This is a genomic window from Paraglaciecola sp. (assembly GCF_030730205.1).
In the GTDB taxonomy this organism is placed as follows: Bacteria; Pseudomonadota; Gammaproteobacteria; order Enterobacterales; family Alteromonadaceae; genus Paraglaciecola.
Genome location: NZ_JANQVQ010000074.1, coordinates 15504 through 73174, shown reverse-complemented (window position 1 = coordinate 73174; position 57671 = coordinate 15504). Strand labels below are relative to the sequence as shown.

The following is a 57671-nucleotide window of genomic DNA, read 5'->3' as shown; positions in this document are numbered from 1 at the left end:
GAATATGGATCAAACCAAACAAATCGCTACTGCCTGGCATATGTAAGTCAAACAAGAGTAAATCCACTTCGGTGGTCGTTAAACAGTTAACGGTTTCATCTAAGTTACTTGCTTCGAGTAAGTTTAATTCATCGATATTCTTGGATAATGCGCCGCGCAACGCATCACGATAAAGCGGATGGTCATCGGCTACCAACAATGTGATCATACTGTTACCTAATTGTTACAAACATAGCGATTAGCCATGTTAACAAGAGTGTTGCTCAGTGCCTATCGTTGTATGGCAAAAATAAAAAAGGAATGCCAAAACATTCCTTTTTGCGTTAATGGGCCTGCTAAATCTAGCGATTTAGGCGTTTTTCAATTAGTGCTTCGACCACTGACGGATCCGCAAGTGTAGAGGTATCACCCAAGTTCTGATGTTCATTAGCAGCAATTTTGCGCAGGATACGGCGCATAATTTTTCCAGAGCGTGTTTTAGGCAAGCCACTTGTCCAATGAATTAGATCAGGTGTTGCAATGGGACTTAACTCTTTACGAACCCAATTTCGGACTTCAAGAGTCAGTTGCTCGGTCACTTCTATTCCTTCAACGGGGCTTATGTAAACATAAATACCCTGACCTTTTAAATCATGAGGATAACCGACTACTGCAGCTTCAGCGACCGCAGGATGAGAAACCAAGGCACTTTCAATTTCAGCTGTACCTAAGCGATGTCCAGAGACATTGAGTACATCGTCTACGCGTCCCGTGATCCAAAAATACCCGTCTTCATCACGTCTGGCACCGTCACCCGTAAAATAACTCCCCGGATAAGTACTAAAATAAGTTTGTACAAACCGTTCATGATCGCCATACACCGTGCGAGCTTGCGCTGGCCAGCTGTCTTTGATGATTAAGTTTCCTTCACAGGCCCCATCAATTTCGTTACCTTCGTTATCCACCAAGGCGGCTTGTATACCAAATAAAGGCTGTGTGGCGGAGCCCGGTTTTAAATCTGTCACACTGGGTAAGGGTGAAATCATCATGCCACCCGTTTCAGTTTGCCACCACGTATCCACAATAGGACACCGCCCCTTACCCACCACTGAGTGGTACCATTGCCATGCTTCAGGATTAATGGGCTCGCCCACTGAACCTAATAAACGCAAAGATTCGCCACTAATACCTTCGGCTGGGAATGTGCCGTGTGCCATCAAAGCGCGAATAGCCGTTGGGGCGGTATACAATATATTGACCTTGTGCTTGTCAATGATCTGCCCTATCCGTCTTACATCGGGATAAGTAGGCACCCCTTCAAACAATAAGGTTGTTGCGCCATTGGCCAAAGGACCATAAACCATATAACTGTGTCCGGTGATCCAACCTACATCCGCCGCACACCAATAGATTTCGCCAAGGTGGTAGTCAAATACATATTTATGAGTCATCGCGGTATATAGCAGATAGCCCCCCGTTGTGTGCACTACCCCTTTGGGCTTGCCGGTCGAGCCTGATGTGTACAAAATAAATAGCGGATCTTCAGCATTCATTACTGTGGGTTCACATGTCGCTTCGCAGTCAGACACTAAGTCATGCCACCACACATCATTTGCTTGCCATTTAACGGCCCCGCCTGTGTGTTTAAAAACCACAACATGTTCAATGGAGGGACAATCATGGGTAGTGAAGGCCTCGTCCACATTGGTTTTTAAGGGCACAACTTTGCCTGCCCGTAGACCTTCATCTGCTGTGATCAACACTTTGGCATCGCAATTTTCAACTCGGTCTGCAATGGCATTCGGTGAAAATCCCGCAAAAATAACAGAGTGAACCGCACCAATTCTGGCACACGCCAACATGGCGTATGCCGCTTCAGGGATCATCGGCATGTAAATCGCGACTCTATCGCCTTTTTTAACGCCGAGCTTTTTTAAACCATTGGCAATTTTACATACTTCGTCATGCAATTTTTGGTAGCTAATTAAACTATGGGATTGTGGGTCGTCACCTTCCCAAATAATCGCTGTCACATTGCCGCGACTCGCTAAATGTCTGTCGATACAGTTGTAGCTAAGATTCAACTCACCGTCTTCAAACCAATTAATATGTACATTATGACTATCAAAAGAGGTATTTTTAATGCGTGTTGGCTGTTTGTACCAATCAAGCATCTTTGCTTGCTCTGCCCAAAAAACATCGGGTTGTTCAACTGATTGCTTATACATACGCTGAAACTCTGCAGGCGTAAGATGTGAGTTTAACTTGGCCTGCTCAGGCACTGGATAAAGTGTAGCTACCATAATGTTCCTCTATTTCCATACTATTTTCGATGTACTATACCGCGAAACCACTAAGATAAAATCAGACTTTGGTCTTAGCTCCCCCAACGAGATTCGTCCGTTCAAATCATCTCAAGCACTGAGCTCACCTAAGACTTAAGTCTAATAGACTATTTGCTAATACTTAATTGCTTTTAAGTGGGTCATTATCTGTCATGTTCAATTCAACAGTGAGAAATTTACATGAATAAGTCCGCTTCCATTTATTACGCTGCTTGCCTATCAAGCCTCAGTTTTTCAGCCTTTACCACTGCTTCTGTTTTAGAATCCACTGACGTAGGTTTTAGTGGCTACCTTAAGGCTGACGCTATCGTCAGCGACTACAGCGATGGAACACTTGGCTCAGGTAACGTTGGCCGAGACTTTTATATTCCTGGCTTAACACCGGTTGGCGGCGTCAAAGAAAATGCCCAATTTGATGCGCATATTCGACAGTCTCGTTTTCGTTTCACTACCAATACCGCCTTAAGCTCAGGAGACAAGCTGGTAGGTGTATTAGAGTTTGATTTTCAAACCACCCCAGATGGGAATGAAAGAGTCAGTAATTCCTACGAGCCGCGTATTCGCCATGCCTATATTCAATACAACAATTGGTTAATCGGTCAAACGTGGTCAACCTTTCAAGATGTGAAAGCCTTACCAGAAACTCTGGATTTCATCGGGGCGACTGATGGTACTATTTTTGGTCGTCAAACCATGGTGCGTTATTCAAACAAGGGGTTTGCCATTGCATTAGAAAACCCCGAGTCCACGATTACTCCTTTTGGCGGCGGCGCGCGCATCGTGAGCGACGACAGTACTGTGCCTGATTTAGCTGCCAGCTACACCATGAAGCAAGATTGGGGCTATGTGCAAGTATCAGGTTTATTACGCGAACTGAGCTACGTTGACCAACAAAATGGCGCTGATATTGACACCAGTACCGCAAGTTACGGCATTAGCTTAACCGGCAAAGTCATGTTAGGCCAAGACGACATTCGTTTTATGCTCAATAGTGGCAAAGGTTTAGGCCGATATATTGGCTTAAATACCGTGAATGGCGCGGTACTAGACAGCAATAATAAACTACAAACTATTGATGTAACTGGCATTGCAGTGGCCTATCGCCATCTTTGGAACGAACAATGGCGCAGTAACCTAACTTACTCTGCCCTTGACGCGGATAACGATGTGAGTTTAACGGGCGTAAATACCACCCAAAAAACATCGAGTGTTCGTCTGAACTTACTCTATTCACCTACTAAAGAGCTCACGTTCGGTGGTGAATACAGCAAAGCCACTCGTGAATTAGAAAGCGGTGCTGATGGTGATATGGACCGCTTACAATTTTCTGCCATGTACAGTTTTTAAACTAAAGGTAACAACATGCCAGCAACGAGTGGCATGTTGTTATGATGCAGCAATTAGTTGAGTACAGGCCCCTCATTATATATTTCCACTCGATTACGCCCAGTTAACTTGCCTTGATACAAAGCTTGGTCGGCTTGTTGCAGTATTGTCTGTGCACTTTTTCGCTTGGGCACTGTCACACAGCACAAACCGATTGTTACCGTGACCGTGATGGCACTGCCATCTGGGCCCGCAATACGCAGCAAAGCAATATTGGCTCTTATTTTTTCAGCAATGTTGAGCGCGTTGTCAGCGGCTACATTATCTAATATAACCAAAAACTCCTCTCCGCCATACCGCCCAACATCATCAACCCCTTGTCGTATGCTGCGCTTAATACTCTGGGCAACGGCTTTTAAGCATTCATCTCCTAATAAATGCCCATATTTATCATTAAATTGCTTAAAGTAATCCACATCAATCATCAAAACCGCAATGGGCTGTGTATGTGCGGCAACAAGTTTACTTTGCAGTATTTGCATAATACTGCGCCTGTTAGCGATCGTGGTTAAGTCATCTTCAAAGGCCTGCTGAATAAGTCTGTGCCTCAACAAGCGATTGATGCGGTCAAAATACATCACAAAAGTCGCACTAATAATGATGGCAAACGACACCCAAATAGCTCTCGAACGACTTTTCTGTAAAGACACCACTTCATTGGTCAAATCTGGCAAAGCGTCTTTCAACAGTAATAGGCTAAAAATCAACACAATCATGAACGCACTTATCCACCACGACACTTTACTGTTTGACATTAGCGCCAAGGGGATGGGGATCATAGGAAACAGCACGACAAACTGGCTGTTCACGCCACCCGAAATGACCACTAAAGGGACAAGGGTAGTAAAACAGCCGACACAGACTAAAAGCGCATGCCAGCGTGCCGGTTTAGTGCGGCTAACCACTGCATACATCACCCCATAAAGAGCAGAATTAAACAGGCCCATATAGGTAAAATAATCATTTTGCTTAACCACCAGAGGTACAAAAATGGTGGCAAAAAGAACGACCACAAATAAAATCAGTAAGGTCGCTTTCACCATTTGATGGCGTAAATCAAGTGTTTGCACGTTTTCCTAAAACCTTAACCATACATAAATCGATTGTACTAATTAATTATATAAAAAACAGATTTTAGTCTTTTTGTACCAAACACCTCTGTTTTTTTAACCGAAGACTAAGGCTAACAACCTTGTTATATAAGGATAAAGCATCAAACCATCATAGAATTTAAAAATCAACAACGCCGATTTTGTTGCATTGAAATGCCGAATTTATCTTAGCTTTTCTGAAGCAGCGTGGGTTAACATCATTAACATTGTGTTAACTTTTGTGTAAGTGAATAAACGGACGGTGGTTTTATATGGCAACAAGCAAAGTACGCATGGGCATGGTTGGTGGCGGCCAAGGCGCTTTTATTGGCGCAGTGCATCGCATGGCGGCCAATTTAGATGGCCAGATTGAGTTAGTTTGTGGAGCCTTCAGTTCAGATCCGCTAAAAAGTGCCCAGTCAGGTGCTGAGTTATTTATTCAGCCACAGCGTTGTTATCCATCCTATCAACAGATGATGAATGAAGAAGCCAAGCTCCCTGCCGAGCAACGCATGCAATTTGTCGTAATCGTTACGCCCAATCATCTGCATTTTCCGGTCGCAAAAGCGGCGTTAGAAGCTGGCTTTCATGTACTCAGTGACAAACCAGCCACCTTTGATTTAAACCAAGCGCTAGCACTGGCCGATGTTGTGAAAGAGTCAGGCAAGCTTTACGGCTTAACTCATACCTACAACGGTTACCCTTTAATTAAACAAGCAAAACATTTAGCCACCAGTGGTGCTCTAGGCAAAATCACCAAAATTGTAGTGGAATATAGTCAAGGGTGGCTAGCCAACAAAGACAATGATGGCGGCAAGCAAGCTGCGTGGCGCATCGACCCTAAGCAAGCGGGTATCAGTTGCTGTATGGGTGATATTGGCGTGCATGCAGCGAATCTTGCAGAGTATGTAACAGGTGCAAAAATCACCGAAATGTGCGCTGATTTAGGTTCGGTAGTGCCTGGCCGGTTGTTAGACGATGACGGCAGTATCTTACTTAGATTTGATAACAAGGCCCGAGGCGTACTGTTGGCCAGTCAAATATCAAGCGGTGACGAAAATAACTTACGTTTGCGAGTTTATGGCGACAAAGCCAGCCTAGAATGGTCGCAACTTGAGCCAAACAGCTTATGGCTCAAATCTAATAGTGCCCCCACTCAATTAATTCGCACCGGAGTAGGCGAAATGTGTGCTGAAGCGCAAGCCGCCACGCGCACCCCTGCCGGTCATCCAGAGGGTTATTTAGAAGCCTTTGCCAATATTTACCTCAATTTTGTAAACCAAATTCGTGCCTTTGAAAACAAGCAAACTGCCACTAATGCCTTATTTGATGTGCCAGGTATTGATGAAGCCATTCGAGGCATGGCATTTATTGAAAACAGCGTGCTAGCCAGTGAATCTTCTGAAAAATGGCTACGCTTCACCACGACAGCAAAAGTTTAAGGACTCATATCATGCAGAAAATTCAAGGCCCAGGCATATTTTTAGCGCAATTTGCCGGCGATGACAGCCCCTTCAATAGTTTCCCCGAAATTTGCCAATGGGCCGCGAGTATTGGTTTTAAAGGGATTCAGATCCCTTCTTGGGACGGACGTCTATTTGACTTAAAAAAAGCAGCTGAAAGCCAAACCTATTGTGATGAGATTAAAGGTATTGCCGCAAGCTATGGCCTAGTGATAACAGAACTATCGACCCATTTACAGGGGCAGTTAGTGGCCGTGAACCCCGCCTATGACACGATGTTTGATGGCTTTGCTCCAGTCGAGGTACACAACAACCCGAAGGCGCGCACAGAATGGGCTATTCAACAAATGAAATACGCGGCCAAAGCCAGTCAGCGATTGAGCTTGACTAGCCACGCAAGTTTTTCTGGCGCATTGTTATGGCACACGTTTTACCCTTGGCCGCAGCGACCTGCTGGTTTAGTTGAGCAAGGTTTTGCCGAACTTGGCAAACGCTGGTTGCCCATCTTAAACGCCTTTGATGAAGCAGGTGTGGATGTCTGTTACGAACTCCACCCTGGTGAAGATTTACATGATGGTGTGACCTTTGAACGCTTTTTAGACAATGTGGGGCAGCATAGCCGCGCCAATATACTCTATGACCCAAGCCACTTTGTATTGCAGCAACTTGACTACCTTGCGTTTATCGATATCTATCATGAACGCATCAAAGCTTTTCATGTCAAAGATGCAGAGTTTACGCCTTCTGGTCGTGCAGGTGTGTACGGTGGTTATCAATCATGGATTGACCGGCCAGGACGTTTTCGTTCTTTGGGCGACGGTCAAATTAATTTCAAAAGTATTTTTAGCAAACTGACCCAATATGACTATCGCGGCTGGGCTGTGATGGAATGGGAATGCTGTATCAAGCACCCCTTAGATGGCGCAGCAGAAGGCGCTAAATTTATTGCTGAACACCTTATTCGTCCCACTGAAAAAGCGTTTGACGATTTTGCGGGTCAAGGTGAAGACCTTGCATTAAACAACAAAATACTCGGCCTTTAACATAAGAGAAATAATAATGAACGCCACACATACCATTTCAGATAAAACGGCTAAACGGGTTTTTAACATAAGTTGTATAGCGCTTATCGTTACTGCCATGACCTTTGCTATTCGCGCAGGCATTTTAGGAGAGTTAGGCCAACAATACGGCTTAAGCGGCAAAGAGCTGGGCTGGATAGCCAGCATGGCCTTTTTAGGTTTTCCTTTGGCAATGATGTTTGGTGGGGCTTTGTATAATGCTATAGGTGCCAAACTTATCGTTTGGTTAGCATTCATTGGTCATGCCTTAGGTTTGATCTTAACCATTGTGGCCGATGGCTTTTGGGGTTTGATGATTTCAACCTTTTTAGTGGGGTTTGCCAATGGTTTGGTCGAAGCAGGCTGTAATCCTATTATTGCCCAGTTATTTCCTGATAATAAAACCACCATGTTGAACAAGTTTCACGTTTGGTTCCCAGGCGGTATCGTAATAGGCTCATTAGTTTCCGCCGGTATGACGCAATTAGGTTTAGGTTGGGAAGCGCAAGTCGCCACCATGTTAATCCCTACTGCAATTTACGGTTTCTTGATGCTTGGTTTTGAGTTTCCTGAGCTAGAGAGCGAAGTAGACTCCACCAGCGGCAATTTAAAAGCCTTGGTTAATCCAATCTACATCTTTTTAGCAGTATGCATGACCATGACTGCAGTCAGCGAATTTGGTCCGGGGCAGTGGATTAATCAAATACTCAGTGCATCAGGTGCCACCCCTATGCTTATTTTGGCGCTAATTACTGGGATCATGGCCTTAGGTCGATTTTACGCAGGTCCCTTAGTCCATAAACTTAGTCCTCCCGGGGTGTTGTTTGTGTCAGCAATATTAGCAAGTTTAGGCCTTTTCTTAATGACCCAGTTACAAGGTACGGCCGTGTATTTTGCCGCGGTTGTGTTTGCCTTAGGCATTACTTACTTCTGGCCAACCATGATTGGTTGTACCAGCGAATACACGCCCAAAACAGGGGCCCTAGGTATGTCACTAATGGGTGGTGCAGGTATGTTTGCTATGGGCATTTGGAACCCTATCATCGGCGGTTGGATAGATTCAGCCACGACAGAAGCGCAAGCGGCGGGCCTTACTGGTAATGAATTAGTGTTAGCATCAGGCCATGCAGCCTTAAACAATTTAATTGTATTCCCTCTGGTGTTAATTGTAGCTTTTGGTGGGTTCTATTGGTTTATGCGTAACAAACAGCCCCTATCTGCACACCATGAATAAGGAAAACCTTATGTCAACGCATCAAGATAAAGTCATTCCGAATATGTCGCTGCCTGCTTCACGGCGTCAATTATTAAAAAATATTGCAGTCAGTGCGGCGGGCGCTGGATTGCTGTCTCACACATCTTTTTCAAACGCGCTAGAAATGACGTCATCAACATCAACTGATACCCCGCTTAAGGGCAATGTACTTCACTCTGTTAGTCGCTGGACTTACGGTGATTTATCGATCGCAGAATTATGCCAAACCGTTAAAACCTTGGGTTTTAACGCCATCGATTTAGTTGGCCCAGAAGACTGGCCCACGCTTAAAGAATTTGGCATCGACTCTTCTATGTGTAATGGCGCAGAACTGAATTTGACCGATGGTTGGGGCGATTCACAATTCCATGCCCAGCTTATTGAACGTTATCAGCGCCATATTGATTTGGTGGCCGATGCGGGTTACACCAACTTGATTTGCTTCAGTGGCAATAAGCGGGGTATTGATCCACAGGTCGGCTTGCAAAATGCTGTCAAAGGGCTCAAACACATTATGCCTCACGCTGAAAAGCGTGGTGTTGTTATCCAAATGGAACTGTTCAACAGCAAAGTCGATCATCCCGACTATTTTGCCGACAATTCTGCTTGGGGTATTGAGCTATGTAAGCAATTAGGGTCAGACCACTTTAAATTGTTGTACGACATTTATCATATGCAAATCAATGAAGGTGACATCATTCGCACCATCAATGAAAACCATCAATATTTTGGCCATTACCACACCGCGGGCGTGCCTGGTCGACATGAAATCGATGATTCACAAGAGCTGTTTTACCCCGCGATTGCTCGCGCAATTGTCGCGACAGGCTTCAAGGGCTATCTAGCTCAAGAGTTTATTCCAACCCCAGCCGACAAAGCAGGCAAAATTGAGTCACTGCGTCAGGCTATTCATATTTGCGATGTGTAAACATGTCTGAATTGCACATTCATCAAATGAAACTAGCAGATTAACTGAGAAAATTTATGGCAAATAATAACTATGATGCAATCGTTGTCGGCTCTGGCATCAGTGGCGGTTGGGCGGCAAAAGAATTAGCAGAGAAAGGCCTTAAGGTATTGATGCTCGAACGAGGCCGTAACATTGAACATATTAAGGATTACACCAATGCCTTTCATGAGGCCTGGGATTATCCTCACCGAGGTTTAGCGACCCAGCAAATGAAGGCTGATTTTCCTAAACTCGCTCGCGAATATACCCTCAACGAGCCAACGCAAGGTATGTGGGCCACGGACAAAGAACATCCTTATACAGAGGTGAAACGCTTTGACTGGTTTAGAGGTTATCACATGGGTGGGCGCTCTTTGTTATGGGGACGTCAAAGCTACCGCTGGAATGCAGAAGACTTTACTGCCAACGCGAAAGACGGCATTGCTATTGATTGGCCAATTCGCTACGAAGACTTGGCGCCGTGGTATGACTATGTTGAAAAATTTGCCGGTATTGCAGGCACTAGAGAAGGTTTAGACGTTCTACCAGATGGTCAGTTTTTACCACCTGTACCATTAAATATGGTTGAAAAAGACGTGGCCAAACGCATCGAAAAAGCCTACAAAGGCATGCGTCATATGATCCACAGCCGCACCGCCAATATTACTCAAGCCATGCCTGAACAAAACCGCGTAGGCTGTCAGTATCGCAATAAATGCTGGCTAGGGTGTCCGTTTGGCGGGTATTTCAGTACACAGTCTTCTACGCTTCCTGCTGCCATGGCTACCGGAAATTTAACCGTTCGTCCATTTTCCATAGTCACCCAAGTGCTGTATGACAAAGACAGTAAAAAGGCGACGGGCGTTGAAGTTCTCGATGCCCAAACGAATCAAACTTATGTTTTTACCAGTAAAATTATTTTCTTGAATGCCTCTACTTTGAATTCCACTTGGATCATGATGAATTCCGCTACCGATGTGTGGCAAGACGGCTTAGGTTCAAGCTCTGGCGAACTCGGCCACAATGTGATGGATCATCATTTATCAGTAGGCGCGCAGGGCACCGTAGAAGGATTTGAAGACAAGTATTACTCCGGTCGTCGGCCTTGTGGCTTTTATATTCCAAGATACCGCAATTGGGGGAGTGACAAACGTGATTATGTACGTGGTTTTGGCTACCAAGGCTCAGCATCTCGTTCGAATTGGCAAAGTAATGTGGCTGAATTAGGTGTGGGTGCTGACTTTAAAAATGCCCTGGCCGAGCCAGGTGCATGGAATATCGGCATGGGCGGTTTTGGCGAAATTCTACCCGATCACAAAAATAAAGTGAGCTTAGACAAATCCGTAAAAGACAAATGGGGCTTGCCAGTGCTGTCGATGGATGCGGAGCTACAAGCAAACGAATTGCGCATGCGTAAAGACATGAAACAAGATGCCATGGATATGTTAGAGGCGGCTGGGGTTAAAAACATTCGCGGATGGGATGGTGAATCCCCCATTGGTAAAGGCATTCATGAAATGGGTACTGCTCGGATGGGCAAAGATCCAAAAACCTCCGTACTCAATAAGCACAACCAAGTGTGGGACGCACCAAACGTATTTGTTACCGATGGAGCCTGTATGACTTCAGCATCATGCGTTAACCCATCTTTGACTTATATGGCAATGACCGCACGAGCGACGCATTTTGCGGTAGAAGAATTGAAAAAGAGGAATCTATAATGGAGAGACGTAATCTACTCAAAATGATCGCAGCGGCCACTGGGGTTGCGATGGTAGGCGGTAGGGCTTTTGCCTATGAACTTCACAGCCCTGTGCCTTTATCTTCAACAGTATTTTCATCAGATGATGTGATGTTATTTAATGAGGTTGCCGACGTAATTATCCCTCGCACTGATACCCCAGGAGCTAAAGATGCCAATGTCGGTTTGATGGCACTCATCTTAGCCAATGATTGTTACACCCAAGAGGAACGTAGCGCTCTAGTTCAGGGTTTAGTGACTATTGATCAGCAGGCTCAGCAGCGTTTTGGAAAGCCCTATTTATTGCTCGACACCGCGCAAAAGCTGCAATACATAACGCAGTTAGATGAGGACGCTAAGCGAGCTAATAACCAGCAAGAGTTGTTCTATTTGTCGTCTAAACCCTACGATAAGGATCGTGATGAAAACGCCGCAACGCCACATTTTTTCACTTTGATAAAACAACTCACCCTGTTTAGCTTTTTTACCTCAAAGTTAGGCGCTACCGAAGTGCTGCGTTTTGAGGCTATTCCGGGTAAATACAATGGAGAATTAGATTACAAAAAAGGTGATCGAGCCTGGGCAACGTAATCTACAGATGACGCTATATGACGAGCCAAATATATAAAGTAAAGGTGAAAACATGAAAAAATTACCCATAGCAGTAGCCACAATCGGTTTGCTTGCTAGCACAAGTTATATAACAGTTTACGCGAAAGAAAAGGCCCTAGAACCCTGGCAAGAAGCGGAAAAAACTGAAGTCTGGAGCCCTGTTCCTCCAATTGTGAGTACCCTGCCCGGTCAAGTCCCTTCTGATGCTATCGTATTGATTGATAGCCAAAACTTAGATCAATGGGAAACGCTAGACGGTGGTGTGCCAGAGTGGACCATTGATAATGGCAAAGTTACCGTCAAACCCGGAACCGGTGACATTAAAAGCAAACAAGCATTTTGTGACGTGCAATTGCATATGGAATGGCAGGTACCGCAACCCTCAGCTGACATGAAGGGCCAGCAACGTAATAACAGCGGCATTTTTTTTCAACAACGTTATGAAATCCAAGTATTAGATTCTTATAACAATCCTACTTATTCCAATGGCCAAGCAGCGTCGGTTTATAAGCAAACCATTCCTTTAGCCAACGCCATGCGTCCGCCGCAAACGTGGCAGGTGTATGACATCATCTATAAAGCACCACGCTTTGAAGGGGAAAAGCTCAGCACGCCGGGTTATGTGACCGTGATTCATAATGGTGTAGTTGTGCAAAATCATACGGAAATTCAAGGTAGTACTGAATGGATTGGTGCGCCTAAATACGTGGCCCATGGTTGTGCCCCATTGCAATTGCAAGATCATGGCAACTTAGTCAGCTTCCGCAATATGTGGGTTCGTGAATTGTAATTAAGCGAGCAGAAAAATAATCGCCAGTGGCTAAACTGGCGGTTTATTTTCTACTTCTGAGCCACAACTTGGCTTTAATTTTTGTTGCGCGCCACGGTGTTTGCGGAAGACGCGGAGCAACCGTAGTAAGGTGTTCATACTCACTAGTACTTAAGTTTACTTCACCAGAGTGGGCTAACCACAACGCATCGAGCTGCATACCAATGACCTTTTGTAACGAAGCGCGATATTGATTGGGATGGAATACAGGAAAGGGCGGAATAAAGCGATTTTTTACCTTAACAATTAAATCTGCTACATACATACGATTACTCGGTATGTGCAATAAAGAGATATCTCTATCGGTATGACCTGGTGTTGTGACCGTTAGCCACTCAGCAAAGTAAGGTAAGACCTCACCATCATTCAACTCAATATCAGGGTACAAGAATGGTGAATACCACAAATTCTTCCGTGGCTTACCCAAGCGACCTGCAACCCAACCCGCTAATAACAAGTCAGTGAGATGCAATAAACGCCCCCCCACGCCCCGATACCAATGTGTAGTGGTTTTCGCCGACGCAATTTTACAGCCTGTCAACTCCCGCAACTTATGTGCAGCACCTGCATGGTCAGGGTGCATATGAGTGACAACAACCAATTTCAAGTCATTAAATGGACGGGACAACTCTTCAGTAATAAAAAGTTTAAGCATGTCAATATCAGCTCGGCAACAGCCATCAAGAAGCAACAGCCCTTCAGGATATTCGACTAAATACACACACTGTATGTAGCCTTGTAGCTGATGTAATTTCAAAAGGTATTATCGACTCTCAGTAACGTTAGCTTGCTTTTCAATGTACTCTATGGCTTTTTGCAAACTTCCAAAAGCATTAATTAGATTTTGACGTCCCTTTTGCATTAATTCTGGATTATCTTTTTCGGACATCATCCAAACCCATGTTCGTATCAATGACTCAGGCGGTATTTTATGCATAATGACTTCCCACGTAGATAGGTGACAAAAGTGATTCTAAGGCGCCATTATATAATGTACACCCAGGTCATTCGAGTACACTTTTTAATAAATTCAATCACTTGGGTAATAATTACGCCCAATTTGAGCATTTATTTTAATTAAGGGATAAGCACACTTCATCTTATGAAAACAGAAAATATAAAAGTCGTTGTCGGTTCACTCAATCCAGTGAAAATTAATGCAGCGAAACAGGCTATTATGCAGTTTTTTGAATTAGAACAGCTTGATTGCCTAGGCATAAACGCACCCTCAAACGTGGCTGCTCAACCCATGAGTGCGGCAGAAACGCGTTTAGGTGCAATTAACCGCCTTAGCTACTGTCAATTGCATCATCAGGCTGATTATTATGTTGCTATTGAAGGGGGTGCAGATAAGTTAGAAGATGGTCCCGTTACCTTTGCTTATATCGCCATTGCTGACCAACAGCGAATGTCTGTAGGGCGCAGTGCAATGTTGCCATTACCGCCCATAGTGTATCAAGCCTTAGCAGCGGGTGAAGAGCTTGGGCCCGTAATGGACCGTCTATTTAATACTCACAATATTAAACAAAAAGGCGGCGCTATAGGCTTATTAACTCGAGGATTAGCAACTCGTGAGGGAAATTATACCCAAGCAATAACACTCGCCTTGGCACCATTTTTACACCCAGAACTTTTTCCTTACGATAATACGTAATTGTCCCCTAAACTTATGTTTATCGCAGCAAAATGGGGCAACAGAAACAGCTACAAAATGCATTACTACGTGAGTCAATGGCGATACCTTTTTCTGTCGTTAACTATAAATTTCATATGTGAACTTTTCAACAAAAAGGAATATGGTCAAAATATGGCTGTGCGTTTCAAAAAAGAGACACATTTAAGAACAAAATAAGGTAAATTCTGCAGCAATACGTGTTTACATGGGCAATTTGTTAAGGATACTTGATGTGGATAAGCACACTTACTTACAAGAAAATTAATTACCCATCTTTACAATTTTTTTAATAAGAAACAAAATGATAGGCTTATAAAAAGCTGGTAATTATTATTTCTATTCGTATTAAATAAAATAATAAATTATTATCCATGTGCGTTGAAGGCAGTTAGAGCGAAGTATCAATTACCATGTTTAAATTAGCAAAAGAAACGTTTCTGAATTATTTGCTGTTAACCGATGACGCAGATACCGAACACGGTATTGAAAAGTGGCGAGTCAGTGCGCTTCGCATCATGATAATAGTAGGCTATTCCTTATATAGCCTTGTGGCTATTCACAGCAGCATCAGTGCCCAACAAGTTGGATTTTATGTTGTTTTGCCTCTCACTCTTGCCTTTTATGTCATGGCTGGCATACAGCTCTGGTTGTCAAAACGGCACTACCATATCAGCGCGTATAGCCTGTTATTTAGTATTGTTGCCGCAGCCATTGCCATCAATACCATAGTAAAAATTCCCATCCTTGCCATGCTAGGTCCTGTTTTTGTTTTTTCATTGCCCTTGGCCGCCTTTATTTTATTAGGAACTAAGGCTGGAATGATTTGCATGGTGCTAAACATTATTCCATTTATTGGCCTATTGAGTGGCTTTCAGTTAAATCAATTTATCGACAACCACGTTTTGCTCGATTATGCCAATGCCTATATCGTTTCAATCATTTTTGTATTTTTTAATATTTGTTCTCCTCTTGCCGTGGCCAGAGCAAGTGTTGCCGCTAAGCGCCTAAATGCAAAAATCAGCGTACAAAATCGAAACTTGCAACGAGAGAAAGAACTGTATCGCACCCTATTTATTGATACCGAAGTCGCGCAGCTTGTGGTGTCGAATACGAGTGTGGTCACTGAAATGAATCAGGCAGCTGAAAAACTACTGTTTTGCCAGTTTACATCGCTACGAGCCCCAGTTTCACTCTCAACTATTTTGTCCGACCTAGCTCTGAATGATAAAAATGAATGTGTCATCAATAGAACAACCAATGGCAGAATGAAGACCTTCAAAGTATCTCGCAGTGTGTTGCTGCAAGACGGCTACTATTTTTTGACGATTCAAGACGTGACGGCATCTGTTATGTTGCACAAAACATTGACAGCACAGGCCCTCTTGAGCCGTCAGCAAAGTGTAAAAGATAATGGAGGGCTGGCGAATCGTACTTGGCTTGAAAACAAACTCAAACAGCAGTTAGATAATCCTCAAAGTAATATTTGTATCGCGGCATTTAAAATTAATAACGCGCAATTTATCGAACAAAAATTTGGTGTGCAATATTTGGCCTTGCTGGTGAAAAAACTCGCCGAACATTGGAAAGCTAAAACGCACATTAGTGCATCGATAGGCTCAGTAGAAAAAGATAACTTAACTATCATCACTGAACTATCCATGGTTGACGCTCATAGTTTTATGCGATCTTTTGTCGAGTTACTGCCCAAAAACATTTTAGTTAGTGAGCATAAACTTCCTTTAGACTTTAAAGTGGGCATGGCTTTTTCTGATATTAATGAGCGAAATCCAGAAAAATTAATTAATAACGCGCTCTACGCTGTCACATCAAGCACGGCTCAAATCAGTTTGTATGAAACCACCAGCTTAGAACGATTTATTGAACATCAAGAGATCAATATACTTCTAAACGAAGCGATTATTAATAACGAACTGAGTGTGGTATATCAGCCTAAAGTAAAAGGCGATGGTCGCTTAGTCGGTATGGAAGCCTTACTTCGCTGGCATTCTCCTATACTCGGATTTGTCTCTCCTTCAGTGTTTATTCCTATCGCAGAAAAGTCAGGACTGGTCGCCTTAATTACGCAGTGGTTAATTACCGATGTGTGCCGACAAATTGCAACTTGGCAAAAGGCGGGGCTAAATGTTGTGCCCATTGCCATTAATATTTCAGGGCCAGACCTTGATCAAGAATACTTCCATGAACATCTCGTTAATACGCTCGTTGAACATCGGATCCAGCCACAGTTATTAGAGCTTGAGTTAACAGAATCAGCGCGCAGCTTAGATAACAGCAAAGCTTTAGCCACAGCCCGTTATTTATCTAACTGGGGCTTTTGTATTACTTTGGATGATTTTGGTATTGGCTATTCTGGCTTATCTAAACTGGTTTCATACCCTGTTAAACGAGTGAAAATTGACCGACAATTTATCAAACAGATCCATGTAGATGAACGCAAAGCCAAGGTAGTAGAAGCGATCATGGCCATGTGTAAAGTATTTAATATCGACATATTAGCTGAAGGTGTCGAAGAGTTTGAAGAGGTAGATAAGCTGCTCTACTTGGGCTGCACTACTTTTCAAGGTTATGTGTTTGCTAAACCTTTAGCGGTTGAGCAAGCGAGTCATTTACTAACCGTAGGTAATGTGTTTGCCTTTAAACAAAGCCAAACTGTGTCTAAGCCCTAAAAGACTTATTGTCTGGCTTAAAAAGCGCGCTAAAGTTAAGACTAACGGACACACCACGACCATCAGCTAAATTACTGATTTCTATATCGCCACCATGGTAATTTGCGATGATTTTTGCAATATACAAACCCAGACCAAGATGAGTCTGGTCGCTATGTTGTTTAGCGCGAATAGAAACCATTGAATCGAACAGTTGGTCCTGCATCTTTTCAGGCAAGCTTTGCCCTAGATTGGTAATACTTAGGTGTAGAGATCTATCTGAGCAACTCAATTTAACAGCAATTAAGCTCCCTGGTTGACTGAAATCACAGGCATTCGCAATGATTTTATCGAGCATTTGGGCGAACAGTTCCGCTGAACCTGACAACAATGTGGGCAGCTTACTTTTGTTTTCAAGCTCAAAGCTAAATTGTCGTTCTGGGTAAATATACCCATAGCCTTGTACACATCCCTGCAAAACGAGCTGCACATCAAAAGGTTCTCGCTCATCGCTTTGAATTGCTTGCTCTAAGCGGCTTGCCTCACTCATATTCGTTAGAATTTTACTTAATCGCGTGATCCCCTCTTTCGCTCTATCTAAGTATTGCTGACTCTCCCTACTTAAGGATTCAGAGCTGAGATTTTCTAGTGATGAATTAACGATGGCCACGGGTGTGCGTAACTCATGAGATAAACGCGCAGCCATGTTTTCTAAGTAGGCATTGTATTGACCCAATTTGCTTAATACATGGGTAAATGTGCGCGACAAATCCCCGATTTCATCGTGGGCGAGTGATGGCACAATTTGTCCAACAATTTTACCATGGTTATCAATGGCACCTTCGGTTTCATCACGCAATTTACGGATACGCCAAGAAATACGCGAGGCCATTAAAAATAAAGCGAAGGTGCCAATTAAGATAACCGCTAAAAAGTAGTGAAACTGCTTTTCTAGTGCCTTATTTCGCAGGGTTCGTATGCCGTTGGTGGTTTGCTCCACCACAACCGCTCCCATGACTTTCTTATCAATAAAAATGGGATGAGCAGCAGATAAAATTACCGCTTTACTATCAGCACTCAAACGCCACAACGAACTGGGGGTGCCGGCTAATGCTTGACTGATATCTTGTCCTTTTAAGGCATACGCATCTTGTAAATCATCTACAAAATCAGCTGGCGGCTTGGTTAAAACCTGATAGTAAAGTGGAAGCAACCACTCACTTTCAATATAGGTCCACACACTTTTTTTGCCTCCAGTGTCGGTATTGCTTTGCACACCCGACGACCGTTGAATTTGTCCGGAACGAGCGAGTACACGCATGTGATTGTCTACTACCCACACTCGAGCATTAGAGTACTGCAAGCCTTTTAAAATATTTTCTATTTCCGGAGAGGGCACTAATACGGTACCTAAGGAATCCACTTGCGAAGTATTGGCCGTCCCTATCATGTTTTGTACCTTACGAGTCACAGAATCATCTACATCGACGATAGCAAAAGCAATTTTACTCGACATCATTTCTAGCGGAAAACGCAGCTCAATGACATATCCGTCAGATGTATTCCGCCATTGCCCTTGAATACGCGTCTCTAATTTGTCAGGAAGCAATGATTCTGAGGCATCTTTGAGTAAGTAAGCATTTACCCACCCCGCTTTAAATGGAGCCACAATGTAACGTTGAAACCGGCCGAGTTCGTCTGTCATGGCGATTTGTAAATGATCATTGCGATCAATACGCAAACTGTTAGAAGGGCGCATCACCACTTGATCATCTACAACCTTAAACATGGCATACAAATAACGATCATACTGGCCTACCATATGGGTAAAACTCAGGCTAGCAGGTTGATACGTTTGCACTGGGTCAATTAAGTATGCGGCGCCATATTCCAACATTAGATGTTGATAATCTTGCCAATCATCAAGTTGTCCATCAAGCTGGATAGGATACGCAATCTTGTAAGCATATAAGTCGGTGCCAGCTTTAACATCGGTCAAATAGGCTGATTGTGCGTCAAATAAGGCAGGTCTTTCATGTAATGCTGTAGCCACTGCTCGAGCAGTACCCACCATGGTTTGTTCTTGGCCAATGCGCAAGTAGCTTTCTAGCTCCCAAACATATTGATAACCCAACCAGGGAATCGCAAATAAGAAGGAAGAAAAAAAGACCAACTTAAGGCGGATACCAATACGAAGTTTAGCCATCGATATAGCCTTTTATAACTAACTTTTCCACCGGTACCCCATGCCGTAAACCGTTTCAACCCGATCGAAATCAGCATCGATTAGCATGAATTTTTTACGAATACGTTTGATGTGGGAGGTAATGGTCGTGTCATCAACCACCATTTTAGATTCGTCCATCAGTTGCTGACGACTTTTCACGTGACCAGAATATTTGGCAATGGCGTGGAGCATCCAAAATTCTGTGACCGTCAATTCAATAAGCTGATTTTTCCATCGCACCGTCATCCTTTTGCTATCCATGCTCAAGTCACCACACTGAATAAGATCGGTGGCACTTTGCGGTTGATTGAGCAGTTCGGTCCGTCTAAATAACGCGGCAATACGAGCCAATAGGTGAGGAAAACTAATATCTTTGGTTAGGTAGTCATCGGCCCCCATACGCAAACCGCAAATAGTATCGTAGTCATTATCTCTGGCGGTAAAAAAGATGATAGGCAGTGTTTTAGACATAGAACGCAATTGTTGGCAAACAGCAAAACCGCCATCTAACTCATCTTGCAAGCCAATATCAATCAAGGCTAAATCAGGCAATCTGCTCGCAAAAGCTTGTTCTGCCACCTTACGATTAGCGTAGGCAAGCACTTCATATCCCTGTTTATTTAGGGCGGCTACATAGTTTTCTCGAAGGGCTTGGTCGTCTTCAACCAAAGCAATACGTTTTGACATGAACTTTCTCAGTTAACGGCTTGCTCGCACTATATCGTAAAAAAACGTATTTGTTAGTAGTGCAACGCCTCCCACACGCAAAAGCCATTTTTTCGCCACAATTGCCCTCAACATTGCCACTTTCTCTCCCCTAATTAGCCAACTAAACGCGCTTTACTACTTAGGAATCCCCACAAGTCATAAGGAAACAGAAGATGAAAAACACAGTAATAAAAACAGGTATTTCAGTCGCCATAAGTGTATTGCTTTGCGCGCAAGCATCAGCAAGCTCAGTAGATGCAACTGAGGAGAAAAATAATGAGTTAATTGGTTTAGGTTCAGGTGTATTAGTGGGAACTGCCGTAGCAGGTCCTTTAGGGGGGATGGTGGCAGGCATCTTCGGCTTATTGATTGCTGATGATGTGAACTCAGATAAAAAGCTAGCAGCTTCTAGACACCTAATTGCACAAAAACAGCAAGCCCTGTTTGTACTGCAACAACAAGTAGATGAAGCTGACGCCCGAGCCGCTATTTTAATGGCAACCTTAGATAAAACCTTAGATCAAGCGAATCCAGACATTGTCACCAGTATTCAATTTAAAACGGCTTCTTCTGAGCTCGAGCAACACTATAAAAGCGAACTCGATTTACTCGCTGCGAGTTTACGACAAAATCCTAAATTGACGGTGAAGCTTTCAGGTTATGCCGACCAACGCGGAGACTCTGAATTTAACCAAGTCCTCTCAGAACAACGCGCTTTATCAGTGAAAAACTATTTACTTAGCCAAGGAGTGGCTGAGAAACAACTCATTTCACACGCTTATGGTGAGTCCCAATTAGTTAGTCGCGGTACTGAAGTTGAGGATAATTTTTTCGATCGCCGCGTTAGCTTAACGGTGTCAGATGACATCAATATTATGACTGCTGCCCAACCCTAAGCCTATCAATCACAGCATAAACCTTAAGAGGTAGCCCATGGCGCCAGTCACTAAATTTGCCAGCATTTTGTTAGTTGCACTGGCACTTGGGGCACTGCAAATAGCAGTGCCTTCCTTCAACCCAAAAAATTTGAAACATCCCGAACTTATTGAATTACCTGCCAACACCGGCAGTTGGCAGGTTGCAAATTATCAAGAGGCTCAACGAGGCAGCTTATTTTTTGACTCAGATAATACCCAAGAAAGTGGTCTGCGACTGAGCCCTAGCCTAAGCACAAAAGCCACCATTAAGGTCAGTGGTGTCGTTGCTAGGACGCAAATACGCCAAACATTTCATAATAGCAGTAATGAATGGGTCAACGGCTTATATGTCTTTCCGTTACCTGAAAATGCGGCGCTTGACCATCTACAGATGCAAATAGGCGAACGCATCATAGAGGGCCAAATAAAACCCAAACAACAGGCTAAACAGATATTCGAACAAGCTAAAAAAGAAGGAAAAAAAGCCAGTTTAATAAGCCAACAGCGGCCTAATTTATTTACAAATTCAATCGCAAATATTGGCCCAAATGAAAAAATAGTAATCAGTATTGAATATCAACAAACCATCGCTTACGAGCACGATGCTTATCAATTGCGCCTTCCACTGACAATTACACCACGTTATTTGCCGGCACCCAAAACCCATGACGTGAGTCAAGCGACTGAACTTGAACACGCTCACTATCAAGCGCCAGAAAACCTAGTGGAAGACATTGATATAGACATAAGGCTGGATTCTGGTGTCGCAGTTAAAAACATAAGCAGTGACTTTCACAAGGTAAAAACTCAGAAAATCGCTGAGGGTGAATACCGTATCCGCTTAGACAAACGCATCATAGCAAATCAAGACTTTGTACTACGGTGGCAACCTGAATTACACCCCCAGCCACAAGTGGCACATTTTCAGCAGAGCGTGAACGGCAAACAATATGGCTTGGTGATGGTTTATCCTCCACTAAAAGATTCGGCAGATAGTTCAACTACATTAATCAGTAGAGAGCTTATCTTTGTTCTAGACACCTCAGGCTCTATGTCGGGTGCGTCGTTAACTCAAGCTAAACAAGCGCTGCTATTGGCCTTAAGTGACTTAAAGCCTGAAGATCACTTCAACATTATTGAATTTAATAGCTTTGCGCACAAATTGTGGGAGCAATCCAAACCCGCAGAACTTGCAGCAATTACTCAAGCTCGAAATTTTATTGTCAATCTCAGTGCCGATGGAGGTACGGAGATTGCCAGTGCGCTGGAATTGGCTTTTGCGAATCAGCAACAATCAAAAAGGCTAAGGCAAATTGTGTTTATTACCGACGGAAGTGTGGGCAATGAAGAAAGCCTCATGCAATTAATTTCTGAAAACCTGCAAAGCTCACGTTTATTTACTGTGGGGATCGGCAGTGCACCCAATAGCTATTTTATGACTGAAGCCGCTAAGATGGGTAAAGGCACTTACACCTATATTGGCTCTATTGAACAAGTAAAAAGTCAAATGTTGACTTTGTTAAGCAAGCTTGCTCATCCCGCGCTAACGGATATTCATCTTTTAGTTGGCGACAATATGTTGGTTGAAGCGTCGTCAATCGAGCTTTACCCGAATGTCATTACTGACCTGTATCTTGGCGAGCCTTTAATTCTCAGCTATCGCCAAGACCCAAATGAAGCACAAGCCGGTGCGCTTCAAACTATGAGCTTGCTGGGGCGCTTTGCTAATGAACCATGGAAAAGTGAGTTAATCACGACAACAGCTCAACCACAAGCGGGTTTAAATGTATTGTGGGCAAGGCAAAAAATAGCGCAATTAAGCCGTAATCAACGAGCTGCAATGCTAGATAACTCCAGCCAAGAGCAGCTGGATAAAATTGAGCAAGAGCTCACACAAACCGCCTTAGAACATCATCTGGTGAGTCAATATACCAGCCTGATTGCAGTGGATATCAGCCCTTCTAAACCCACTCATATACCTGCCCATGACATGCAAACGCATAATCACGTGCCTAAAAATAGCCCATTAAGCGCTTCACTTGCCCAGCTACCTCAGACTGCCACCACGGCTGAGCTTAACATCCTGCTTGGTAGTCTTTTAATAGGAGGCGCCCTATGTTTACTGGTGTTTTGCCGCAAATCCGTATAAATCCTAAACAGCGTAGCTATCTGTTTGCTATTTTAGGGGTGGTAGGCCTCTATCAATTGACCTCAGGGCTGTGGATATTTGTTAAAGCGCATGTAGCGCAATATCTAATTGCTTCGGCATGGCAGGCAACATTGCTTGATCAGCAAGCGCATCGCCCCTGGTCGTGGGCAGATACGTATCCGGTTGCTGAGCTGTCAATTGGTGCGCAGCATTGGTATGTGCTGGCTGGGGCAAATGGGCGAAACTTAGCCTTTGGCCCCACACATTTAAGTGCTAGCCCTTTACCTGGAGAACGGGGCAACACTGTAATAGTGGGGCACAGAGATACCCAATTTAACAGTCTAAAAACGTTAAAAAACAAAGATACTATTAAGGTGGCCCACTTAAATGGCAGTACAACCTATCAAGTTACCGATCGGCAGATCATCCCAGCGGCGTTGCTCGGTACATCGACATTGCTAAATCAAGAACAATTTATCCAGCCAAGCCTGACCCTGATTACTTGTTATCCGTTCGACAGTATTACGCCTAATCCTAGCCTGCGGTTTGTGGTCAATGCGGTAAAAATAGGCGATTAGTGAATAGTCCTGTCTTCTAAAACAGACATCTTCATTAATAAATGCAGGTTTAATTTTAAATAAACTAAATTAATGTAACGTTATCAATAAGCTATAAACATGGAATGATTTTCGCTAAGCTGCTCAAATCTTTCATTTTATCGATTGTTAAGTGATAGTTTTAAGAAAAAACTTTTTCGTAAGGCAAAGTCGCTTACACTGGATACGCACGATAGATAAATCAAACCACAAGGAACACATATGAAAATCACTAAAAATAAAATCGCCGTATTGTTATTAGCTGCACTTCTAGGAACAGTTGCGTGTACAGAAAATCAAAAAGAATCAGCTGCAGAAACTAAACAAGAAGCCTTAGTTGAACTAGAAAAAGCCAAAGATAAAACGGTAGAAATGGCAGAAGACGCTTCTGACGAAGCCGGTGACATGTATGAAGACGCTAAAGATTCAGCCTCTGAAACCTATGATGAAGCGAAAGACAAAGCTGAAGACATGGTTGATGCGAGTAAAGAGAAAGCTGCTGAGTTAAAAGACAGCGCAGCTGAAAAGTTAAAAGAAGCCTGTATTGCAACCAAGAAAAAAATGGGTGGCGATCCCGCAGATTGCGAATAAATACAGCCGTCTCTTAAAACAGACAGTTGTATAGATTCAAAAAAGGCAGCTAAGCTGCCTTTTTATTTGCCTAGATTTACCCCTTGATTCAGCAATACTAAGCTTAAGTGGGTCGAGTAAAATTTTGCTTCGCTTCTTGAACAACACCTCGAATAGCACAATCTTGTGCGTGATCATTAATCAAACCCACAGCCTGCATAAACGCAAATAAAGTGGTGGGGCCCACAAACTTCCAGCCACGCTTTTTAAGTTCCGCCGCCATGGTGATAGATTCGGCCGAGGCAGTCATGCTTTGAGGTGAATAACGATTATCGGCAACCTCGAAACGCCAGAAAAAGTTGGCTAATGAGCCACATTCAGCAAGCAGTTCTTTGGCACGCTGAGCATTATGAATAACCGCAGCGATCTTTCCTGAGTGACGCACAATGCCGGGGTCTTCCATCAAGCGTGTGACATCTTTTCCATCAAACAGTGCCACTTGGTTAAAATCAAAGTGCGCAAAGGCGTTACGAAAGTTTTCTCGTTTTGTAAGAATGGTGCGCCAACTTAAGCCTGACTGAAAACTTTCTAGGCAGAGTTTTTCAAATAAACCTCGATCATCTTTCACTGGCATGCCCCATTCTTGATCATGATAGGGAATAAACGCATCTGTCTGCGCACACCAGCCACAGCGTATAACGCCATCTGAACCCAGAGTGGAGTTGCTCATCTACCATTCCTCTTGCGTTGTCTAAATAAATTAACTGCTCGCGATGGTGCTTTAACAGTCCTTATTTAGCAGACAGATTTTGCAAACTATCAAGTTCTAGTAGGGGCGCTGCATCAATGTCTTGGGCATCCATCATGGAGGCCAATCGCTGCATGGTGGCCACCAACTGAGTTTGCTCCCATTCAGCTAGCGTTTCAAAGCGTTTAATAAAATGCTCTTGCAAGGGCGTGGGCGCACCGCTTATGGCATCGAGTCCCTTGGGGGTAACGTATAAACCGACTTTGCGTTTATCAACCGTGGAACGCTGCCTAATTACTAAGCCCCGCGGCTCTAGTCTGTCTAAGATACTGGTAACAGTAGCCGAACTGAGATTAATGCTTTGTGCAATATCTTTGACCATCACGTCTTCGCGTAAAGCAATTTGTTGCAGTACTAACAGTTGTGGGCTGGTCAGCCCGGTATCTTTGTTGAGCTTTTTTGAATACATATCAATCGCTCGGATAACTTTTCGCAGCGAGATCAACAGTTCTTCATATTTCTTCATATCACTTTATCTACTTCAATTTTCAAACTACTGCTGACAATTATAAACCTTATTCGAATGAAGATAAATTTAGTTTGACCTCTAACTAATATAAATATTCACAATAAAACTAAGGCATAAATTGTACGTAATATAATTCATTCTAAATGCCTAAAAGCGCTTTAACGACAGACTCAAAACTTTTTATATAAATCCTCTGTATATATAAAAAGTTAGAACACTAAACATTTTTAATCGTTTTAGTTTATAATGCTCAACATTCATGCACTAAAAGTGCATATTTCGTGAATAAAACCTTACTCCATGCAAAAACGAATGACTAAATGAAACTGACTTCTAGTCGTGGGCGTAACAAAATATAAGGAACAAAATGGACAATATGAGTTACATCACCCTAGCACTGTATTTTTTAGCAATGTTAGGCATAGGCTTGTTTGCTTACAAGAATTCTACCAGCGATATGTCTGGTTATTTATTAGGTGGCCGAAAAGTGAGCCCCCAAGTAACGGCTTTATCAGCCGGTGCTTCTGATATGAGCGGATGGATGTTGATGGGCCTACCAGGTGCCATGTTCGCGGTGGGGTATGAAACCATTTACATCGCTATTGGTTTAACCCTTGGTGCTTTAATCAACTATATCATCGTCGCACCTAAACTCAGAGTTTATACCGAGGTCGCTAATGACGCGCTTACCCTACCGGAATTTTTCGCGAAACGTTTTGATAATCCTAAGGGCTCAATCAGAATCATTTCTGCGGCTATTATCGTGCTCTTTTTCACCCTATATACCTCAGCTGGATTAGTGGCTGGTGGCAAATTATTTGAATCTGCATTTGGCTTAAGCTACCACCTTGGCCTCGTTATCACCTTAGGTGTGGTGGTTTCATATACCCTACTAGGAGGCTTTTTAGCCGTGAGCATGACCGATTTTGTGCAAGGCTGCATTATGTTTCTTGCGCTGATTTTGGTACCCGTCGTGGCATATTTAAAGTTCGATGGCGTAACCGAATTAAATCACTTTGCTCAAATGTCTATTCCTACTTTTTCAGCGTCTATGAGCGACCTAGGCTTCTGGGCTTTGGTGTCGAGTTTAGCCTGGGGGCTAGGTTACTTTGGCCAGCCTCATATCATCGTAAGATTTATGGCGATTCGCTCGGTGGCTGATATTAAAGTGGCGCGTCTTATCGGTATGAGTTGGATGAGCGTGACCATAATAGGCGCCCTTGCTACTGGATTAGTTGGCGTTGCTTACGCCAATAAATTTAATCTAACGGTAGAGGATCCAGAGACCATCTTCATTTTATTTTCTAACTTACTCTTTCATCCCCTGATTAGTGGATTTTTGATGGCAGCCATCCTTGCCGCCATCATGAGCACAATCTCTTCGCAGTTATTGGTCTCTGCCAGCTCTTTAACTGAAGATATTTATCGACTCAAAGCGGGCAAAGAGGCCACTGAAAAAGAATCAGTAAGAATCGGGCGCTACGGGGTCGCAGGTGTGGCGATAATAGCGATGCTATTAGCACTTGATAGTTCTAATAGTATTTTGTCGTTGGTTAGTAACGCATGGGCCGGTTTTGGCGCGGCGTTTGGTCCTTTGGTGTTATTCAGTTTGTATAAAAGAGACCTGAGCCATACGGCTGCCGTATGGGGCATTATCACTGGTGCTCTGACGGTTCTATTCTGGATCTACGCACCGGTATTCAGTGATGGCAGTACCTTAAGCAGTGTTGTGTATGAAATTATTCCCGGCTTTATCTTGAGCAGCATAGTGATCTGGCTGATTAGCCAATTCAGTGCAGCGCCAAGCCAAAACACAATCACTTTATTCAATAAAACAAATCAAATTTTAGCGGAGCAAAAGTAATGGTTGATATTAAAAGCACTAATTTTAAATGGCAACGAGTCGTCATTAAAGTCGGCAGTGCATTAATAGCACCCGACCGAAAAGGCGTAAGTAGCCGATATTTATTGGGCATTGCACAATTTATTGTGCGCTGCCGTGAGATGGGCGTGCAAGTCGTGTTGGTCTCTTCTGGCTCAGTGGCTGCTGGCTCTCATCTATTCCCCAACATTGACAAACCTAGCGTGACCGTTAAAAAGGCGATGGCGGCAGCGGGTCAAACAGAAATGATCGGAATCTGGAACAATCTATTTGATTTTCCTACGGCGCAAATTTTAATGACTCATGGCGATCTGCGAGACAGAGAGCGCTATGTGAGTGTAAAAAATACCATCGTGAACCTTCTCGATAACGGAATTTTACCTATCATCAATGAAAACGATACGGTAACAACTGACAAATTACGGGTAGGCGATAACGACAATTTATCAGCAATGGTTGCCGCCGCATCTGATGCTGATGTGCTTATCATTTGTTCAGACATTAATGGTCTATATGATAAAAACCCACGGACCAACAGTGATGCGGTGCTTGTACCGGTAATTAATGAAATTAACAAACATACCTATGCCATGGCAGGCTCAGAAGCAGGTTTATTGGGAACCGGCGGTATGCGAACTAAAGTCGAAGCGGCAGAAAAAGCCACTTCACACGGTATTGACACCTTTATAATTAATGGTTTTTCTGAGACCGCATTTAACCAGTTGTTAGCCGGACAAAATCCTGGTACTCACTTTTTATCCGTACCAAAGCCCATGAAAGAGCTCGTGCATTGGATGACTTACACCTCTGACGCACAGGGTGAAGTCGTGGTTGAAAATGATTTTGAATTTGGCTCTGACATTCAAAGTGAGTTACTAACCAGTGAAGCGATTGCCGAAGTAAGAGGCCAATTTACCGTAGGCGACACAGTACTTATCACTAAAAAAGATGGGACTAAATTGGCTAAAGCAGCTTCCAATTACAGTAGCTGTCTACTCAGCTTTATTGCTGATCAAGAAGACGATAGTTTTGCCACTGATTTTCAATCAAATACCGGCTCAATAATATCGTCTAAGAACATGGCAATGCTGGTAAATAAGACCGTTTAACGCGTCAGTTTAGGGTTTGGTTAAGTGAACACCTGACTACTAGCCATTACTTAGGCGGACCTCAAATGAGGCCCGCCTTTATTTTAAGGCGACTGCAGCCTGTTGATTCATCCTGAGCAAGGGATAAATCAGCACAAAGTAGTGATTTGTATTCATTCCAAAGATACCATGGGGTGTATAATTTTTGCAGATAACCTTGATTAATTAAAAGTAAACGGCATATAGCATGCTAGTGATAGCCTATGATGGCTATTTACGCTATTCATCTTCTGCACCATCTTCATCACGCATAGGCAAAAACAATGTTTGCACTCGATATAAAAGGGTTAACTAAAACCTATAAAAGTGGCACAAAAGCCTTGCATGGCATCGACCTGCAAGTGAAACAAGGTGACTTCTTTGCTCTACTCGGCCCCAATGGTGCGGGTAAATCTACTACCATAGGCATTATTAGCTCACTGGTAAACAAAACTAGCGGCGAGGTTAATATATTCGAGTATTCTCTTGCTAGCCAAATGGAATCAGCCAAAGCATGTATAGGTTTGGTACCGCAAGAGTTCAACTTTAACCAGTTTGAAACTCTACTGCAGATTATGTTGAATCAAGCTGGTTATTACGGCGTGCCACGCAGCGTGGCAAAACCACGGGCTGAAAAATACCTAAAACAATTAGACTTGTGGGAAAAACGCAACTCAGCAGCAAGAACACTTTCAGGTGGGATGAAACGACGCCTGATGATAGCTCGGGCCTTAATGCATGAACCCAGAATGCTCATTCTTGATGAACCAACCGCTGGCGTCGACATCGAAATACGCCGTTCTATGTGGACCTTTTTAAAAGCCATTAATGAGCAAGGTGTCACCATAATCCTGACGACACATTATCTCGAAGAAGCCGAAATGCTGTGCCGAAACATCGCTATTATTGATAAAGGTGTCATAGTTAAAAATACCAGCATGAAATCTTTATTAGCTACCTTAAATGTAGAGACCTTCGTATTTGACCTTTCAGAGAACGTAAGTTCTTTAAACTTATCTGGCTTTGATTATCGTTTGATTGATGATCACACCTTAGAAGTCGACGTGCACAAGGAAGCCAACCTTAATACGGTTTTTGAACAATTAACTGAACAGCGCATTCATGTGCTGAGTATGCGTAATAAATCAAACCGCCTAGAAGAGCTTTTTGTTCGCTTAGTCGAATCAGGCCGCAACCCAGTCACAGGAGAAATCGCAAATGGCTAATCGTAATTTTGTCGCTTTACGCACCATTTGGATTAAAGAATGTACGCGTTTCCTACGTATTTGGGTACAAACCCTGCTACCCCCTGCGATTACAATGAGCCTGTATTTTGTTATTTTTGGTAACCTCATTGGCAGCCGCATCGGTCAAATGGGCGGGTTTAGTTACATGGAGTTTATTGTGCCTGGTCTCATCATGATGGCGGTCATTACAAACTCTTATTCCAATGTATGCTCGTCGTTTTATAGTGCCAAATTTCAACATAATATTGAGGAAATGCTGGTAGCGCCCGTGCCTAACTGGGTCATCATTGCGGGATTTGTCGGTGGTGGTGTAGCCAGAGCCTTGCTAATCGGCATTATTGTCACATCAGTATCTTTATTTTTTGTCGATATCAAAATACATAACTTAGCCTTTATCATTATCACCCTAATATTAACCGCAGTGCTGTTCGCTACGGCAGGGCTTATCAACGCGATTTTTGCCAATAGCTTTGACGACATTAGTATTATACCAACCTTTATTTTAACCCCGCTCACCTACCTTGGCGGCGTGTTTTATTCGTTGTCTATGTTGCCTGAATTGTGGCAATGGGTAAGTAAAGCCAATCCCATTGTGTATATGGTGAATGGTTTTAGATACGGATTTTTAGGCGTATCTGACGTGAATCAATACGTGTCGCTGGGTTTATTAATAGGCTTTAATGTCATACTACTAAGTGTCGCTTATTCATTAATCAATCGCGGTGTGGGCATTCGCAGTTAATATCATTTTACGGTCACAATAGTTGTAGTTATGCAAAAACTAGCTCGCAGTATCGACACCAATCAAGCAGGTGTGCACCAAAATCTGCAAAAAGTAGTAGAGAAATATTTAAATAGCCACTCACTCAAGCCGCTGTCTGCTCATACGCAGGCAGCGTTTATGACTACCAAAGAGTGGTTGGGCCCATGGCAAGGCGAATTGATATTTGATTCTTGCTGTGGTGTAGGTGAAAGTACGAGTCTGATCGCTAGCGCCCACCCTCATGCAAAAATTATCGGCATAGATAAATCCGCCGCCAGAATCGACAAACATCACTCCTATGCCGGAGATAGCAGTAATTATTTATTAGTGAGAGCGGATTTACATGATTTTTGGAGACTAGCGGTTCTTGAAGGTTGGCAGTTATCCAAACACTTTATTTTGTACCCTAATCCCTACCCTAAATCCTCTCAATTGCAGAATCGTTGGTATGCTTCCTCAGCTTTTCCTGACATCCTTAAATTAGCAGGTCAACTTGAAGTACGAAGCAATTGGCAGCTATACATTGAAGAGTTTAAATTGGCCCTAAAAGTCGCAGGAATCAAAGCATCCACCCAAGCATATAAAGCTGACACCCCAATGACCCCTTTCGAACGAAAGTATTGGCACAGTGGTCAATCTAGTTGGCAATTACTCGCCAATTTATTACAAGATTAACTATTCTATTTCAGATTTGGGGAGGCTGATATAAAACCCTTGAGCGTACTGAAAACCCCATTGCTGAATTAACTCGAGCTCATTTTGTTGCTCAAGATGTTCAGCAATTAAAGTAATCTGGTTTTGTTCCGCCAGCAAAATAAAAGCCTGCAAGGCCTGTGATAGCACACCATCCGTCTGTGATTTTTTAATGTCTCTCACTGAAATTTTAATGGCCTCTACAGGTAAATTGAGTAAGTGCGTCAGGTCTACATCAAAAGGATCTAGCTGATCCAAGGTAAGACTAATATTTAAGGCTTTAAATAAGCCCGCAAATTCATTGAACAACTGTGGGTTTTCAACTGCGTTTTTGGCGGCTATTTCAATCGAAATACGGGTAGGATTGGGATAGTCCTGTAATTGATTTTGAACAAACTCAGCCATCTCAGGGTCGAGCATATCTTGCAAGCTAAGATTAATGCTCCACGCCATGTTGATGTAACGAAAGTAATTAGCACTGCCATTAAAAATGTTATAGGTCAATTTTGCTTTTGAATGACGACGCTCGACCAAGTATAAAAGCTCAGTAGGCACAAAAGATTGCTGTTCTATGTTGATAAAGCGGGCTAAACATTCATAGCGCCACACGGTATTGTTATGTAAGTCGAGAATGGGCTGAAAATACGGAACGACCTGCTCCAAACTAAAATCTCTAATAACATGAGATACTTGCATACTGACCTTAATTGTTGTTTTTCCTACAATATAGCAGGACTTCCTGATTAGCCAAGCGTCTATTTGGCGGGCGGACTATTGGTCTGTGAAGGATTTTGAGGTAAAGTTCGCCCCTTGAAAATTTTCAGTTAGGGTTACAAGTGTGGGTGAAGCCGAAGTCAGTTTAGAACACCTCTACAAGGTTTTTACTATGCCTGAAGGTAAGAGTTCTAAGTTAGCCCAAATTGAACAGCATCTGTCAGACAACCTTGCCGGTTTTTTGTCTCAGCACGTTGTTACATCAGTAAAATCGCTAGAGCAAATAGAAAAAAACTTTGCCGAATATGCGGTACCTGAACAACCAGAATTTGTATCTGAGCATGCGGCCAATTTGTTAGATAAATTGGTGGCTAATTCTGTTAATACTTACTCTCCGACCTTCATTGGTCATATGACCTCCGCTCTACCTTATTTTCATTTGCCATTAGCAAAGTTACTGGTGGGCCTTAATCAAAACCTCGTAAAAATTGAAACCTCTAAAGCCTTTACGCCTCTTGAACGTCAAGTCTTGGGCATGATGCATGAGTTGGTTTATGGCCAATCGAGTGACTTTTATCGAACTTATTTACACAGTGCTAATCACGCTTTAGGCGCCTTTTGTTCTGGCGGCACGATTGCAAACGTCACTGCACTTTGGGTGGCTAGAAACAAAGCGCTACCCGCTACTCCGCAATTTCGTGGTGTCGCTTATGAAGGCTTAGCAGCAGGCTTACAACATTACGGCATTAAAAAGATGGGCGTATTGTCATCAAGACGGGGCCACTACTCGCTGTCTAAGTCTGTTGATTTGCTTGGTTTAGGTCGTGAACAATTACTGACTATAGATTGTCCTACCCAGCGATTATCCGCTGAAAAAGCGTTAGCGGTGGGCAAACAGTATCAAGCTGAAGGCAATAAAATATTATCTATTGTCGGTATTGCAGGCACTACTGAAACAGGTCACATTGATCCATTAGACGAATTAGCCGATGTCGCTGCCGAATTAGGTTGTCACTTTCATGTAGACGCCGCCTGGGGTGGCGCAACACTGTTCTCTCGCACCTATCGCACCTTATTAAAAGGGATTGAGCGCGCTGATTCAGTTACGATAGACGCGCATAAACAAATGTATGTGCCTATGGGCGCAGGCATGGTGTTATTTAAAGATCCAAACGATAGCAATGCCGTGCGCCATCATGCCCAGTACATTCTTCGTGCGGGCTCGAAAGACTTAGGGGCAACAACCCTTGAAGGGTCACGCAATGGTATGGCAATGATGGTTTACGCTTCTTTGCATATTTTTGGACGTAAAGGCTACGAGTTATTAATTGACCAGAGTATTGAAAAAGCTAAAACCTTTGCTCGCATGATCCAATCAAATCCTGATTTTGAGCTTATCACTGCTCCCACCCTGTCGTTATTAACCTATCGCCTGAATCCAGAAGCGCTACAAGATAAGTTAAATCGTATGCCGCAATTGGCCAGCGCCGTAAATCTTGAACTTGATCAACTCAACGTTGTGATTCAAAAACAGCAGCGTGAGGCAGGTAAATCCTTTGTATCACGCACCCGTTTACAAACAGAAAAATACAATACTCAAGCGATTACGGTATTTAGGGTTGTGATTGCCAACCCTTTAACCACCGAGCTAGATTTACAAAATATCTTGGATGAGCAACTCGCCTTAGCCAGCAAAACTAAAATTTGGAATAAGCTTTGCGCTAAACATCAAAAAGCAGGTTAATTACCTGCTTTTTTACTTGATGAATGGGCTTTATAGTTGGATTTGGATGTTATCGATAAGACGGGTTTTGCCTAAAAATGCCGCGGCCAAAATCACTAATTGAGTGTCTTCGTGCCCAGGTGGCAGTAGGTTTTCTGCATTGCGAATTTCAATATAGTCAGGATTAAAACCCAGCTCAGCAAGATGTTGTTTACCCAGACTAACCAGCATTGAAAAATCTCTACGGCCCTGTTCAATTGCAGAAGCAATTATAGTTAGTTGCTCGTACAATATTGGTGCTAAAGCACGTTGCTCGGCATTTAGATATTGATTTCTTGAGCTCATCGCTAAACCATCTGATTCTCTGGTGGTAGCCACACCAATCACTTGTAGGTTCATTGATAAGTCAGTGACCATGGCTTTGATAACTTGCAATTGTTGAAAGTCTTTTTCACCGAAAAAGGCCAAGTTCGGTTGCACCATATTAAATAATTTACACACGATGGTAGCCACACCACGAAAATGTCCAGGACGGCTTGCCCCACAGATCATGTATGAAATACCCGGTACTTCAACAAAGGTTTGTTGCTCTAGTCCTCGGGCATAAATATCACTGACCTTTGGTACAAACAAAACACTGACGTCTAAGGCTTCTAGCTTTGCCGCATCATCATTGAGTGTCCGCGGGTATGCATCTAAGTCCTCATCAGGTCCAAACTGCATGGGATTAACAAAGATTGAAACCACAACGATATCAGCGTGTTTTTTAGCTTCTCGTACTAAATTTAGATGCCCCTGGTGTAAGTTTCCCATGGTGGGTACAAAGGCAATGACTTTAGCACTGGCTTGCCATTCCCTTCGTTGCTCTCTTAAAACCGGAATATCACTAATAATCTGCATCAACCTTTCCTAATTAAAACTATGCTCGCTAGAGGGGAAAACACCCTCCTGTACTTCACGTATATAATCACTGACAGCTTGGCGAATATCCCCGCTTGACTGTAAATAATTTTTTGAAAACTTAGGCATGTAATTGGCGCTGATCCCTAGCATGTCATGCATAACCAGTATCTGCCCATCAGTTAGGTTGCCAGCACCTATGCCAATAACAGGTATACTGAGACTGCTAGCAATAAGTTCAGCCAAACTTGATGGCACACACTCAAGGACTAATAATTGTATACCAGCTCGTTCTAATTCTTTGGCTTGATCACATATTTTTTCAGCTTGTAAGTCTTCACGGCCCTGCACTTTAAAACCACCAAAAACGTGCACTGACTGCGGCGTTAAACCCAGATGACCACAGACAGGAACACCACGCTCAACCAAACCTTTGATGGTGTCAAGTAACCACGTTCCACCTTCAAGCTTAACCATGCTTGCACCTGCTGCCATTAACTGTGCTGCATTCATATAAGTTTGCTCGGCACAGGCATAAGACATAAAAGGCATATCGGCAATAACAAAGGCGCGCTGCGTGCCTTGGCGCACCGCTTTTGTGTGATAAGCAATATCAGCGATAGTAACGCCTAAGGTATCATCACCACCTTGCAAGACCATGCCCAAGGAGTCACCGATTAACATAATGTCTATACCTTGCTCATCAAACAATTTAGCAAAGCTTGCATCATAAGCCGTCAAGGCACTGATACGTTGCTTATCTTGCTTCATCTTCAATAAGCTTGAAGTCGTGACCTTTTTCATAAAATTTGCTCCAATCTTAGGGCGTACAATCTGGGTTTTATAAGAAATTTATGCATGAAACTATACTGACTTTTCTGTGAATATCTAGAAAGGGGGGGCACAAGACAAAACACAGAGACCGTTAAGAGGACAGTTTTTAATGACATCCGTGACATTTTCGCCATCAGGCAATCGCAGATTAGGGCTAATCTCAAGCAAAGGATAAAGCACGAACTCTCGTACTTTCATACCATAGTGTGGCACCACCAATTGCGGTAAATTAATAATTTCATTGCCGTACAATAATATATCAATGTCCAGTGTGCGCGGCCCCCATTGCTCATTTTTACGCACTCTACCTTGCTGTAATTCAATCTTCTGCGTAGCCGCCAATAGGCTCACTGGCGTCAACAAAGTTTGTAGGTGCACAACAGCATTCACATAATCTGGTTGATCTGACGGCCCCATGGGACGACTGGCGTACAAACTAGAACAGCGCAAAACCGTAGTTTGACCAAGATGCGCCAAAGCTTCTAAGGCACGACTAATTTGCAGACTAGGCTCAGCAAGATTACTGCCTAAGCCAAGGTATACGTCTATCATTCAGCTTTCTTCGGCTTTGCGCGATAGCGACGTTTACGTTTAGTTGCTGGGGCTGAACCTTCCGCTTTCCGTAAGTCTGCCAGTAAATTTTTACGCCCTTGTTCGTCGGCAGATTGAAATTCTGTCCACCATTCAGCTAATTCAAGTAAGGCGCCGCCTTCTACATCAGCCCGTAACAACAAAAAGTCATAGGCCGCACGAAACTTAGGATTTTCGAGCATCTGATAAGCACGACGACCAAAACGTTTGGATAATCGGAGCTGCAACTGCCAAATTTCGCGAATGGGCATGCTAAACCGTTTAGGAATCATGATGCGCTGAATTTGTTTATGCAGTACGTCATTTAATGCCAAGTTGAAGGCATCAAAATGAGTTAAGCCCCCTTCAACCATCAACTGCTGACAACGTTCTTCTAGGGGATACCATAAAAAAGCGGCAAAAATAAACGCGGGGGTGACCCGTTGGCCGGTATTAATTCGATTATCCGTGTTGGTCAGCACTTGTTCAACAAAGCGCACTTCTCGGCTATTTTTATCACTTAGCAGTGGGCCAAGTTGCGGAAACAAAGGCTCAAATAAATCATAAGTGTCCAGCAAACGATAGGTCGCTAAACCTTGGCCTGAAAGCAATAACTTCAGCACTTCTTCAAACAGTCGTGCTGCTGGAATATTGCCTAATAAGGGCGCGAGCTCTTTAATAGGCTTGGCGCTCTTATCACTGATACGCATATTCAATTTAACTGCAAATCGCACTGCACGCAGCATGCGCACTGGGTCTTCACGGTAACGGGTCTCTGGGTCACCAATGAGAGCAATTTCTTTGGCTTTTATCGCCGCCATACCACCTGCAAAATCGCTGATCGAGAAGTCAGCAATGTTGTAATACATGGCGTTTATAGTGAAATCTCGGCGCTGGGCATCTTCTTCAATGCTACCAAAAACGTTATCACGTAATAACTGACCATGGTCACTTTGTTTACTCAAATCAGAAGTGTTGGCACTGTCTTCATCATTCGTATCATCGCTGTCTTGATGATGGCCACGAAATGTCGCAACCTCTATCACTTCTCTACCATAAACAATGTGTGCCAAACGAAAACGGCGGCCGATTAAACGACAATTACGAAACAAACCTTTGATCTGTTCGGGCGTAGCATTAGTGGTGACATCAAAATCTTTTGGCTCTTTACCTAAAAGTAAATCTCTCACACAACCCCCCACCAGATAAGCCTGATATCCAGCGTTGTGCAGGCGATACAATACTTTAAGTGCGTTTTCGCTAATATCGTCGCGGGAAATGGGGTGATCGGCACGAGGCACTATCGCAACACTTAGCTTGGCTGGTTGAACCACAGCTTTGCCGCGCAAAGCATCTTTTACCTTGTCGATGACTCGAGAAATAATGAGCTGTACTCCTTGACTGAGTTAAGTCGAAAAATCGGCGCTAATCATATACTGTATAACGCCTTAATTCTATTGTCATTGCAGGCAACTTCAGGCGGTACTGCACTGAGTTGCCACGCGTTTATGCCCCAATTTAAGATCTCTTTAACTGTTGTAGTTTGCAAAGATTTTGGCGGTGATAAACCCAAAAAGCACATAGCATGAAATAGATTCAACTCAACTTGCTGGTTATCAATAGCGGGCGCATGATTTTGCTTGCTGAGCTTGCTACCATTTGGGCTTAGTACAAGGGGTAAATGGGCAAATGACGGTGGCTTATGACCAAACGCCTGGTACAAGGCAAGTTGATAAAAGGTGGCGTGCAATAAGTCAGCACCACGTACGACCTGGGTGATGCCCTGAGCAATATCATCTGCTACGACTGCTAGTTGATAGGCAAATAAACCGTCCTTGCGTTTAATGGCAAATTGCACCTCGCTATCGCGATGGCTTACCTCTTGCTGTATTTCATCAAAGTAGGTCTTAATATGCTTACTATTTTTGAAGCGTATAGCGGCATGCTTTTTAAAATTTGACTGTGTCGCACAACAGCACAAGGTTTTTGGTGCAAGCGCTGCCAACTCAGCACGAGTACAATCACAAAAGTAGGTATAGTTATGCTCAAGCAACCAGGCGATTTTTTGGCGATATAACGCCGAACGCTGACTCTGAAAAACAGGCTCATCGTCCCAATTCAGACCGTGTTGCGCCAAGGTATTTAGAATTTGCTCACTGGCACCAGCGACTTCTCTGGGTGGGTCAATATCTTCTATACGAACAAGCCATTTACCTTGTGATTGTTTAGCCTGTAAATAACTGCCTAAGGCAGTAACTAAAGAACCAAAGTGCAATGGGCCGGATGGCGAAGGCGCAAAACGTCCGACATAATTAGACGTGTGTTGAGGGGGCAAAGTAGGCATATAAGATGCACAGAAGTTATGTAGTGGTGGCCGTGCTGCCATCTTGCAACACGGACACTACCGGCGGCAGGATTAACCTTGCAGCTGTTTTTCTTTAATTTCAGCCATTGTTTTGCAATCGATGCATAAATCAGCTGTAGGTCTCGCTTCTAAGCGGCGTACGCCGATTTCGATTCCGCAAGCATCGCAAAAACCAAAATCGTCTTCTTCAATACGTTTTAAGGTTTTTTCGATTTTTTTAATCAACTTACGCTCTCTATCACGGGTGCGTAGTTCTAAGCTGAATTCTTCTTCTTGTGCTGCTCTATCCACAGGATCGGGGAAATTAGCCGCTTCATCTTGCATATGATGAACAGTACGGTCGACTTCCTGACGTAGTTGATCACGCCAAGCTTTCAACAATAAACGAAAATGCTCCATTTGCTTATCGTTCATATACTCTTCGCCGTCTTTCTCTATATAAGGAGTAAGACCTGCAAGCGCGAGTAAACCAAGTGTTTTTGTTGTTTTTTCTGTTGGCATTTGCCAATTCTCCTAAACTACTGCACGAGTTGAAATATGCAGGCGGCTATGTATATCAGAAAGCCCTTGCACAGGCAATTTTTTGCGCTTTTACCTTCAGCAACACACGCGAAAATCAAAGTAAGCTGCGCAATATGGCGATCCGGCGAGAAAAATCAACCGCTAATTTAACATTTAAAGGGGATGGATTGATTTATAAAGATTTTTTCTGGCGACATACTGACGCTATAAACCAATATTTCTACTCCTTTTGCTTTAGCCTTAATAAATTCCCTTGCATAGGCAGCATCAATATGACGCGCGACTTTTACTGAATCAATGCCACTATGTTGCACACAAAAGAGTAAAACTGAGCGTTTACCTTCACTGACTAATTGGGCTAATTCACGTAAATGCTTTTGACCACGCACTGTCACAGTGTCAGGAAAATACCCTTGTTGATCTTGCAATAATGTGACTGACTTGACTTCGACATAGCAATCTTGCCGCTGCTCATCGTATAACAAAAAATCAGCTCGGCTGTTTTCTACGCCATATTTTGCTTCTCTTTTTATATGGGTATAACCCTTAAGCTCAGGTATTCTATTGTCTGCCAAGGCCTCAGCGACGAGATCATTAGCCTTATGTGTATTAATACCAATCCAATGCGCTTGATCGGTCTTGACTAGTTCCCAACTGTAAGCCAGTTTTCGTTTTGGATTATCACTATGCGATAGCCACACTTGCCAACCAGGCTCTGCACATCCGGTCATTGCACCCGTATTGGCGCAGTGAGCAGTGACCACGCTCCCGTCATCTAACTTCACATCCGCTAAAAAACGTTTATACCGTTTGACTAACCTACCTTTGATTAATTTTTTACCGTACAACACTAAGCTTTTCTCCACAGTGACTAAAGACCTGATAGTATTTAGTCCTCTGACTCTACTGGAGCTAATATGACGTTCTGTGACATCTCTTTAACTACCGATCCTATTCCTGCCTATTATGCCCCTGGCGCCCTGGTTTCAACAGCAAGTAATCAGGTAAAAATTCATCTACAAAACCCATTGGCTGATTGTGGTTTAATTCAAAGGGCCGCACGCCTTATCGATGCAATGGGTATATTACAGGTAAAATTTGTTGGTAACTGGTATATAGAACAACAGTGGGCCTTTGCCCAAAGCTTTGCCTCGGCGAAAAAGCCAACCCAGATTGAATGGTTAAGTAATGCAGATAAAGTCGAATTACAAAACCGGTTTGACGCCATGCAGTTTACCCGTGCAATAATCAATGCCACCCCAGAGGCACTTTCTCCGGTGTTATTAGCCGAACAAAGTATTGCTTGGTTAAGCTCCATTGCCCCCCATGCAATCAGTAGTCGTCTTGTTGTGGGTGAAGAACTTCATCAACAAGGATGGCATGGCATTTATCAAGTAGGCCGAGGTAGCTCCCGTCCTCCGGTATTAGCTGAAATCGACTTTAATCCCAGTGGTGATAGCAGTTTACCCGTCGCAGCCTGTCTGGTTGGCAAGGGTATTACCTTTGACAGCGGTGGTTACAGCCTGAAATCAAGTGAAGGCATGTTACATATGAAGTGCGACATGGGCGGCGCAGCAACCGTAATAGGCGGCTTAGGTTTAGCCATCATGCGCGGGCTCAGTAAACGGGTTAAGGTATTTTTGTGTTGTGCAGAAAACTTAGTCAGTGGCCATGCTTTTAAACTCGGCGACGTTATAACCTATAAAAATGGAACGTCGGTAGAAATCGTTAATACAGATGCAGAGGGCCGTTTAGTGCTAGCGGATGGGTTGATTGCTGCCAGTGAAACCTCAGCGCCCTTAATTATCGACGCTGCAACTTTGACCGGCGCAGCTCAGGTCGCATTAGGCAATGAATATAATGCGCTTTTTGCTTTAGACAAAACACTGCTACAACGGGCATTAGCGTGGTCAGAACAAGAGAAAGAATTAGCTTGGAGTCTTCCACTAGAAAAATGGCATCGCGAAAAATGCCCTTCTAATTTTGCCGATACGGCGAACAGCCGGGTACAAAAAGGGGGAGGCGCAGGTGGTGCTTCAAATGCCGCGGGTTTTTTATCACGGTTTGTTAATGAGGATGGCACAGGTTGGTTACACATAGATTTAGCGGCAGCTTACCATGCAAACGGGAGTAACCAAATGCCTGCAGGAGCCAGTGCACAGGGCTTCAGAACCATTGCCCGAGCACTAACTGACTGCTAAATGAAACAACACAGTGAGTGGTGTGTATGCCACTTCATTCGCTGTGTTTTATAAACCGCCCAAACGTTCAGCCAACACTTTGTAACGTTCAACGGCAGTAGAATCAAATAATGGTTTTCCATCTGCGTCTTTTTCTTGGGCAATTAACAAACTTTCACGTTCAAGACGTTCAACTCGCACTTCTTGCACACCAAGAAATTCTGCTACTTGCGCCACGGTCATTAGACTCATCTTTGTTTTCCTCTATCTCTTTTTAGTTATTTTCAGCAAAGTAATCTACACAATTAAAGCGTAAATGTTTAGTTTTGCTAGTGAAGATTATTGCGAAGTAGAATAATGTCTGATGACGAAACGCAATGTAAATTGAATTAAAGCATCAAGCCTTTGAAATTAAAACTATTTTTTATGAATAACTGGGTAGTGATCTTGAGATACGTTAAACTACGGCTGTTCTACACACACTTAGGGTAAAAAAAATGGATACATGGTCGGCTGCCATCACATTATTTCTTATTATGGATCCTTTGGGTAATCTCCCTATTTTTATGTCTGTATTGAAATCCATTGAGCCAAAAAGAAGGCGAATTGTATTAGTTCGAGAGCTTATATTTTCCCTCATTATCATGATGATATTCTTGTACAGTGGGCAGGCAGTGCTTAATTTTTTAAGCGTTAAACAAGAGACGGTTAGTATTGCCGGAGGGATCATTTTGTTTCTGATTGCCCTGAAAATGATATTTCCTCAGCCAGGAGGTGTTACCGGTTTGCCACCGGGAGAAGAGCCATTCATCGTTCCATTGGCTATCCCAATGATTGCAGGCCCTTCTATACTTGCTGCACTGATTTTATTGGCCAATCAAGATCACAATCGCATGATGGACTGGACGATTGCTCTTGGTCTGGCTTGGTTTATATCTGCTACTATTTTGATGTTCTCTGGTTTGTTTCATAAATTACTTGGAGAACGTGGTTTAACCGCGATTGAGCGTTTGATGGGCATGATATTAATCATGATTTCGATTCAAATGTTACTCGATGGCGTTGGCCAATATTACCAACTACCCTAAATGAAGGATTCACCCTTGTTAAAAAAATTAACCGTATTTCAAGAAGTCAGAGATTTGGAGGGATGGCAAGCGGTTGCTTATGCTGCAACCTTACTTGAAAGAATGCTGCCTAACTATACGCTATTTTGTGAAGTAACCGAATTTGCCGATCCAAGTCTCTACCGTAATAGCTTAGATGCCATTTGGGATTGGCTGGCATCACCAAAGGCTAAAATAAACTTTACAGCACAATTAGAAAAAATCGAAACTGCCGTTCCTGATACCGCTGATTTTGATAACTATGGTGTATACCCCGCACTCGATGTCGCCATGTCGATGACAGCTATTATTTTATTGATTCAAGGTGAGGATCCACAAGGGGCTGTCGTCGTGAGTAAACTGTCTCAAGGTGGCGTTGAAGCATTTATCGAGGCAACCGCTGATGGCGAAATATCAGATGCTGAAATTAAAGCCCATCCTCTGATGCAGTGGGAAATTGAAGTTCAAAAAGAACTTCTAGTCTTGATAAAAAAACATCCGCATAATGCCTCAACATGCAAACTTTTAAAAACCTTTGCAACCGAACCAGGAATAAGCAATATTGGTATTGAAATCAATTAGTTAGTCAATATAAGAATAACTAGTTGTATTTAATAAAACCTTAGTTTTGATAAAGCCGGGCGCAAAGCTGACCGCCCTGCCGCTCTTTAAGGAGCTGCCAGTGAACGGGCACTACATAGTCGGCAGCTTGTTGCTCGCACTCGATGTAAATAATGCCAGAAGGCGCTAATACTTGATGCTCATGAATGAGGCGCAACGTTTCAGGAAGTAAATTTTGGTGAAAAGGCGGATCAAGAAAAATAATATCAAATTGCTGTTTTAGCCCTGGTAACACTTGCAAGGCATTGCCTGTTATGACCTTTGCAAGCTCGTTTTCCGCTTTTAATTTGACTAAGTTTTGCTGAATGTTGGTCACCGCCGCCTTGTCTAACTCTATAAAATCCACATGTTTTGCATAACGAGACAAAGCTTCAAATCCTAGGCCGCCACTGCCCGCAAAAACATCAAGGCACCTCGCATTTTGCACATAAGGCATTAGCCAATTAAATAAGGTCTCTTTGTTACGATCCGTTGTAGGTCTGAGTCCTTGCACGTTTGCAACAGGTAATTTACTGCCGCGCCACCGGCCGCTAATAATCCGGATTGAGCCTGATGGCTGCTTTGATGGTTTTACGCCTCGCTTCATTGGTCTTTGAAATGCTATTATTGCCCACACTGAGTAGTAGTTTATCTCAAATAACCCACGAATTTCCCAAGGATTTAGTAAAAATATGTCAAAGTTTTTTAGCTGGCTAAGTAAAGACAAAAAGAAAGAAGAGACGTCACAGCCCGTCGAGCCAATTTCCACCGACGATACGGCGACAAAAAATGAACCTGAAGAAGCCCCTGAGCTAGCTGAAATTCAAAAGGCTGCGGCGCAAGTTACCGATGATCCAGTGATAGGCAGCAGTGAAAGAACCCTGCCAGTGGTTGAAGAGATGCCGCCAGAGTCGACTGAGGGCGTGATACAAACTGAGGTTGTAGCAAAAGCCCCTGAGGAATTAAGTTTATTTGCGCGTTTAAAAAAGGGTTTATCACGCACTACTGAAAGTATTGGTAGTGGCTTGGCTAATTTATTTCGCGGTAAAGCCATTGATGACGAGCTGTTTGAAGAATTAGAAACTCAACTGCTTATCGCTGACGTTGGCATAACCACCACACGTAAAATGGTCGCCAAATTAACAGAGAGCGCGGATCGCAAACAACTTAAAGATGCCGATGCCTTGTTTCAATTGCTCAAACAGCAAATGGTCGACATTTTAAGCGCGGTTGATAACCCACTCACTATTGATGCCGATAAAAAGCCTTATGTCATTTTAATGGTAGGTGTAAACGGTGTAGGTAAAACAACGACTATAGGCAAAATGGCTAAACAATTTCAACAGCAAGGCAAAAAGGTCATGCTTGCCGCTGGGGATACCTTTCGTGCAGCGGCCGTAGAGCAATTACAAGTATGGGGTGAGCGCAATAATATCCCTGTGGTTGCGCAGCAAAGCGGCGCAGACAGTGCATCTGTTATCTTTGATGCTTTTCAATCAGCAAAGGCCAAAAATATTGATGTGCTTATTGCCGACACCGCCGGCCGTCTTCAAAATAAAGACCACTTAATGGAAGAGCTCAAAAAAGTGGTTCGTGTCATGAAGAAAATTGATCCACAAGCGCCTCATGAAATCATGCTGACCTTAGATGCTGGTACAGGGCAAAATGCACTCAGTCAAACCAAGCTTTTCAATGAAGCGGTTGGCTTAAGCGGTTTGACACTAACAAAACTTGATGGCACAGCAAAGGGCGGAGTCATTTTTGCGATTGCTGATCAGTTTCCAATACCCATTCGTTACATTGGTGTGGGTGAAGGTATAGAAGATCTGCGCCCCTTCAACAGTAAAGAGTTTGTTGAAGCACTTTTCTCAGGCAATGAAAAAACACAATCAAAACAGAAACACCATTAAACACTATGATTAAATTTGAGCAGGTTAGCAAAACATACGCTGGGGGTCAGCAAGCCTTACGCAAAGTTGACTTTCATATTGAGCCTGGAGAAATGGCTTTTTTAACGGGTCACTCTGGCGCAGGTAAAAGTACTATCCTGAAATTAATTAGCATTATGGAACGTCCAACTGTGGGCAAGGTGCTAATTAATGGCCACGACCTGAGCAATATTTCCCGCAAGCAAATTGCCTACATCAGACGCGACATTGGGATGATATTTCAAAGCCACCAACTTTTGATGGATAAGTCGGTTTACGATAACGTTGCCTTGCCATTGGTCATCGAAGGTTATTCACACAAAGAAATCACCAAACGTGTGCATGCCTCTTTGGAATTAGTAGGTTTGCGAGACAAGATTAAGAATATTCCCATCACCTTGTCCGGCGGTGAACAACAAAGAGTTGGAATAGCCCGTGCCATTGTCAATAAACCCCCTCTATTATTAGCGGATGAGCCTACTGGTAACTTAGATCCTAAGCTATCAATGGAGATCATTAAACTGTTTGAAAATTTTAATCAGGCGGGTGTATCCGTATTTATTGCTACCCATGACTTGGGCCTCATAGCACGCATGAAATACCGCACATTAACCCTAAAAAATGGTCAGATGATTACCGACGGGTTGACTGAAGAGATGCCTGAAAATGATTTTTATGGCTAAGTGTCAGCAACACAACAGATTAAAACAGGAGAGAAGCTAACCATGAGTATCTTATTCAAAGGACGCGCTCAAGGTGCTCAAATATCACACGTTTCTGCCATACAACGGTTTTTAATGTTTTTTGTGAGTCATCTGCGCCAAGCCTTAGGTAGCTTGGGTGAGTTATGGCGTTCAAGAATTTCGTCAATCATGACAATAGGCGTGTTAGGACTGAGCATTACCCTACCTAGCACGCTCTATGTGATGGTAAAGAATGCCGAAAATATCAGCTCTGGCTGGCAACAAGCCTCTGAAATATCTTTGTTTTTAAAGCAAGATATTAATCAAAGTGATATCAACCAATTATTGAAGCGCATTCAGCTTTGGCCCGAAATAGACACCATTCATTTTATTCCGGCCGATGAGGCTTTACAGGAATTTAAGCAGCTATCAGGCTTTGGAGATGCCATTGCTTATTTAGATAAAAACCCTTTACCTAATGTTGTTTTAGTCATACCGACTGAAAGACATGCGGGCCCTACGGCGGCCCGTTTGCTGCTAGAAAAACTTCGCAAAGAAAGAGAAGTCGATATTGGCAAACTCGATATCGAATGGCTAGAACGTCTGCACGCCCTACTAAACGTGGCACAAGAACTTGTTACAGTCATTGCCATCTTACTGTTTTTAGCAGTGGTATTAATCATTGGCAATACAATAAGATTGAATATTCTTAATAAAAAAGACGAGATTTTAGTTATGAAATTAGTCGGCGCAACGGATGCATTTATTCAGCGTCCTTTCTTATATACTGGATTTTGGTACGGTTTATTGGGGGGCGTATTGGCTTGGATGGCAGTGATACTCTTACTATGGTGGATGAGCAGCAGCATTTCAGCAGTGAGTGAACTCTATCAGAAAAACTTTAATCTGACCGGCATAGACGGTGGCACCTTGTTAATTATGTTGTCTGTTTCGGTTTTCTTAGGTCTAAGCGGCTCATTGCTCTCAGTTAAACGGTATGTGAGTGCTATTGAGCCCAAATAAAGCATAAGAATGTTATTTATAGACTCGATAAGCCCAAATAGCGCTCTTCTACTTTTTTCAAATCAGTAATAAAGGGCTCTAATTTGATAACAAGCTGTTGCTGAGTTTTAAATTTGGGCCAAGGGAGTAAATGGTCTCCGTTGGGATTACCGGTTTTAATAAAATTAATGAAATACTGCTGCGCCATAGTAGATACCTCAAAGTCTTCTTTTTCCCACTCGTAAATGGGATTGGTATCTAAGTTTCCTAATACGTACTCAATTTCAGCAGAATGCACCGCCCCCATATCAGATATTTCCTGACGCTGACCTCTATTGTAAATTGATTTCATGGCCGGTCGTATATGGTCATATAGGTAGTAGTACGAGTCAGCAGAGCCATAAGTGGTTGCTGCATTAATCCACTTCCACGTAGACTCGCTGATGAAGCGATCACTCATCAAGTCTTGCGCTGCCCGTTTAAGCTCTTCTGTGCTTTCACCTGAATACAAGGCGGCAATCTTCCTAAAATTATCGGGATAAAGTTTTTGCAAGGCCAACAGGTAGTTTTCTTGGGTCACTTCTTCTTCGCCAAATAACTGTTGATAACTCCCTTCTTGAGAATTGACCCCAGCCAACACTGGCACATCAGCAAATTTTTTGGTTTCGAACAATTTTTGCGGGGTATCAGTGAGGAATTTACCGTCTATTGTGGGCAGTAACTGTTGATATCCGGCTTGAGTTGCGCGCTTTAATAACTCATCCGCGGGCAAGGCGCGCAAAGCGGCAATACTCAGATCCTCACCCTCGAGTACCGCTTCAGCAAGCGCTAAACCTTGACTTTCACTTTGGGCTAAAGATGACACAAAACGCCCCATAATAGAGCCACTTTCTCCGATGACACCATGAATATGCGGGATAGACTTTGCAGAAAGGGTTTGAGCGCTAGCAGAAATTGAACCCGCAGACTCGCCTGCAATGGTAATCCGTTTCGGATCGCCGCCAAACGCCGCAATATTCTGTGCGACCCAGATGAGGGCCGCTTGTTGATCGAGTAAACCATAATTGCCTGAGCCAGCATAAGCACTTTCGCTGCTCAGCTGTGGATGAGCCATAAAACCAAACACACCAAGACGATAATTGACTGTTACTGTGAGAATGCCATTTGATGCCATATCTGCGCCGTCATAACGATTTTCAGAGCCATCACCGGCAATAAAACCACCGCCATAAAAGTACACCAACACAGGGAATTTTTGCTCTGTGCGCTCCTGAGGCGCCCAAATATTCAAGAATAAGCAATCTTCACTCATACCCGACGCACGAAATTGCATATCGCTAAACAGGGGGTTTTGCATACATTTGTGAGCAAAGTCGTCAGCGTTTAGCACACCCCGCCACTTCGTAGCGGGGAGAGGGGCTTGCCACCGCCTGTCACCAACTGGCGCTTGTGCATAAGGGATCCCTTTAAAAGACACCACTTCCAGTTGAGGAATGAAATGCCCTTTCACTCGTCCTTGATTGATTTCGATAAAGTTGACTTCAACTTCGTTATGGCTCTGTTCGCAGGCGGACAAACACACCGCAGCTAACATAATAAAAATTCTAGCAACTTGACGCATACCTGTTTTCCCTATTAATTGGTCTTAACACGTAGGCGTTCTAAAACGTGATAAACCGTAAAGTCAAAACACTTATTCAGTGTTATCACCCCTTGATACCGAATGTTCTTCAGACATATCTGCTGGGTTTGGCGCTGTTTTACTTAATTCAACTTCAACCCCATCCACTCGCTGTAAACCTCGTGGAAGCTTATTTCCTCGACGCCCTCGCTCGCCTTGATAGTGACTTAAATCAGCGGCAGATAAACTCATACCCCGTTTACCAGACAATATTTTAATACTGGCACCGTCAGGTACCACAGTCAGCACCTTGACATACTCTTCTCGCGAAGCAGCTCTGGCCGAGGGGATACTGATCAATTTATTGCCCTTCCCTTTGCCTAGGATGGGAAGATCGCGAAGGGGAAACATCAACATGCGTCCTTCGCTGGAAATAGCCAAACACCAATCGGATTCTAAGTTGTGAAGGGCTTGTGGCGTTATCACCTTCGCGCCACTAGACAAAGACAAATACGCTTTACCCGCTTTGTTTTTGCTTACCATGTCACTGAATTGACCCACAAAACCATAACCCGCATCTGAAGCCATTAAATATTGCTGCTCATCTTTGCCCATCACCACATGTTCAACGGTTTCACCGCCTACAATGTTGAAACGTCCCGTTAATGGCTCTCCTTGACTTCTGGCTGACGCCAAACTGTGAGCGTCACAAGAAAAAGTACGACCAGATGAATCAACAAATACGGCTTGTTGATTACTTCGACCTTTAGCGCTGGTTAAATAACTGTCACCGGCTTTGTAACTTAAGCCTTTCACATCCACATCATGCCCTTTAGCACAGCGTGCCCAGCCTTTTTCAGATAACACCACGGTCACTGACTCTGAAGGCATGAGCTCTTTTTCACTTAAGGCTTTGGATTCACCACGGGCCACAATAGGTGAACGTCGATCATCCCCGTACAGTTCAGCTGCAGCAAGAATTTCTTTTTTGATAAGGGTTTTCAAACGCTGATCAGAACCCAGTAATAGTTGTAATTGATCGCGTTCTAAGGCGAGTTCATCCTGCTCGCCTTTTATTTTCATCTCTTCTAATTTGGCCAAATGGCGTAATTTAAGATCAAGGATTGCTTCGGCCTGAATATCAGATAAGGCAAAATGACTCATCAACTCTTGTTTGGGGTGCTCTTCGTAACGAATAATTCGAATAACTTCGTCAATATTCAAAAAGGCAATCATTAAACCTTCAAGAATATGCAGTCTTGCTAGTACTTTATCTAAACGATATTGTAAGCGGCGCACCACAGTGTCTTTTCTAAACACCAACCATTCACTTAATATTTGCCGCAAGTTTTTCACTTGAGGACGGCCATCTAAGCCAATCATATTGATATTAACGCGATAGCTTTTTTCTAAATCAGTGGTGGCAAACAAGTGTTGCATCAATTGCTCTACATCGATGCGATTCGAGCGTGGGGTAATCAGCAAACGAGTCGGGTTTTCATGGTCGGACTCATCACGTAAGTCACTGACCATTGGCAATTTTTTAGCCTGCATTTGCGCCGCTATTTGCTCTAAAATTTTACCGCCGGACGCTTGATGGGGCAAAGAAGTAATAATAATATCGCCATTGTCCTCATGATATACCGCACGCATTTTAATAGAGCCGCGTCCCGTTTCATAAATCTTAGCAATTTCGTCTTTTGGCGTGATGATTTCTGCTTCAGTGGGGTAATCTGGCCCTTGTACAAAGGCTAATAACTCACTCAACTCAGCTTTACTGTTGTCCAATAACAAGGCACAAGCATTGGCCACTTCACGCACGTTGTGCGGTGGTATATCGGTAGCCATACCAACTGCGATACCGGTAATACCATTTAACAATATATGAGGTAAACGTGCAGGTAATACTTTGGGTTCGTCAAGTGTGCCATCAAAGTTTGGTTGCCAATCGACTGTACCTTGGCCGAGTTCAGTCAGCAGCACTTCACTGAATTTAGACAAGCGAGATTCGGTATAACGCATGGCTGCAAAAGATTTTGGATCGTCAGGTGCTCCCCAGTTTCCTTGTCCATCAACCAAAGGATATCGATAAGAAAAAGGTTGTGCCATTAAAACCATGGCTTCGTAACACGCTGAGTCACCATGAGGATGAAACTTACCTAATACGTCACCCACAGTACGGGCAGACTTTTTGTATTTGGCGTTATTACTTAAACCAAGCTCAGACATGGCATAAACAATACGGCGCTGCACAGGTTTCAAACCGTCACCGATATGCGGTAACGCTCGGTCCATAATGACGTACATTGAGTAGTTTAGGTAAGACTGCTCAGTGAAGTGACGCATCGCCAACTGTTCGATGCCGTCTTTGTTGATTATCGTATCTTGACTCATATAAAACTGGGTTCGCTATTTATTGTTATTTTCTATTGAGTAGGGTCGTAGGCTTTTTTCAGCCGTTTGTCGCATATTTGTGCTCACCTTCGTGTTGCACAATACGCCATAATGAAAATCTAATACAAGCCTTACACCGCTACAACCTGTTTTAAGGCTTTTGGTAGGTTACCCTATAAATCACATTGGCGAAATCATCTGCGATTAACATACTACCGTCAGCCATTGTGGTAATAGCAGCGGGGCGGCCCCACGCTGTATTATCATCATTTAACCATCCTTGTACAAAAGGCTCATAAGCTATGACCTGGCCCGCTTTTACGGACGCCATCATTACCCGATAACCTGACTTTTGAGTGCGATTCCATGAACCATGTTCCGCCACAAAGAGGCGATTATTCATGGTATTTTCAAACATTGTGCCAGCATAAAAGTGCACACCAAGTGGGGCAACGTGCGCCATCAAATTTAGCTTAGGCACAGTATAGTCAGCCATATTTTTATTTTCTCCAAACTCGGGGTCGGCAATACTGCCACCATGAAAATACGGATAGCCAAAATGCTCTCCTAGCGTCTCTACTGCATTTATCTCACAAGGAGGGATATCATCACCTAACATATCCCGACCATTGTCGCTAAACCAAAACTGTTGCGTTTGTGGATGCCAGTCAAAACCGACACTGTTACGCACGCCTTTAGCTACCCATTGTTTTTCACCGGAGCTTAGGTTAAAGCGTAAAATCGATGCAAATCTAGGATCATCAAAACGCGCTGTGCCGGTGGTTTCGCATATATTACAAGGAGCCCCAATAGGCACGTATAGCCAACCATCTGGACCAAAATCAATATATTTCCAGCCATGGTGCTTTTCTGTTGGTAAGCCGCTCACCACAACTTCAGGTGCAGGTAAGTGAGTATAGTGTGCCTCGATGTCTGTATATTTTAGAATACGATCCACCTCTGCCACATATAAATCGCCATCTCGTATGGCTAAACCAGAGGGCATGTTCAGATTCTGAGCAATGTTAATCACCCTATCTGCTACACCGTCTTTATCGCTATCAATAACGGCATGCACCACGCCCGCTTCACGGCTTCCAACAAACACAATGCCGCTGTCACTGATCGCCATTTGCCGTGCATTTTTCACTTCATTGGCAAAAATACTGATGTGATAACCTTCGGGCAAAGTGAGTTTTTCTATTGGTAATGACGTTTGGGCGGCACTACTCACATGGCATATAAACATTGCTGTCAGAGTAATTAAAGATCTTGTAGTTAACATATAAGCTTCTATTTTTAATGAAATTTTCTATTTTTATCATACGTTATCTAAGAGTCGAGCGGTAGAGATTGCCTAAGGCAAGCTGCAAATGGTTAAATAGGCTATAGACTTTTCCCAGTTAGATTTGACATGCCACTGCCTATTCGTCGTTTCATTGTTATTTTACTGCTACTCATTCCGAGTCTTGCTTATTCTCAAAGCACCATCCAATTGCTTGAAACGGAAAACACCATTCGTTTGTCTGGCCAGCTCAAGATAATGTTTGAAGAAGAGCAGCAATTGACCGTTCAACAAGCGGCACAATTAATCGATAAATTTAACTGGCAATCTGGCGATAATCCTAATTACGGTTTAACTGACAAAGGCGCTTGGTTATATACCACCATAAGTAACGTCACTGATGTTGAAGACTGGGTCATAGATGTAGCATTTAGTCAGTTAGAAAAAGTGGACATCTACTTATTGATGGATGACAAAGTCATTGCCCAAACGCAACAAGGTAAGGCGCGCTTTGGCCAACACTATCGTTTACCTACCCTTAAAACTGAACTGCCCTATGCCCAGACTCTATCCTTATTTATTCGCATTCAAAGCCCTCACGCTAGCCTAATTGCGCCGGTTGATATTCAAACCCACGCCTCCCATGAAAGAACAAACTTTTACGACAATCTATTATGGGGCTTGTTTTATGGCGGCCTGCTGATTTTAGCGATTTACAATCTCATTTTGTTTATAGGAATTAAAGAAAAAAGTCTCATTGCATATGTGGGCTATATTGCTGCGGTCATTGTGTGGCAGTTTGTTTGGAGCGGGCACTCGCATTTGATTATGCCAGAGGCGTTTTCACGCTGGGAAAATGAACACACCGATCTTATCTTCATCATCATTGGCGTTTTTTCTGGCCTATTTACCTGCGTATTTTTGGATATCAAAGTAACAGCGCCAAAAACCTTTGTTGTAGTGCGATCGAGCCTTATCTTACTTATTGTCCTTGGTTTTTGCTCTGTCATTAATCTGTTCCCACCATTGTGGCAATCGAGTTTAGTGTATTTGGTCAGTCTAATAGCCATTACCAGTTACACTGTTGCGGGTTTTGAAAGCTACAGCAATCAGTTTTATGCAGCACGTTACTTTATCTTCGCTTGGAGTATTCTGGCCACTGCAGCCATTATTGGCATGCTTAGCTTAGCAGGAATATTTCCCTCAAATTTCTTTACCACTTATTGCTTTCAATTCGGCGTATTTTTAGAAGCAGGCTTGTTTTCACTCGCCTTAATGGATAAAAGTCGCCACCAACTAGAATTAGAGATAGCACAGGCCACTAATGACTTGCGCAATAATATCGAATTAGTTGAAGAGCAAAATGCCCGTTTAGATATCGCCCGCAAAGAAGCTATCAATGCCAGTAACGTAAAATCACAGTTTCTGGCTAATATGAGCCACGAGATACGTACCCCACTCAATGCCATATTGGGTTTTAGTAAAGAACTGCATTCATCAGATTTGAGCCCGGAAAAACAAGAACAGGTCAGTATTATTAATGCCGCTGCCGATAATTTACTGACTATCGTCAATGACGTATTGGATTTTTCTAAAATTGAAGCCGGCAAGCTACGAATAAACAATAACCCGTTTTCACCTACCCAAATGATCGAAGATTTAGTAAGTGTGATGGCTAAGTCTGCCCATTTAAAACACTTAGGGTTTAATTATGATTTGTCGCCTTTACCTGAAAAACTGATTGGCGACAGTTACCGCATAAAGCAAATTTTGAATAACCTATTGGGTAATGCTCTTAAATTTACCGATCAAGGTCACATTGGCTTAGCAGTAAAAGGCTCGTTTTTAGACCATGGCATATACGAGTTGGAGTTTAAGATAGAAGATACCGGAATAGGCATTAGTCGCGAAGACAGACGAAAACTGTTTGCAGCCTTTTCTCAAGTAGACGACGCCCTCAGCCGCTCATATCAAGGAACGGGGCTCGGATTGGTCATTTGCCAAGAGCTGGTAAATTTAATGCGCGGCGAACTCACTCTCCAAAGCACGCCAGGCTTGGGAAGTACCTTTACTGTTACCCTTAGAACCAATCTACTAAATAAAAAATTAAGTTTACGCAAAGACAGTGAGTGGCAAGGCAAAAATATCCTGTACTTCGACCCTGTTCCTTACTCACGCTATAGTGCAGTAAAGTTACTAAAAAATGTTGGAGCTTCGGTAACAGGAGTCGAATCCTTAAATGTGCTTAGTGAGTTAACCCATCATTACGATATGATTTTTATCTCAGTGCCGAGTCACAGAGAAAATGACTTGCCGGCTATTTTTGCCATCAGTCGGCAGCTCTCCTTCGACCAATCGATCTTACTGTACTCAGGAATCGATTCATTAATTCAACATAGTGATCTCATTGAGTCTTTTGATCATAAACTCCGTTTACCTCTGACCTTCAGCCGTTTAGGCAACCTATTGCACTTACCCCCAGTCAGCGCCGCAGACCAAGTTCAGCAAAGACTAATAAACTTGCCCAAGGCACGAGTGTTAGCCGTTGATGACATGGAAATTAATTTGCGTCTGCTCGCCACTTGGTTCAGAAATACTGACCTGCAATTGACCTTAGCCTATAGCGGTAAAGAAGCCGTAAAACAATGCTATGAAAATGAATTTGACCTCATATTAATGGATGTGCAAATGCCGAATATGGATGGTATTGCAACCACCAAACGCATTCGTCAAACAGAGTTGAATTTTGGCACGCCTATTATCGCGGTCACGGCTCATGCATTTAAAGAAGAGCAAGATCGTCTACTTGCTTCAGGTATGGACGACTATTTACCTAAACCCATCAATATCTCTGACTTAGTCGACTTAATCATAAGGTGGTGCCAGCAAGTTGAAGAAACACCACCAGAGTTGGCTCATTTTGAATGGACATCGGCATTAAAACGCACCAATCACAATGAAGAAGCAGCATTAGAAATTCTTGAGCAATTTGTTAAACAGTTACCCGGCCTACAGTCCAATATAGAACAATGTTTTAAAAGCCAAAATTTTATGGAAATGCAAGCTTTTGTGCATCAGTTACACGGTGCATGCTGTTACACCGGTGTGCCCAAACTGCACAAGCTGTGTGAAGAGCTAGAAAGTGCTTTAAAATTAGGGCAATTTGATAAAGTAATTAAAAAAATGCCCTTATTTGCAGGGGCCTGCGACGGCATTTTACACAGCGTCGAGCAGGGCCATTATTTGCGTTAATACGCAAGCTAACAAACATTAGCGAATTCATTTAGCCTAAGGGTATAAAATTTGTTGTAACTGTATGAGTAACAGCCTTAGCTCGACAGGCTTGGCAAGGTAACCATCAAAGCCTAGTTGCTCATACGCATCAATGTCTTCACTCATCGCATTGGCAGTGAGCGCAATAATCGGTAAGGCCGGATACTCCACTTTAATTGCTCTACAGGCTTCCCTTCCGTCCATCAGCGGCATGTGGATATCCATCAACACCATATCAATGTGCTGCTTTTGTACTATGTTGATAGCCTCAAGCCCGTTGCCAACAAAGATTAACGTCGCTTGAGTAGGCTCCAACATAGCTTGCACAACCATCTGATTTATTTCATTATCCTCAGCAACGAGTATGATCTTACCGCTGAAATCAAAGGCTTCAGCCTCAATATCCTGAGGCTGTGCAACAGGCTCTAAAACCTGCTGTAACGGTAAAGTCACAGTAAATACAGAGCCCCTGCCAACTTCACTTGCAACCGTTATCGTTCCCCCCATCAAATTGACTAAGGAGTAGGTAATCGACAAACCTAGCCCTGACCCACCAAATTTACGGGTGGTTGAGCTATCGGCTTGCTCAAAACGTTGAAATAATCGCTGTAATTGTTCTGCATTAATCCCGATACCCGTATCGCGAATTTCAAACACCAGTGTTGCTTTAACGGCATCGTGACAAACACTTAATTGCACCTTGCCCGCCTCAGTAAATTTAATCGCATTCGCCGCTAAGTTTAATAATATTTGTTTTATTCGCGTGGGGTCGCCTAACCAATAGGGATGATCAACTTGGTTCAAAATCGCAAACTCGATATGCTTTATATTTGCCAGCATAGACAAGTCGGAGTGAAGATATTCAAGCAGTTCGTGCAGATCAAACCCACCTTGTTCCAACACCAACTTATTCGCCTCTATTTTAGAAAAATCGAGAATGTCATTAATTATAATGTTGAGTCCCTTAGTGGAATACATGGCCTTTTTTAGTAAGGCTTTACCTTGAAGACTAACAACCTCTTTATTAAGAACTTGCAAAGTGCCATAAATACCGTTCAGAGGCGTACGAATTTCATGGCTCATATTGGCTAAAAATTTCGATTTTGCTTGATTAGCTTGCTCAGCTTGCTCCCTTGCTTGAGCCAGCACTCGCTCATGTTCTAATTGCTCTGTCAGGTCATACGCAATGCCCAAAAAGCCAAATAATTGTTGTTGGTGGTCAAATAAACTTGTCACTGTTAAGCGCACGGGAATATGGCGACCACTTTTATGAACATAAGTCCATTTGTTCACATCTGGCCCGCCACGACGGGCTTTCGTTACGAAGACTTCAAAGCCTGGTTCAACTGGATAGCCAAATTCTTCACTTAACTGTTGCGCCTTAGTAACGACTTCTTCACTAATATGAAGCAGAGCGGCGGTATGGGTATTGACTAACTCTTGTGCTGCATACCCCAACAAGGACTCTGCTGCAGGATTAAACCCGGTAATAAGCCCATCTACATCAGTGGTGATGATAGCGTAAGCGGCACTTTCGAGAATACTGCGCTGCAAAACGTTAGCCTGAGAAATCTCCCTCATCCTATTGGCTACTTCTTTTTCAAGCGCAATATTAGCTTGTTGCAAGGTATGTTGTTTTACCCGAGAGAGTTCGGTTTTATGCTCAGCAGATTGCCTGATACGAGCAGTAACTAAATACAAGGTTAACACCAGCAAAATCACTAAAATGCTTACCCCCATGACCGTAAAAAACGCCTGATGTGGGGCTGGCAAAAGTAAAGATTCAACAAATTCGGGTTGAGCTCTCAGTTCTAATAGCCACTGACGTCCATAAAGCCCTATGGTTTGAGTCACTAAAGCGGCCTGCGCAGTCTCATCATCCATCTTGCCAAATTGATAAAAAAGCTTTGATTCGCCATCCGTGATGTCTTTAATGCTCAGGGCAACATCATTTTGAGTGGCGATATAACTGTTTAATACATCATCAGCAAAAATGGGGGCATAAGACCACCCCTGAATATTGGCCAAACGCTGTGATTCAGTGAGCTCTGCGCCATTTGCTGCGTAAATAGGCATTAAAATTAAAAAACCATAGGCGGTTTCGTCATTTGCCTGTACCAATTTGATTGGGGCAGTTAGCCGAACGTCATTATGAATGGCAGCTTGCAGCGCAGCATGGCGACGGTTGGATTCTGAGCCAATATCCAAGCCCAAAGCCGCTTTATTCTTTGCCTCAGGCTCTATATATTGAATGATAAATAGCGTGTCGGTATGACGTTGCAATTGCCGTATGTTGAAGATACCGTCGGGGCGGTCTTGTCTGGCAAAAGCAATAAAATTTTCTTGCTCACTGGGGTCAATATAGCGAATCACCCCAAAGCCATTGGCACCAGGAAACTCTTTGCCAACATCCCGAGAAGCACTGTAGGCTTGCATATTCGCGTAGTTAAATTGCTCCATGCCAGTGGTTACCACGGCTCCTCGCAAGCCACGTAATCCATACTGATACAGCGTTATCCAATCACTGACTGTTTCACTAATAAGCTCAAGGCGTGATTGTAACTGTTGCTGTATGTGCCGCTGATTATCCGCTGATTGACGTTTATCTGCATAACCAGCAACCAATAGTCCAGCAATAAAAATACTCAAAAGCAAATAGAGTAACTTTTGATTTATTTTAATGGGTCTTGTCATTGGCGACTCTTGGTTTTGTATAGTTCACTTTATTCCAAGTTAAAGGATTTTGCTTATGGATGGCCGCAA

General features: G+C 43.2%; 50 protein-coding genes (1 of these 50 only partly in view). 27 read left to right on the top strand and 23 right to left on the bottom strand.

The features are described 5' to 3' along the window. Both NWQ57_RS06520 and acs read right to left on the bottom strand, forming a co-directional pair. Positions 1–208 carry the start of a response regulator transcription factor gene (locus NWQ57_RS06520; RefSeq protein WP_306021329.1) on the bottom strand. The gene continues 446 nt to the left of window position 1, outside the view, so 208 of the gene's 654 nt are visible here — the first part of the coding sequence; it begins with the start codon at positions 206–208; the stop codon falls past the left edge of the window. Positions 209–341: 133 nt separating this feature from the next. Further along, entirely contained in the window at positions 342–2282 is a 1941-nt protein-coding gene (gene acs, locus NWQ57_RS06515; protein WP_306021328.1) for an acetate--CoA ligase, read from the bottom strand. A gap of 222 nt (positions 2283–2504) precedes the next feature. On the opposite strand from acs, the gene NWQ57_RS06510 reads away from it, so the two are divergent. Next, on the top strand, positions 2505–3671 hold the full coding sequence (locus NWQ57_RS06510) for a DcaP family trimeric outer membrane transporter (RefSeq protein ID WP_306021327.1): 1167 nt from the start codon (positions 2505–2507) through the stop codon (positions 3669–3671). Between the two features lie 53 nt (positions 3672–3724). On the opposite strand, the gene NWQ57_RS06505 is transcribed toward NWQ57_RS06510, so the two are convergent. Next, a complete protein-coding gene (locus NWQ57_RS06505) occupies positions 3725–4780 on the bottom strand; it encodes a GGDEF domain-containing protein (RefSeq protein ID WP_306021326.1) in 1056 nt (351 codons plus the stop codon). Between the two features lie 293 nt (positions 4781–5073). Here NWQ57_RS06505 and NWQ57_RS06500 point away from each other — a divergent pair, with 293 nt between their 5' ends. The 7 genes from NWQ57_RS06500 to NWQ57_RS06470 are packed head-to-tail and all read left to right on the top strand — an operon-like array spanning position 5074 to position 12672. Continuing rightward, positions 5074–6243 carry a Gfo/Idh/MocA family protein gene (locus NWQ57_RS06500; protein ID WP_306021325.1) on the top strand — a complete coding sequence of 390 codons (1170 nt, stop codon included), beginning with the start codon at positions 5074–5076 and terminating at the stop codon, positions 6241–6243. A gap of 11 nt (positions 6244–6254) precedes the next feature. Next, complete coding sequence (locus NWQ57_RS06495) at positions 6255–7307, top strand: sugar phosphate isomerase/epimerase (RefSeq protein WP_306021324.1); 1053 nt, start codon at positions 6255–6257, stop codon at positions 7305–7307. Between the two features lie 16 nt (positions 7308–7323). Continuing rightward, positions 7324–8559 carry a sugar MFS transporter gene (locus NWQ57_RS06490; protein WP_306021323.1) on the top strand — a complete coding sequence of 412 codons (1236 nt, stop codon included), beginning with the start codon at positions 7324–7326 and terminating at the stop codon, positions 8557–8559. Between the two features lie 10 nt (positions 8560–8569). Continuing rightward, entirely contained in the window at positions 8570–9508 is a 939-nt protein-coding gene (locus tag NWQ57_RS06485; protein WP_372340896.1) for a hydroxypyruvate isomerase family protein, read from the top strand. A 56-nt stretch (positions 9509–9564) separates the two neighbouring features. Next, on the top strand, positions 9565–11250 hold the full coding sequence (locus tag NWQ57_RS06480; protein ID WP_306021322.1) for a GMC oxidoreductase: 1686 nt from the start codon (positions 9565–9567) through the stop codon (positions 11248–11250). Continuing rightward, on the top strand, positions 11250–11861 hold the full coding sequence (locus NWQ57_RS06475; protein ID WP_306021321.1) for a gluconate 2-dehydrogenase subunit 3 family protein: 612 nt from the start codon (positions 11250–11252) through the stop codon (positions 11859–11861). The genes NWQ57_RS06480 and NWQ57_RS06475 overlap by 1 nt, the downstream gene beginning before the upstream one ends. Before the next feature lie 52 nt (positions 11862–11913). Continuing rightward, positions 11914–12672, top strand: coding sequence for a DUF1080 domain-containing protein (locus tag NWQ57_RS06470; protein WP_306021320.1), 759 nt, complete (start codon positions 11914–11916; stop codon positions 12670–12672). Between the two features lie 43 nt (positions 12673–12715). Here NWQ57_RS06470 and NWQ57_RS06465 read toward each other — a convergent pair whose 3' ends face one another. Next, positions 12716–13468, bottom strand: a complete 753-nt coding sequence (locus tag NWQ57_RS06465; RefSeq protein WP_306021319.1) for an MBL fold metallo-hydrolase — start codon at positions 13466–13468, stop codon at positions 12716–12718. A gap of 6 nt (positions 13469–13474) precedes the next feature. Further along, positions 13475–13648, bottom strand: coding sequence for a hypothetical protein (locus NWQ57_RS06460; protein WP_306021318.1), 174 nt, complete (start codon positions 13646–13648; stop codon positions 13475–13477). Positions 13649–13813: 165 nt separating this feature from the next. Between NWQ57_RS06460 and yjjX the strand changes: the two genes are divergently transcribed. Together yjjX and NWQ57_RS06450 are read left to right on the top strand one after the other, a co-directional pair. Then, positions 13814–14365 (top strand): inosine/xanthosine triphosphatase, encoded by a 552-nt coding sequence (yjjX, locus tag NWQ57_RS06455; RefSeq protein WP_306021317.1) that lies wholly within the window; start codon positions 13814–13816, stop codon positions 14363–14365. Between the two features lie 431 nt (positions 14366–14796). Beyond that, entirely contained in the window at positions 14797–17073 is a 2277-nt protein-coding gene (locus NWQ57_RS06450; RefSeq protein WP_306021316.1) for an EAL domain-containing protein, read from the top strand. On the opposite strand, the gene pdsS is transcribed toward NWQ57_RS06450, so the two are convergent. Both pdsS and pdsR read right to left on the bottom strand, forming a co-directional pair. Continuing rightward, on the bottom strand, positions 17063–19258 hold the full coding sequence (gene pdsS / locus NWQ57_RS06445; protein WP_306021315.1) for a proteobacterial dedicated sortase system histidine kinase: 2196 nt from the start codon (positions 19256–19258) through the stop codon (positions 17063–17065). The genes NWQ57_RS06450 and pdsS overlap by 11 nt on opposite strands. Positions 19259–19276: 18 nt before the next feature. Then, entirely contained in the window at positions 19277–19966 is a 690-nt protein-coding gene (gene pdsR, locus NWQ57_RS06440) for a proteobacterial dedicated sortase system response regulator (protein WP_306021314.1), read from the bottom strand. A 194-nt stretch (positions 19967–20160) separates the two neighbouring features. Between pdsR and pdsO the strand changes: the two genes are divergently transcribed. From pdsO to NWQ57_RS06420, 4 genes are all read left to right on the top strand, one after another. Further along, entirely contained in the window at positions 20161–20883 is a 723-nt protein-coding gene (pdsO, locus tag NWQ57_RS06435) for a sortase-associated OmpA-like protein PdsO (protein ID WP_306021313.1), read from the top strand. 37 nt (positions 20884–20920) lie between these two features. Then, a complete protein-coding gene (locus tag NWQ57_RS06430; RefSeq protein ID WP_306021312.1) occupies positions 20921–23053 on the top strand; it encodes a marine proteobacterial sortase target protein in 2133 nt (710 codons plus the stop codon). Continuing rightward, a complete protein-coding gene (locus NWQ57_RS06425) occupies positions 23020–23631 on the top strand; it encodes a class GN sortase (RefSeq protein WP_306021311.1) in 612 nt (203 codons plus the stop codon). Before NWQ57_RS06430 ends, NWQ57_RS06425 begins: the two co-directional genes overlap by 34 nt. 240 nt (positions 23632–23871) lie before the next feature. Next, positions 23872–24240, top strand: coding sequence for a hypothetical protein (locus NWQ57_RS06420; RefSeq protein WP_306021310.1), 369 nt, complete (start codon positions 23872–23874; stop codon positions 24238–24240). A 103-nt stretch (positions 24241–24343) separates the two neighbouring features. Here NWQ57_RS06420 and NWQ57_RS06415 read toward each other — a convergent pair whose 3' ends face one another. Together NWQ57_RS06415 and NWQ57_RS06410 are read right to left on the bottom strand one after the other, a co-directional pair. Next, positions 24344–24949 (bottom strand): DNA-3-methyladenine glycosylase I, encoded by a 606-nt coding sequence (locus NWQ57_RS06415; protein ID WP_306021309.1) that lies wholly within the window; start codon positions 24947–24949, stop codon positions 24344–24346. 61 nt (positions 24950–25010) lie between these two features. Then, entirely contained in the window at positions 25011–25493 is a 483-nt protein-coding gene (locus NWQ57_RS06410; RefSeq protein WP_306021308.1) for a MarR family winged helix-turn-helix transcriptional regulator, read from the bottom strand. A 370-nt stretch (positions 25494–25863) separates the two neighbouring features. Here NWQ57_RS06410 and putP point away from each other — a divergent pair, with 370 nt between their 5' ends. The 5 genes from putP (at position 25864) to NWQ57_RS06385 (ending at position 31190) form a co-directional block, all read left to right on the top strand. Beyond that, complete coding sequence (gene putP, locus NWQ57_RS06405) at positions 25864–27360, top strand: sodium/proline symporter PutP (protein WP_306021307.1); 1497 nt, start codon at positions 25864–25866, stop codon at positions 27358–27360. Next, complete coding sequence (proB, locus tag NWQ57_RS06400) at positions 27360–28487, top strand: glutamate 5-kinase (RefSeq protein ID WP_306021306.1); 1128 nt, start codon at positions 27360–27362, stop codon at positions 28485–28487. The genes putP and proB overlap by 1 nt, the downstream gene beginning before the upstream one ends. A 302-nt stretch (positions 28488–28789) precedes the next feature. Beyond that, positions 28790–29731, top strand: coding sequence for an ABC transporter ATP-binding protein (locus NWQ57_RS06395; RefSeq protein ID WP_306021305.1), 942 nt, complete (start codon positions 28790–28792; stop codon positions 29729–29731). Then, positions 29724–30494, top strand: a complete 771-nt coding sequence (locus NWQ57_RS06390) for an ABC transporter permease (protein WP_306021304.1) — start codon at positions 29724–29726, stop codon at positions 30492–30494. The genes NWQ57_RS06395 and NWQ57_RS06390 overlap by 8 nt, the downstream gene beginning before the upstream one ends. Before the next feature lie 30 nt (positions 30495–30524). Then, complete coding sequence (locus NWQ57_RS06385; RefSeq protein ID WP_306021303.1) at positions 30525–31190, top strand: tRNA (guanosine(46)-N(7))-methyltransferase TrmB; 666 nt, start codon at positions 30525–30527, stop codon at positions 31188–31190. On the opposite strand, the gene NWQ57_RS06380 is transcribed toward NWQ57_RS06385, so the two are convergent. Continuing rightward, the gene (locus NWQ57_RS06380; RefSeq protein WP_306021302.1) at positions 31191–31904 is read right to left on the bottom strand and encodes an EAL domain-containing protein; all 714 of its coding nucleotides are present in this window, start codon (positions 31902–31904) and stop codon (positions 31191–31193) included. It lies immediately after the preceding gene. A gap of 142 nt (positions 31905–32046) precedes the next feature. On the opposite strand from NWQ57_RS06380, the gene panP reads away from it, so the two are divergent. Next, positions 32047–33666 carry a pyridoxal-dependent aspartate 1-decarboxylase PanP gene (gene panP / locus NWQ57_RS06375; protein WP_306021301.1) on the top strand — a complete coding sequence of 540 codons (1620 nt, stop codon included), beginning with the start codon at positions 32047–32049 and terminating at the stop codon, positions 33664–33666. Between the two features lie 30 nt (positions 33667–33696). Here the strand turns inward: panP and panC are convergent, their stop codons facing one another. The 7 genes from panC to sfsA form a co-directional block, all read right to left on the bottom strand. Next, the gene (gene panC / locus NWQ57_RS06370; protein ID WP_306021300.1) at positions 33697–34545 is read right to left on the bottom strand and encodes a pantoate--beta-alanine ligase; all 849 of its coding nucleotides are present in this window, start codon (positions 34543–34545) and stop codon (positions 33697–33699) included. Between the two features lie 9 nt (positions 34546–34554). Continuing rightward, on the bottom strand, positions 34555–35349 hold the full coding sequence (panB, locus tag NWQ57_RS06365; protein WP_306021299.1) for a 3-methyl-2-oxobutanoate hydroxymethyltransferase: 795 nt from the start codon (positions 35347–35349) through the stop codon (positions 34555–34557). 84 nt (positions 35350–35433) lie between these two features. Then, a complete protein-coding gene (gene folK / locus NWQ57_RS06360; RefSeq protein WP_306021298.1) occupies positions 35434–35931 on the bottom strand; it encodes a 2-amino-4-hydroxy-6-hydroxymethyldihydropteridine diphosphokinase in 498 nt (165 codons plus the stop codon). Continuing rightward, complete coding sequence (gene pcnB / locus NWQ57_RS06355; protein ID WP_306021369.1) at positions 35928–37250, bottom strand: polynucleotide adenylyltransferase PcnB; 1323 nt, start codon at positions 37248–37250, stop codon at positions 35928–35930. The genes folK and pcnB overlap by 4 nt, the downstream gene beginning before the upstream one ends. 128 nt (positions 37251–37378) lie before the next feature. After that, positions 37379–38293, bottom strand: a complete 915-nt coding sequence (gene gluQRS / locus NWQ57_RS06350; RefSeq protein ID WP_306021297.1) for a tRNA glutamyl-Q(34) synthetase GluQRS — start codon at positions 38291–38293, stop codon at positions 37379–37381. A gap of 72 nt (positions 38294–38365) precedes the next feature. After that, the gene (gene dksA / locus NWQ57_RS06345; protein ID WP_306021296.1) at positions 38366–38815 is read right to left on the bottom strand and encodes an RNA polymerase-binding protein DksA; all 450 of its coding nucleotides are present in this window, start codon (positions 38813–38815) and stop codon (positions 38366–38368) included. Between the two features lie 167 nt (positions 38816–38982). Beyond that, complete coding sequence (gene sfsA / locus NWQ57_RS06340; RefSeq protein WP_372340897.1) at positions 38983–39687, bottom strand: DNA/RNA nuclease SfsA; 705 nt, start codon at positions 39685–39687, stop codon at positions 38983–38985. Between the two features lie 66 nt (positions 39688–39753). On the opposite strand from sfsA, the gene pepB reads away from it, so the two are divergent. Then, positions 39754–41037 (top strand): aminopeptidase PepB, encoded by a 1284-nt coding sequence (pepB, locus tag NWQ57_RS06335; RefSeq protein WP_306021294.1) that lies wholly within the window; start codon positions 39754–39756, stop codon positions 41035–41037. Between the two features lie 48 nt (positions 41038–41085). On the opposite strand, the gene NWQ57_RS06330 is transcribed toward pepB, so the two are convergent. Continuing rightward, positions 41086–41268, bottom strand: a complete 183-nt coding sequence (locus tag NWQ57_RS06330; protein ID WP_306021293.1) for a helix-turn-helix domain-containing protein — start codon at positions 41266–41268, stop codon at positions 41086–41088. A 245-nt stretch (positions 41269–41513) separates the two neighbouring features. Here NWQ57_RS06330 and NWQ57_RS06325 point away from each other — a divergent pair, with 245 nt between their 5' ends. Continuing rightward, positions 41514–42104 (top strand): YhgN family NAAT transporter, encoded by a 591-nt coding sequence (locus NWQ57_RS06325; RefSeq protein WP_306021292.1) that lies wholly within the window; start codon positions 41514–41516, stop codon positions 42102–42104. Then, on the top strand, positions 42105–42704 hold the full coding sequence (locus tag NWQ57_RS06320) for a YjaG family protein (protein WP_306021291.1): 600 nt from the start codon (positions 42105–42107) through the stop codon (positions 42702–42704). A gap of 40 nt (positions 42705–42744) precedes the next feature. Here NWQ57_RS06320 and rsmD read toward each other — a convergent pair whose 3' ends face one another. After that, on the bottom strand, positions 42745–43329 hold the full coding sequence (rsmD, locus tag NWQ57_RS06315) for a 16S rRNA (guanine(966)-N(2))-methyltransferase RsmD (protein WP_306021290.1): 585 nt from the start codon (positions 43327–43329) through the stop codon (positions 42745–42747). Between the two features lie 85 nt (positions 43330–43414). On the opposite strand from rsmD, the gene ftsY reads away from it, so the two are divergent. Genes ftsY through ftsX form a run of 3 tightly spaced genes read left to right on the top strand, consistent with a single transcriptional unit; the run spans position 43415 to position 46356 of the window. Beyond that, positions 43415–44632, top strand: coding sequence for a signal recognition particle-docking protein FtsY (ftsY, locus tag NWQ57_RS06310; RefSeq protein WP_306021289.1), 1218 nt, complete (start codon positions 43415–43417; stop codon positions 44630–44632). Positions 44633–44637: 5 nt separating this feature from the next. Next, positions 44638–45333, top strand: coding sequence for a cell division ATP-binding protein FtsE (ftsE, locus tag NWQ57_RS06305; protein ID WP_306021288.1), 696 nt, complete (start codon positions 44638–44640; stop codon positions 45331–45333). A gap of 42 nt (positions 45334–45375) precedes the next feature. Beyond that, positions 45376–46356: a permease-like cell division protein FtsX gene (ftsX, locus tag NWQ57_RS06300; protein ID WP_306021287.1), complete on the top strand. Its 981-nt coding sequence runs from the start codon at positions 45376–45378 to the stop codon at positions 46354–46356. Positions 46357–46372: 16 nt separating this feature from the next. Here ftsX and NWQ57_RS06295 read toward each other — a convergent pair whose 3' ends face one another. From NWQ57_RS06295 to NWQ57_RS06285, 3 genes are all read right to left on the bottom strand, one after another. After that, positions 46373–47956: a carboxylesterase/lipase family protein gene (locus tag NWQ57_RS06295; protein ID WP_306021286.1), complete on the bottom strand. Its 1584-nt coding sequence runs from the start codon at positions 47954–47956 to the stop codon at positions 46373–46375. 72 nt (positions 47957–48028) lie between these two features. Then, the gene (parC, locus tag NWQ57_RS06290) at positions 48029–50350 is read right to left on the bottom strand and encodes a DNA topoisomerase IV subunit A (RefSeq protein ID WP_306021285.1); all 2322 of its coding nucleotides are present in this window, start codon (positions 50348–50350) and stop codon (positions 48029–48031) included. Between the two features lie 151 nt (positions 50351–50501). Next, positions 50502–51599: a sorbosone dehydrogenase family protein gene (locus NWQ57_RS06285; protein WP_306021368.1), complete on the bottom strand. Its 1098-nt coding sequence runs from the start codon at positions 51597–51599 to the stop codon at positions 50502–50504. A 165-nt stretch (positions 51600–51764) separates the two neighbouring features. Here NWQ57_RS06285 and NWQ57_RS06280 point away from each other — a divergent pair, with 165 nt between their 5' ends. Then, positions 51765–54887, top strand: coding sequence for a hybrid sensor histidine kinase/response regulator (locus NWQ57_RS06280; RefSeq protein ID WP_306021284.1), 3123 nt, complete (start codon positions 51765–51767; stop codon positions 54885–54887). Between the two features lie 36 nt (positions 54888–54923). Here the strand turns inward: NWQ57_RS06280 and NWQ57_RS06275 are convergent, their stop codons facing one another. Further along, a complete protein-coding gene (locus tag NWQ57_RS06275; RefSeq protein ID WP_306021283.1) occupies positions 54924–57602 on the bottom strand; it encodes a CHASE domain-containing protein in 2679 nt (892 codons plus the stop codon). Positions 57603–57671: the final 69 nt, after the last annotated feature.

What these genes read in the sequence shown, in the direction of transcription:
- NWQ57_RS06490 (WP_306021323.1), top strand. Translation starts at nt 7,324, where the DNA reads ATGAACGCCACACATACCATTTCAGATAAAACGGCTAAACGGGTTTTT.
- NWQ57_RS06280 (WP_306021284.1), top strand. Translation starts at nt 51,765, where the DNA reads ATGCCACTGCCTATTCGTCGTTTCATTGTTATTTTACTGCTACTCATT.
- panC (WP_306021300.1), bottom strand. Translation starts at nt 34,545, where the DNA reads ATGCAGATTATTAGTGATATTCCGGTTTTAAGAGAGCAACGAAGGGAA.
- NWQ57_RS06510 (WP_306021327.1), top strand. Translation starts at nt 2,505, where the DNA reads ATGAATAAGTCCGCTTCCATTTATTACGCTGCTTGCCTATCAAGCCTC.
- NWQ57_RS06320 (WP_306021291.1), top strand. Translation starts at nt 42,105, where the DNA reads ATGAAGGATTCACCCTTGTTAAAAAAATTAACCGTATTTCAAGAAGTC.
- acs (WP_306021328.1), bottom strand. Translation starts at nt 2,282, where the DNA reads ATGGTAGCTACACTTTATCCAGTGCCTGAGCAGGCCAAGTTAAACTCA.
- dksA (WP_306021296.1), bottom strand. Translation starts at nt 38,815, where the DNA reads ATGCCAACAGAAAAAACAACAAAAACACTTGGTTTACTCGCGCTTGCA.
- NWQ57_RS06395 (WP_306021305.1), top strand. Translation starts at nt 28,790, where the DNA reads ATGTTTGCACTCGATATAAAAGGGTTAACTAAAACCTATAAAAGTGGC.
- NWQ57_RS06450 (WP_306021316.1), top strand. Translation starts at nt 14,797, where the DNA reads ATGTTTAAATTAGCAAAAGAAACGTTTCTGAATTATTTGCTGTTAACC.
- rsmD (WP_306021290.1), bottom strand. Translation starts at nt 43,329, where the DNA reads ATGAAGCGAGGCGTAAAACCATCAAAGCAGCCATCAGGCTCAATCCGG.
- pdsO (WP_306021313.1), top strand. Translation starts at nt 20,161, where the DNA reads ATGAAAAACACAGTAATAAAAACAGGTATTTCAGTCGCCATAAGTGTA.
- NWQ57_RS06295 (WP_306021286.1), bottom strand. Translation starts at nt 47,956, where the DNA reads ATGCGTCAAGTTGCTAGAATTTTTATTATGTTAGCTGCGGTGTGTTTG.
- NWQ57_RS06415 (WP_306021309.1), bottom strand. Translation starts at nt 24,949, where the DNA reads ATGAGCAACTCCACTCTGGGTTCAGATGGCGTTATACGCTGTGGCTGG.
- ftsX (WP_306021287.1), top strand. Translation starts at nt 45,376, where the DNA reads ATGAGTATCTTATTCAAAGGACGCGCTCAAGGTGCTCAAATATCACAC.
- putP (WP_306021307.1), top strand. Translation starts at nt 25,864, where the DNA reads ATGGACAATATGAGTTACATCACCCTAGCACTGTATTTTTTAGCAATG.
- NWQ57_RS06425 (WP_306021311.1), top strand. Translation starts at nt 23,020, where the DNA reads ATGTTTACTGGTGTTTTGCCGCAAATCCGTATAAATCCTAAACAGCGT.
- NWQ57_RS06420 (WP_306021310.1), top strand. Translation starts at nt 23,872, where the DNA reads ATGAAAATCACTAAAAATAAAATCGCCGTATTGTTATTAGCTGCACTT.
- NWQ57_RS06385 (WP_306021303.1), top strand. Translation starts at nt 30,525, where the DNA reads ATGCAAAAACTAGCTCGCAGTATCGACACCAATCAAGCAGGTGTGCAC.
- NWQ57_RS06330 (WP_306021293.1), bottom strand. Translation starts at nt 41,268, where the DNA reads ATGAGTCTAATGACCGTGGCGCAAGTAGCAGAATTTCTTGGTGTGCAA.
- NWQ57_RS06325 (WP_306021292.1), top strand. Translation starts at nt 41,514, where the DNA reads ATGGATACATGGTCGGCTGCCATCACATTATTTCTTATTATGGATCCT.
- ftsE (WP_306021288.1), top strand. Translation starts at nt 44,638, where the DNA reads ATGATTAAATTTGAGCAGGTTAGCAAAACATACGCTGGGGGTCAGCAA.
- gluQRS (WP_306021297.1), bottom strand. Translation starts at nt 38,293, where the DNA reads ATGCCTACTTTGCCCCCTCAACACACGTCTAATTATGTCGGACGTTTT.
- panB (WP_306021299.1), bottom strand. Translation starts at nt 35,349, where the DNA reads ATGAAAAAGGTCACGACTTCAAGCTTATTGAAGATGAAGCAAGATAAG.
- NWQ57_RS06485 (WP_372340896.1), top strand. Translation starts at nt 8,570, where the DNA reads ATGTCAACGCATCAAGATAAAGTCATTCCGAATATGTCGCTGCCTGCT.
- NWQ57_RS06460 (WP_306021318.1), bottom strand. Translation starts at nt 13,648, where the DNA reads ATGCATAAAATACCGCCTGAGTCATTGATACGAACATGGGTTTGGATG.
- folK (WP_306021298.1), bottom strand. Translation starts at nt 35,931, where the DNA reads ATGATAGACGTATACCTTGGCTTAGGCAGTAATCTTGCTGAGCCTAGT.
- NWQ57_RS06500 (WP_306021325.1), top strand. Translation starts at nt 5,074, where the DNA reads ATGGCAACAAGCAAAGTACGCATGGGCATGGTTGGTGGCGGCCAAGGC.
- NWQ57_RS06285 (WP_306021368.1), bottom strand. Translation starts at nt 51,599, where the DNA reads ATGTTTATATGCCATGTGAGTAGTGCCGCCCAAACGTCATTACCAATA.
- yjjX (WP_306021317.1), top strand. Translation starts at nt 13,814, where the DNA reads ATGAAAACAGAAAATATAAAAGTCGTTGTCGGTTCACTCAATCCAGTG.
- pdsR (WP_306021314.1), bottom strand. Translation starts at nt 19,966, where the DNA reads ATGTCAAAACGTATTGCTTTGGTTGAAGACGACCAAGCCCTTCGAGAA.
- NWQ57_RS06475 (WP_306021321.1), top strand. Translation starts at nt 11,250, where the DNA reads ATGGAGAGACGTAATCTACTCAAAATGATCGCAGCGGCCACTGGGGTT.
- NWQ57_RS06430 (WP_306021312.1), top strand. Translation starts at nt 20,921, where the DNA reads ATGGCGCCAGTCACTAAATTTGCCAGCATTTTGTTAGTTGCACTGGCA.
- NWQ57_RS06380 (WP_306021302.1), bottom strand. Translation starts at nt 31,904, where the DNA reads ATGCAAGTATCTCATGTTATTAGAGATTTTAGTTTGGAGCAGGTCGTT.
- NWQ57_RS06470 (WP_306021320.1), top strand. Translation starts at nt 11,914, where the DNA reads ATGAAAAAATTACCCATAGCAGTAGCCACAATCGGTTTGCTTGCTAGC.
- NWQ57_RS06275 (WP_306021283.1), bottom strand. Translation starts at nt 57,602, where the DNA reads ATGACAAGACCCATTAAAATAAATCAAAAGTTACTCTATTTGCTTTTG.
- ftsY (WP_306021289.1), top strand. Translation starts at nt 43,415, where the DNA reads ATGTCAAAGTTTTTTAGCTGGCTAAGTAAAGACAAAAAGAAAGAAGAG.
- pepB (WP_306021294.1), top strand. Translation starts at nt 39,754, where the DNA reads ATGACGTTCTGTGACATCTCTTTAACTACCGATCCTATTCCTGCCTAT.
- pdsS (WP_306021315.1), bottom strand. Translation starts at nt 19,258, where the DNA reads ATGGCTAAACTTCGTATTGGTATCCGCCTTAAGTTGGTCTTTTTTTCT.
- NWQ57_RS06390 (WP_306021304.1), top strand. Translation starts at nt 29,724, where the DNA reads ATGGCTAATCGTAATTTTGTCGCTTTACGCACCATTTGGATTAAAGAA.
- parC (WP_306021285.1), bottom strand. Translation starts at nt 50,350, where the DNA reads ATGAGTCAAGATACGATAATCAACAAAGACGGCATCGAACAGTTGGCG.
- NWQ57_RS06495 (WP_306021324.1), top strand. Translation starts at nt 6,255, where the DNA reads ATGCAGAAAATTCAAGGCCCAGGCATATTTTTAGCGCAATTTGCCGGC.
- proB (WP_306021306.1), top strand. Translation starts at nt 27,360, where the DNA reads ATGGTTGATATTAAAAGCACTAATTTTAAATGGCAACGAGTCGTCATT.
- NWQ57_RS06410 (WP_306021308.1), bottom strand. Translation starts at nt 25,493, where the DNA reads ATGAAGAAATATGAAGAACTGTTGATCTCGCTGCGAAAAGTTATCCGA.
- NWQ57_RS06480 (WP_306021322.1), top strand. Translation starts at nt 9,565, where the DNA reads ATGGCAAATAATAACTATGATGCAATCGTTGTCGGCTCTGGCATCAGT.